The sequence below is a fragment of the Stenotrophomonas sp. 86428_Sma genome, from assembly GCF_056481585.1.
In genome coordinates this window covers 3,038,521-3,093,205 of the sequence record NZ_CM151156.1, presented here as the reverse complement: position 1 = coordinate 3,093,205, position 54,685 = coordinate 3,038,521, and the positions used below count along the sequence as shown (strand labels likewise).

Here is a 54,685-nt window from a genome sequence, read left to right as displayed (position 1 = left end):
CGCTGGTCGAGCGCCGGATGGCTGGCGTGGATGATGCCGCGCTTGCGGCAGGCAATCGCGCGCAACCGCAGCGCAGTGCGCTCGACGAACAGACCCGCCAGGCGCTGCTTGCGAACATGATGCCCAACCAGCAGGGGCAGCAGAAGATCCGCCGTGGGCCGGATGTGGAAGACGTTTCCAGTGCCACCTACATCCAGAGCCCCGATGCGCTGCTGGTGCGCGGCACCTACCTGCGGTGCGTGCTGGAAACCCGCATCATCACCGATCTGGCCGGCTACACGTCGTGCCTGCTGACCGAGCCGGTGTACTCGATCAACGGTCGCAACCTGCTGCTGCCCAAGGGCTCCAAGATCTATGGCGCCTACGGCGGTGGTCCGATCGGCAAGCGCGTGGAAGTGATCTGGGATCGCATCACCACCCCCAATGGCATCGATGTTGCGATGTCCAGCCCGGGCGTGGATCAGCTGGGCGGCGCCGGTCATCCGGGCCAGTACAGCGCGCACTGGGGCAGCCGTATCGCCTCGGCGCTGATGATCAGCCTGATTTCCGATGCCTTCAAGTACGCGGCTGCCGAACACGGTCCGGAGACGACCACCATCGCCAACAACGGCATGACGGTGCAGTCGCCCTATGAGAGTGCTACCGCACGCACGATGGAGCGCCTGGCCAACGAGGCACTCAGCAGCAACCGTCGTCCGCCGACAGTCACCATCAACCAGGGCACGATCGTGAACGTCTACGTCGCCAAGGACGTCGACTTCACCAACGTGCTCCACCCCCGCCGGTAACCCAACGAACGATCATGGACGCCGAAGTGTCACCCCTCGCCCTCGTCTCCAGCGATTTCCTGCGCTATCAGTACGAAGTGCTGGGCATCGCCGAGTACATGACTTCCCCGGAAGTGACGGAAATCTGCATCAACCGTCCCGGTGAGCTGTACCTGGAAACCCGGGCGGGGTGGCAGCGGGTAGACGTGCCGAGCCTGACCTTCGAGCGGGCCCGGCAGTTCTGCACGGCCGTCGTCAATGAGAGCAATACCGGCCAGCGCATCACCGATGCTGATCCGGTCGTCTCGCTGACCTTCCCGACCGGGCAGCGTGCGCAGTTCGTAATTCCGCCTGCCTGCGATGCCGGCAAGGTTTCGATCACTATCCGCCTGCCGTCCAAGCACACCAAGTCGCTCACCCAGTACCACGAGGATGGTTTCTTCAACCAGATTCTGGAACAGGATGGCAGTCTGAGCGAGCAGGATCGCGAGCTGCTGGAGCTGCGCCAGCAGCGCGAGTACGCCGAGTTCTTCCGGCGTGCGGTCATGTACCGCAAGAACATCGTCGTATCCGGTGCGACCGGCAGCGGCAAGACCACCTTCATGAAAGCGCTGGTCAATCATATCCCCGACAACGAACGCCTGGTCACGATCGAGGATGCGCGCGAGCTGTTTCTGACCCAACCCAATGTGGTGCACCTGCTGTACTCCAAGGGGGGGCAGAGCACCAGCAATGTCAGCGCAAAGAGCTGCATGGAAGCCTGTCTGCGCATGAAACCCGAGCGCATCATCCTGGCCGAGCTGCGCGGTGACGAGGCGTTCTACTTCATCCGCAACTGCGCATCGGGCCATCCGGGCTCGATCACCAGTTGCCATGCCGGCAGCCCGGAGCAGACCTGGGATCAGCTGGCGCTGATGGTCAAGGCCTCGACCGAAGGTTCGGGCCTGGAATTCAACGTGATCAAGCGACTGCTGATGATGACCATCGACATCGTCGTGCATATCAAGGCGCACGCAGGCTCGCGCTATATCACCGGTATTGATTTCAATCCTGGGCGTGCCCAGGGGCAGGAGGGCTGACCAATGCTGCCAGGACTGGAAATGATGGCGTGCCCGGAAATGGCCGTCTCGATGGACGTGATGCAGCACGTCATCAACGTGGAATCGTCGCGCAACCCTTACGCCATCGGCGTGGTCGGCGGTGCCTTGGTGCGCCAGCCCAAGGCCCTGGACGAGGCGCTGGCCACCGTTCGCATGCTGGAGGAGAAGGGCTACAACTTCTCCATTGGCCTGGCCCAGGTCAATCGCTACAACCTCGGCAAGTACGGTCTGGATTCCTACGAGAAGGCCTTCCAGCAGTGCCCGAACCTGCAGGCCGGTTCGCGCATCCTCGCCGAGTGCTACAAGCGCTCCGGTGGTGACTGGGGCAAGTCGTTCAGCTGCTACTACTCGGGCAATTTCGAGACCGGCTTCCGTCATGGTTATGTGCAGAAGGTCTATGACTCGATGCGCCGTGGGCAGCAGCTTGCCAGCAATGGTGTTGCACCGATCGACGTGGTGAGTCGCGGCGAACGCCGCAGCGTGAAGGTCGAGCATCACCCGCAGCTCGCTTCGCCGGCGCAGGCGCGCATCGTTGCGCAGGCGAGTGGCCCGGTGTACGTGCCGTCGGAAGATCCGGCACGTGCGTATGTCGTGTATCCGTCCACCGGTGCAATGGCGCGGGGCAGCCTGCTGAACATCGCCGACCAGGCGCTTTCCAAAGTGGTACTGGGCTCGGTGGATCGGATGATGCAGCCGCAGGCGCAGCCCACCCAAGGGGCCGCCTATCCGCAGCAACAGGCCGGTGGCCTGCCTCAGCAGCTGCCTCAGCAGGGTCCGGCGCAGACAATGGCCATGCCGCAGCAGTTGCCGGGCGCTGCCAGCGCCGGCAGCGAGGGGCCCGTGATGCTGCGGCCCTGGAGCGAGCGCAACCAGCCTGTGGCCGGTGGCGAAAATTCATTCAATGCACCGGTGCAGGCTGCGCCGTTGCAGCAGATTCCCGCAGGGGATGCGGCCTTCGTGTTCTGACGAAGTCGTGGTGCGGCCAGTCCCCCGGCTGGTCGATTCAGTTGTGTTAGTCCATCAACAAGGAAATCAATCCATGAAGCGATCCAATCTCGACCTCGTCCAGGCCCAGCGCACGCTGAAGACCCTGCTGATGGCCACGATCTTCGTTGGCGCACTGTTCGCCCCGCAGGTGTTCGCTACCAACACCGACTTCGGCGGCACCGACAAGAAGGTCTGCGGTTTCTTCTCCAACATCAACGGCCTGCTGAACATGGCCTCGATCGCCGTGGTGACCATTGCGGTGATCTTCGCCGGCTACCAGATCGCTTTTGCTCACAAGCGCATCAGCGACGTCGCGCCGATCCTGATCGGTGGCGTGCTGATCGGTGCCGCCGGCCAGATCGCGCGCATGCTGCTGGGTGAAGGCAGCGACGGCAAGTGCGGTGCTGGCACCAGCACGACCTACTACCTGATCAACAACGCGATTCAGTACTACAGTGCATAAGAACGTCCTGTTCCGCGGTTGCACGCGCCCAGCGATGTTCCTGGGCGTGCCTTATCTGCCATTTTTCATGGTGGCAGGCGGGCTGTTGCTGCTCAGTGTGTACACGAACTTCTGGTTCCTGCTCACCATCCCGGTGGCGATCTTCATCATGCGGCACATGGCCAAGCGTGACGAAATGATCTTCCGCCTGCTGGGCCTGCGACTGATGTTCAAGCTGAAGGTGCGCAACGTGCCGGAACACGATGGCATGTGGGTGTTCAACCCCAATCACTACCGCAACAAGCCGGCCCGAATGGATTGAGGTCCGGATCCGGCCTGGCGGGCGTCCGCGCTCGCCAGGTCTCTTGAAACTCCTTGGCAGTACCTCTTTGGAAGCAGTCGTATGTTCAGTCCTGACACCTCCATCAGTGAGTTCATCCCGTTGTCGTCGCATGTCGCCCCGAACGTGGTCAAGACCACGGGCGGCGACTACCTGCTGACCTGGCATCTGGAAGGGCTGCCGTTCGTCGGCCGAGAGGAGTGGGAGCTCGAGCATCGCCACAACACGTTCAACCGCCTGCTGCAGACCCTGCGCGCACCGGACTTTGTCAACGTGGCTTTCTGGGTGCACGACATCCGTCGCCGCCGCACGCTGAAGGGCAAGAGCAGCTACAAGCAGCGCTTCAACCAGGACGTGTCCGACCAGTACATGGGCATGCTGTCCTCGCAGCGCATCATGCAGAACGAGCTGTACCTGACCATGATCTACCGCCCGGTGGTGGCGGGTAAACGCTTCGTCGAAAAGTCGGCGAACGTGGACAAGCTGCGCGCCGAGCAGGAGCAGGCGGTAGAGAAGTTGATGGAACTGGCCGGCAACGTCGAGGCCGTGATCCGCGACTACGCGCCGTATCGACTGGGTATGTACGAAGCCAAGAATGGCGTTGTGTTTTCGGAAACGCTGGAGCTGTTCGGCTACCTGATCAATCGCATCGACGAGCCGGTGCCGGTGCTTTCGGCACCGATCAAGGATTACCTGCCGGTCAGCCGCCATATGTTCTCGGCTAAGACGGGCGATTTCGCGATCAATACCCCGAATGGTGCCAATCACTACGGCGCCATTCTGAACATCAAGGAGTATGCCGAGGGGACCTATCCGGGCATCCTCAACGGTCTGAAATATCTGGACTACGAGTACGTCATCACCCATTCGTTCAGCCCGATGGGGCGTCAGGATGCGCTGAAGGTGCTCGACCGCACCAAGGGCATGATGATCTCCTCCGGCGACAAGGCGGTCAGCCAGATCGTCGAGCTCGACCAGGCCATGGATCAGCTGTCGTCGGGCAACTTCGTGCTGGGTGAATACCACTTCATCATGGCGGTCTACGGCGACACGCAGGCCAAGCTTTCGCAGAACGTCGCCTCGACCCGTGCCGAGCTGTCAAACGCCGGATTCGTGTCGACCAAGGAAGACCTGGCGGTTACCTCGTCCTTCTATTCGCAGCTGCCGGGTAACTGGCGCTACCGCACTCGCCTGGCCAATGTCAGTTCGCTGAACTTCCTGGGCCTGTCGCCGCTGCACAACTTCGCCACCGGCAAGCAGCACAACAATCCGTGGGGCGACTGCGTCACCACGTTGCAGACCACCAACGGCCAGCCGTACTACTTCAATTTCCACGCGACCCATCCGTCGGAAAACTCGCTGGGCGAGAAGGCGATCGCCAACACCATGGTGATCGGCAAGTCCGGTACCGGTAAGACCGCGCTGATCAACTTCCTGCTCAGCCAGGTGCAGAAGTACGAGCCCTCGCCGACCATCTTCTTCTTCGACAAGGACCGCGGTGCTGAGATCTTCGTGCGTGCCTGCGGAGGTAACTATCTGGCCCTGGAGAACGGCGCGCCGACCGGCTTCAACCCGTTCCAGTGCGAGAACAACGAAGCCAACGTGCAGTTCCTGGCCGACCTGATCAAGGTGCTGGCCGGCAAGCGCGAGTACAGCGCCCGCGAGGAAGAAGACATCTACCGCGCCGTGGAAAGCATGCTCGATACGCCGATGCATCTGCGCAGCATGACCAACTTCCAGAAGAGCCTGCCCAACATGGGCGACGATGGCCTCTACGCGCGCATGCGCCGTTGGATATCGGGCAATTCGCTGGGCTGGGTGTTCGACAATCCCGTGGATACCGTTGACCTGAGCAAGGCCAACATCATCGGCTTCGACTACACCGACATCATCGACAACCCTGAAGTGCGCGTGCCGGTCATTAATTACCTGCTGCACCGCCTGGAGTCGCTGATCGACGGCCGTCCGCTGATCTATGTGATGGACGAGTTCTGGAAGATCCTGGATGGCGAGGGTGGCCTGAAGGAGTTCGCGAAGAACAAGCAGAAGACCATCCGTAAGCAGAATGGTCTCGGCATCTTTGCCACACAGAGCCCGGAGGACGCGCTGAAGAGTGATATCTCCGCCGCCCTGATCGAACAGACCGCTACCCTGATCCTGCTGCCGAACCCGAATGCCAGCAAGAGCGACTACATGGATGGCCTGAAGTTGACCGAGGCCGAGTTCAATGTGGTTACCGCCTTGGACGAGCGCTCGCGTTGCTTCCTGGTCAAGCAGGGTCATGCGTCCAGTGTCTGCCAGCTCAACCTGCGCGGCATGGACGACATCCTGTCGGTGATCTCGGCGTCGACCGACAACATCGACATCATGCATCGTGTCCTGCAGACCGCCGCCGTGCGTGCACGTGTGACGGTGGATGAGCTGACGCCGGAACAGTGGCTGGAAGATTTCTACAAGAACCGCAAGGGCTCCGGAAAGCCCGCATCCAACAGTAAGGAGGTTGCAGCATGACTGTCGCAACGGACGTGAACGCAGCAAGCCCCTTGAATTCGATGGAGAAGAACATGGAAACCACTGCCCGTACTGCCAAGACGCCGAGTGCAGTCTCCCGGCTCCGTTCCACCGCCATGGCGATTTCCGTCGCCGCATTGCTCAGCTTCCCCGTGAAGGGATACACCATCCCGGTGGTTGAGGTTGGCTTGAATACCTTCAACAGCACGCTGACTGAGGTCCATACGCTTGCCGCTCAGGGGGAAGCCTTGCTCGAGTACAGTACCCAGGCGCAACGGTTTCTGGAAACAACTCAGAACTGGGCGCAGAAGCTGGCGAAGTTCAATCAGATCATCGCCTCGCCACTGATGCCTCAAGGCGTGAAGCTGGAGCCGGTTCCGCTTGAGTGGAATGTTGCCGAGCGCTGCGGCGCCGGCAATATCATGAGCCTGAGCGGTATCCTCACTGCGTTGGACTTGAGCCCGGGTGGGGACATCATCGCCCAGCAGCGCAACATCTGCGCTGCAATCCAGGTCATGGAGAATCAGAAGTACAACGAGACCGTGGAAGTTGTGCAGAAGACGATGCCCGACATGCGCAAGGTGCTGGACAGGATCAAGGATATCCGCGATCTGTGGAGCGGCGAGGGTGCGATGGCAGAGGCCTCCGCGAATGCAGTCGTTTCTGACGCCTATATGCAGGCGGATTTTGCGACCTGGGAAAAGAAGACTGAAGGGTATGACAAGCAGATTCAGGCGCTGACCAAGATGCAGCAGATTCTTGCGCAGCGCGCATTGAAGGGTACCGGTCAGTCACCTCTCGGTACCGTAGTGAAGGCCGCGGCACTGAAGGCAGCGCTCTCCAACTGATTAGACGCTGCTCCGGTCGAGCTGCAATCACATTCTAGGTGAAGTTATGGATCTTGGGCTGATGGATGGCATGTTGGGGCAAGGCCCCCTGCACATGCTGCAGAATCTGCACGCGTCATCCTCAATTGGTGACTTTGTGTTCTTCCGGCTGATCCTCGATTACCTGCATAAGGAAATCGCGGAGTACGGCGTCAAGCTGCTTGGACGCATGATGGCGTGGGTCGGTGGCATTGCACTGACTCTCATGACGCTCTGGGTGCTGATTCAGGGTTTCCGGATCGCCACCGGTCGCAGCCGCGATTCGATGATGGTGCTCGTGACCAACATGGCCAAGGCTGCGCTGATCGTGTCGGTTGCCACGACCATGGGTATGTTCGGTCGCGAGATGCATGGCTTTCTCATCAATGACGTGAAGAACGAGATTACTTACGTCGTGACCGGGAAGAAGGACTCGCCGGAGGATCTGATCGATGAGAACCTGGGCTACATGCAGCTGGCGCTATCCAGCGTTGACGCGCTGGACGTGATGAGCGACGTGACGCTGGACAACGCCAAGACCCGTGCCATGTGGTTCATTGGCATGGGCACGGGTGGTCCGGCAGTCACGGCTGGCTCAATGCTTTTGCTGTATGAGGTCGCGCTGGCATTGTTCATCGGCCTGGGGCCATTATTCATCCTGTGCTTGCTGTTTGACCAGACCAAGCAGCTGTTCCAGAAGTGGCTGCTCTACGGCATAGGCACGATGTTCTCCATGGCGGTTCTGGCAGCGATGACCGGCATCGCGATGAAGATGGTGTCCAAGGTTGCGTTCGCCTTCTGGGGAAGCACGTTGACGGGCACGCTGATGGGTCAGAATTTCAGTGAAGGTATGTCGAGCATGGCACTGCAGCAAGGCGGCATGGGCCTGATCCTGACCACGCTGATTCTGACTGCGCCCCCAATGGCGGCGATGTTCTTCCAGGGAACATTGGGCAGCTTCATGGCATATTCGCAGATAGGCGGTAGTGCAGTACCGGCATCGCCGGGCCCGAATGGTCAGCCGCCGGGTTCGACGGGAGGCGGACAATACAAGCCGAACGCACCGGCGACTCACGAATCTCAACCGATGGGTGTAGGCTCTGCAGTCACTCCGAGATTGCAGGGTGCCTTTGACTCTCCGCCACCATCGTCTGGGCTTAGAGGAAATGCGAATGGCAGCGTTGCATAGCGAGTTCGATATGCATGATAAAGGTGGAGTTGGCGGGCGATGAAAATTCTTGTATCGCAAGCGATTCTCGCCAGTTCTTTGATCTTGGGCGTGGCATATCAATCCTTTGCCGAAGGTAATTGCCCTCCTGGTTACTACCCGATTGGGGGGCAAGGGGCACGGGGGTGTGCGCCTATACCCGGGGCCGCTAGTGGAGGTGGTACCACAGCGGAGATTCAGCTTGCCAGTCCTACTGGCAAGTGGGTGCGAACCTGGGGGGCGATAGCGTCTTCCAAGAACACTCAAGACGCAGGAGTGTCGACGGGAAAGAGAGCCAAAGAGCTGGCAGAGCAAGAGGCTCTTTCCAAGTGTGCATCGGGAGGAGCGCGTGACTGCAAGGTCGATTTGGCCTACTTTAATCAGTGCGCTTCTTGGGTCGTTCCAAGTGGGCGTTCTGGGGGCGGGCAGTCGGGAGTGGGTGGTGGGCCCACGCCGGAGCGAGCGCTATTTGTGGCCCAGTTAATGTGCAGGAATGATCAGCCAGGAAAATGTGTGGAGTTCTATGCCAACTGCACGAAACCGATTTTTGAGGAGTTCTAGTTCTCTTAAATAGTTAATTGATGGCCTCGGAAATTGCCATGCCAAATAGCCGCTGGTGGGCGCTATTGGCGATTCGCCTTCTACGAGCGATAGGGCGTGAGGGGCGCCACGTGTGGTGCTGTACCGCGTTACGACTCAAGCGGCAGCGCCGTGTGTGTTTCATCGAGCGACTGGAGCTGCCGGCTTCGCGCGGTATGTGCTCTGATGGAGTGCAATGTAAAGCGGCCTGTTCCGCTTGTTCTGAGTCGATCTATGAGACGAAGGAAATGTCAATCGCGGTGCCGTCTAGCTGGTCCAATGAGAAGGGGGTGAGGACAGTTTCATGAATGGAGCAAAGCAATGGGTGATTCTTTTCTTCTTTCTTCTCGTCTCATTGACCGAAGTTGCGTTCGCTGAAGGCAATTGTCCGCCAGGGTATTATCCAATTGGAGGTCAGGGCGCCCGAGGTTGCGCCCCCATTCCAAGTGGCGCACCGAGTAGCACATCGAGTGGCGGGATTTCCGAATTGCCCGCAAACTCTCCTACTGGGCGATGGACCAAGACATGGGGGGCGATTGCTGAATCGAAAACGACTCAGGACGCGGGCACCTCTGTCGGTAAGCGATCCAAGGAGGAGGCTTCTCGTGAGGCAATTTCAAAATGCGGATCAGCTGGTGCCGCTGATTGTTCGGTTAGCTTCACGTATCAAAATCAGTGTGTCTCGTGGGTCATTCCAAGGGGGCGTTCTGGCGCAGGTCGTGCCGGGATTGGATCTGGTCCCACGCCCGAAAGGGCAAAATTCAACGCGCAAGCCATGTGCAAGAATGATCAGCCGGGATATTGCGAAGAGATCTATTCGGACTGCAGTAAACCGATATTTGATGAGTTCTAAGTTGCAGGCTTATGTCGCGCCCTGATATTCCGGTCCATTGATGTGACCGGCATCGCGATGAAGATGGTGTCCAAGGTTGCGTTCGCCTTTTGGGGAAGCACGTTGACGGGTACGCTGATGGGTGAGAATTTCAGCGAAGGTATGTCGAGCATGGCACTGCAGCAAGGCGGCATGGGCCTGATCCTGACCATGCTGATTCTCTGACTGCGCCGCCCGATGGCGGCGATGTTCTTCCAGGGAACATTGGGCAGCTTCATGGCATATTCGCAGATTGGCGGTAGTGCAGTACCGGCATCGCCGGGCCCGAATGGTCAGCCGCCGGGTTCGACGGGCGGGGGGGGCAATACAAGCCGAACGCACCGGCGACTCACGAATCTCAACCGATGGGTGTAGGTTCTGCAGTCACTCCGAGATTGCAGGGTGCCTTGACTCTCCGCCACCATCGTCTGGGGTTAGAGGAAATGCGAATGGCAGCGTTGCATAGCGAGTTCGATATGCACGATAAAGGTGGAGGTGGCGGGCGATGAAAATTCTTGTATCGCAAGCGATTCTCGCCAGTACTTTGATCTTGGGCGTGGCGTATCAATCCTTTGCTGAAGGCAATTGTCCGCCAGGGTACTACCCGATTGGAGGTCAGGGCGCCCGAGGTTGTGCCCTCATTCCAAGTGGCGCACCGAGTAGCACATCGAGTGGCGGGATTTCCGAGTTGCCCGCAAACTCTCCGACTGGGCGGTGGATAAAGACTTGGGGGGCAATCGCCGAGTCCCGGTCTACTCAGGACGCAGGAGCATCGACCGGCCTTCGATCACAGCTAGCGGCAGAGCAAGAGGCGTTGCGGAAGTGCAGTTCAACGGGTGCCGCCGATTGCTCCGTCAGTTTGGCGTATCGAAATCAGTGTGTGGCTTGGGTCATTCCAAGTGGGAAGACGGGTCGTGGAATGTCGGCGCTGGGGCGTGGTGCTACGCCGGAAATGGCGCTGATAATGGCGCACTCCAAGTGCAAGAATGATGTGAGCGGGAAGTGCGCGGTGCTGTATGAAAACTGTACCAAACCTATTTTTGAAGAATTTTGATGTAAATGTGTCGGCGGGCACGCTGGTATAGTCTCGAAGAATGTTGTCGTTGGAGAGCCGCTGCATAAAATGCTGCGCGCCTACTTCCGGCTGAATGTGTCTCATCAGTCTCTTCTACTGCGCTGATGTTCACTGGGACGAAATACGTTAATGCTAGTACGGTAAGCTGGGCAACTTAGACTGCCTTGCGCGACTGCAGAGCTGCGGCGGGAGCACAATGCAGATCCGTCTACGTCGCGTGTGCTATTCCACTTTTCAAGAGATATCAGGCGTACGCGGCCGGACGCTGCCCGAGGCGGAGGAAAAGGCAGTGGGAGAATGTATCGACGCCGATGCGAAAGCCTGTCCTCTGGCATTCAACAACTGCATGTGAAGCTACAGGCGATTTTGGGGTGTTGCGCCGCCTGCGCCCGTCTTGCTTCGTGGATGCGGTCCCCGATTCTGTGACTGGTAGCGCCATTTCAAGCTTTCGCTCTTCGACGCAAGCGACCTCCTCGCGCTAAGCTCTCCTGGCGCCGGAAAAATGGCGCTTCGGCGCTACGATTGCAGGAGCTTTCCCGTCCATGAGGACCCTGTCCCTCCGCTCAACGGGTGACGCATGCCACCGACGCTGCCATGGTGCTCCCGGAGCTATCATCCGCACCTGCAGGGTGACTGGCGCGACTGGGCAACGCCACTATGCCCGCCTACGACGCGAGCATCGGCGGGACGATATTGAAGGAGTGGGAGGGGATGGAAGACAGGGTTGGCGCACACATGGACGATGCCCTGGCATTTGTTCCGTCCGGTGCGAACCTGCTGGAAGCCGTCAGGGGCGAGCTCAACGGCGATGGCATCGAGTATCAGCTGCTGGTCATCGACCAGCCGACGCCGGAAGGGCTGGTGCCCGGCCAACACGGACCGAACCGGGTGCTGCTGTTGCTACGCGGTGACGGGCGCGGGCGCTGGCAGCTGGCCGCGCGCAACGACAAGCTGGTGCCGTGTTCCACCCGAGGTGGCTTGGCCGGCGACCCTTTTGCGTATGCAATGGTCGAGGAGGGCACCTTCAGCGTGATCACCAACGGCGGTAGCCGCGAGCGCTGGAGCAGCACCTACCGGTTCCGCTATGCGCCCGCGGACAAGGCCTGCTGGGTGGACGGGGTGAGACGCAAGGTCGTGGATATCGAGACCGAAGCGACCAACATCCGGGATTACTCGGTGGCGGAGCTGGGCAGGGTGCGGTTCGAGGACTTCGACCCGTCCAGTGTCGCGGAGGTGTCGCTTCCATGAGCCAAGCTCCAACCGGCGGAAGGGAATCCGCGCTGATGAAGATTCAGGAGTTGCACTGTGTCGACCGATAGAGAGTCGCAGCTGTTGCGGCAGGCGACCAAAGCCGGCATCGACTCCCCGCTTGAACTGGCCAATTTCATGGCCCAGGCAGGGCACGAGTCGCGCGGCCTGAGCCGGCTCAATGAAAGTTTCAACTTCACCCGGGGAATCTCGCAGATCCCGGTGGAAGCTGCGTGGCGCAATGGCAACGCTGCGTTGGAGAGCGCCCGCCAGGAAGCGCTGCGTGGCCGCCCGGAAAACCTGGCTGAGCTGATGTACGGCGGACGCATGGGCAATGATGTGCCCGGCGACGCATTGAAGTACCACGGCCGCGGCTATCTGCCGTTGGTCGGCAAGGAGAATTACGAGCGTGCCGGCAAAGCGCTGGATCTGGATCTGGTGAATCAGCCGGAACTGGCCGCGCAGCCCGAGCACGCAGGCCGTATTGCGGTGTGGCAGTGGCAGACGCGAGTACCGGAGGCGGCGCGCGAGGATGTGCGCGAGGCAACGCATGCGCTCAATGGCGCGTTCAATGGCATTGAGGCTCGCCGGCAACGCTTCGAGGTCTGGCAACAGAAGCTGACGCCGGATGTGATGGCGCGGCTGGAGCGGGGTGAGGTCGGTGCGCCGGCGCAGAGTGTTCCCCGAGACATGTCGCAGACCGGTGAGCCCGGCAACGCGTTGTTCGAGGATGCACGCCGACGCCTGCAGCAGATGGGAGCACAGAGTGGACTGCGCAGCGTACAAGAGCTCGACAATACCGCTGGCGCATTGGCGCTGGGGGCGCATAAAGCCGGCCTGTCGCGCATCGATCATCTCCTGGCCGGCAATGACGGTCGCACGCTGTTTGCGGTACAGGGTGGGCTGGGCGATCCGGCCATGCTGCGCGCATCGGTCGATCGCGAACAGGCGGCGCAGCAGCCACTGGCGCAGAGCAGCCAGCAGTTGGCTACCAGCGTCGCCCAGCAGGACCCGGCGGCTGCGCTTGCCCGCGAGCAGGAGCAGCGTTCTCGATCCCTGTAGCACCTGATGCCTGCGGGCAGGGTGCCCGCAGGCGCTTTACGTACGACGCGTGGCGCCCTGTGGCGCCGACATGGAAACCCACTCGTAAGGACACCACATGCGAATCGTTCCCCCGAATGCCCGGCACGCCGCCGCCCACTGCAGTGCATCCGTGCGCCGCCTGCCGCCGCTCTGGCTGCTGTCACTTGGACTCGCCGCAGCGTCGGCACAGGCTCAGGAGGCCGCGTCACCCGTCGTGGAGACGCCCCCCGCTGCCGAGGCGGCCGTTGAAGCGCCTGCAGGGACGGCGCCCGTTGCAGTACCCATGGCGGCCGAAGCTGTTGTCGCGGCACCGGCTCCCGAAGTACGGGTTGCCGCGACTCCCCCTGTGACACCTGTGGTGGACGCGCAGCCGGCGCCGGCTGCGGACCCGACGCCTGTGCCGGTTGCACCCGCAACGGCGGCGCCTGTCGCTGCACCGCCTGCCGTCGTCGAGCCAGCCGTCCCGGTGGTAGCTCCCGCGCCACCCGCCTTGGTCATCATGCCGTTGCCGCCCGAGCAGGCGACCGAGCGTGCGCTTGGTGCCCGCTGCCCGGTGGATCTGGCTGGGCGGCTGGCGGCCCAGGGCGAGCTGCTGATCGGCGCCTGCCAGGGCACGATGCCGGCGCATCTGGCCGCGCTGCTGGTCGCGCTGCCCCAGCAGGACATCCACCTGCCGCGCAGCTGGCGCGAGCGTGAGGTGCAACAGAAGGTTTGGTTCAAGGCGGTGCCGGGCTACGGCCAGCGCCCGGACTTCATCGCGCGGATGGGCGACATCTGGGTGCGCTCGCTGGAAGGACGCGACGCCGACAGCACGTTCTACCTGGTGTCGGCACCGTTCACCTGCAGCGACCGGGTCGCCAACCGTGATGAGTACGGCGCAGAGCCGGTACGTGTGCCAGCGGGTGACTGCCGCGAGGCTTATGTGGGCCAGCGTGTGTACCAGGTTCGCGGGGACGCCGCGCCGAGGGATGTGACCGCGGACGCCATGCCGGCCATGCCCCAGGTGACGGAGGCCGATCGTGCGCGGCAGCTGTCGCGCGACGGCCGGATCAGCTTGGACCACAGCAAGCTGCAGTACGGCCCGGCCATGCGGTGGTTCGTGCAGTACCCGGAGGCAGCGCAGAAGGGCGGTCCGCGTGCCTACAGTGACTGGAACCGCGAGCACCTGGCCTTCGTGGTCTGGACTGGGGATCGCTTCGAGCTGCGCGAAAAGGTCGCGCGGGCGCAGTGGCCCTGTGATCCGGTAGCACCGGGCGATCGCGCCTGTGGTGGCTTCCCGGATTCCGGGCCGGATCTGTTCGTGACCGCCGGTGCGTCCGCGCCGGTCGCGGCCTCCAGCCCCTGAGGCAGAGGGCCGAAGTGACGCGGGAGCCGGATTGACCGGTTCCCGCGCTGTTCATCAGGCCTGCATGCTGCGGGTCTGGTTCTGCTGTTGTTCCAGTTGTTGATCGCGGTCCTGTGCCAGGCGCTGTCCCGCAGCTTGCTGATCAATCCGCTGGCTGCTCTGCTCCAGCGGGGTGTTCATCGCCACGGCCGTGTCCACCGACACGCGCAGATGCGCCGGGTCGCCGCCCTGGCCCTGCACCGCGAAGCTGCGCGAGGCGTCGGCATTCATCACCACCTCGTCGATGCGCTTGCCGCCTGCAGCGTGCATCTCCGCCGCCAGGCTACCGGCCAACTGCGTACTCATCACATCCGGCACGCGGCCGACGCGAACGTCCTGCGCATGCACGCCACGGATCGCGTCGTTGAACAGCGGGTTGCCCAGGTGATTGGCATCGTCCATGCGCAGCATGCTGGTGTGATGGCCGTTCTTCTCTGCTTCGCGGCGTGCTGGTTCACCGGGCTGCAGCGGGCCGCGGATGTGGTCGTACAGATCGATGGCGCCGCCAGGGATGCCGCGTGCCGCGCGGGTGACGCCACGACGCAGTGATTCCACGTCGTCGCGGTACTCCTCGATCATCTTGGCGTTGTCTTTCGCCAGCTTCTGCGTTTCCGGGTGCTTCAGCACCGAGCCTTCGTTGAGGAAGTTGCCCAGTTTGTGCGCGCCGAATGAACTGGTGGCCGCGATGATCGGACGGTCTGGAATCAGATCACGCAGGGCGTGATTGCTGAAGCCGTTCGCTGCCAGCGTCTTGATCTCATCGGGCTTGGCGTAGATGCGGACCTGGCCGAAGTGCGGCGAGGCAGCGCTGACCGGATCGGAGGCCATGACGTGGTTGATCATGGTGTTGCCGCCTTCCGGAATGCGGTAGCTGAGGCTGACCGCGCCGTAGGCGTTGAAGGTCTCGCCCTTGACGTTGAAGTGGTGCGAGGTGATCTGGGCCAGGGCACCGCCGAGGGAGTGGCCGGTGACGGTGACCTGCGGCGCGCGGCCTCCAAATGCAGCTTCCTGCTTCGCGTAGTCCAGCGCGCTTTTGGTCAGGGCGATGGCATCGGGGGCCTGCACATTGGTGCGGGCAACGACCATGCCTCCGTCGGTGAGGATTGCATCACGAGCAATCTGTTCGGTGCCGCGATGAGCGACGACGATCTCGTTGGTGTCGGTGCGTTGGTAGATGGTGCCTTGGTAGCCGTTGAGTCGATTGTCGACATGCTCAAGAACTTTGTACTCGTGTCCGTTGAGCGTGACTTTCTCTTCCTGGCCCGGAGCCCGTCGTCCGACTGCACGATCCTTATAGGCGTCATCGGAAAGTGAGGCGTAGTCCTGAGAGGTGATGGTCATTGGGTGACCTCACTGGCGCTGAGGCTCATGGTGAACAGCTTGCCCTGCAGCTCGGCTACGTAGTCTGCAGGATTGGTCTTGCCCGTGGCCGGATAGTTGGCAGCAAGCGGAGCCCGCGGATAGGCCGCGTCCGGGTAGTAGAGCGTATGCGCGCTACCTTCGGTCAGTGGCTTGGCCTCGACGAAGGTCAGGAAGCGCGTTTCGCCTTCAGCACCCGTTGCCTTCAGCATCGCCCCTGCGCCGCTGAACTCCCACTTGCACACGCCACGGCCGTAGTAGTCCTCGTCCAGCATGCGGTCGATGTATACAGTGCCGCGGTATTCGCCATCAGCGACCTTGCGCAGCTCCACTGGTTCCTGGCTGGTGATGCGTGCAGCCGTGCCTGTGGCCGGCTCGATGTGGCCGCACTGGTCTTCGTTGGTGACGTCGTACTGCGCGACACCTTCGACCACCGCGAAGTCGCCCGGGGCATCCTTCAGGCGCAGCACCAGTTCATAGGCCTTGCGCGGGCTGGGGTTGAGCTTGGCGAGGCCACGCCCACCCTGGGCGACATCGGCTTCAGCAGCGGCACGTTCCTGGTTCATGGCGGTCTCCGGATTGCAGGCGGTCAATAGAAGCAGAGCAAGGCACGGGATCATCTTGTGGCGCAATGTCGGCCTCCTTGGGGGTAGGAATGGTTGAACTGGCAGCTCATGGCGCGAGTTTCTGCACAGTGGTGGTGGTCGAGAACAGCGCGTCGCGCAGATCTTCGCTGTACTCTGATGGATTCTCCTCGCCACTGGCGCCATAGTTGGCGACGGTGGCGGCGAGTGGATAGATCAACTTTGGGTAGTAGAGCGTCAGAGGAGACTCGTTCTCCATGCGCTCCTTGTCGATGAACGTCAGGAATCGCGTATCCGCCTCGCCGGTCGTAGCGCGCAACATCGCACCGACTCCCGTCAGCGCCCAATGGCAGACACCACGCCCGTAGTAATCCTCGTCCTGCATGCGGTCGAGGTAGAACGTACCGCGGTACTCGTTCTCACCGACCTTGCGCAGCGTGACGAGCTCCTGGCTGGTAATACGGCTGGCGGTACCGGTCGCCCTCAGGACCCGGCCGCAGTCCTTGTGGTTGCTGACGTCGTACTGGGCAACGCCCTCGACCACCGCGAAGGGACCGGGGGCATCCTTCAGTGTCAGCACCAGCTCGTAGCCTTGCTGCGGTGATGGGTTGAGTTTGGCCAGGCCGCGCCCACCAGCGGCGACGTCGCGCTCGGCATCAGCATAGGGCGAGCATGCGGCTAGTGGGATAAGGGCGAGCAACGCCAGCAGCGGCTGCCTTTTCCTTTCAGGGAGCGCTACTCCCATGGCCTGATCCTGCATCGTGCGTCCATGTCCATATATCCTTCCTGGGTGACAGGTTTCTCGATTATGGAGCGTGTCAGGAACGCTGCGCCACCGCCGCGACGGCTTTTTGACGCGCCCGATGCGGTGTATTCCGGCGAATCGATTGCAGCACAGGGGATTCGGGCGTCGCGTTGGCCTTGCTGGCAGGGGCTGCTCGCGGTTGAATCTGCGACCTAAATCAATAATTCACGCATTCATCACATTATCAAAGGCGTTCTCTTGAACTGCATGATCCGCACCGAAACCACGGCCGACCACGCCGCCATCCATGCACTCACCGAGGCCGCCTTCCGCGAAGCCCCGCACAGTAGCCACACCGAGCAGTTCATCGTCGACGCCCTGCGCACCCGCGGGGAGTTGAGCATTTCGCTGGTCGCCGAAACTCAGGGCCAGGTGGTCGGTCACATTGCCCTGTCGCCGGTGACGGTCAGCGATGGCAGCACGGGCTGGTTTGGTCTGGGCCCGATCTCGGTAGTGCCCGCGTGGCAGGGGCAGGGCATCGGTGCGGCCCTGATGCGCGCCGCACTTGAAGCACTGCGTCAGCAGGGTGCGCATGGCTGTGTATTGCTGGGCGAGCCGGCCTATTACGGGCGCTTCGGCTTCCGTGCCGAGCCGGGCCTGGTGTTGCCGGGCGTGCCGGCGGAGTACTTCCAGGCGCTTTGCCTGCAGCCTCCGCTGGCTCAGGGCGAGGTGCAGTACTCACCGGCCTTCGAGGCGACAGCCTGAGCCACGGCGGGCGTGCGCCCGCTCAGGGCGCGCGCCAGACGGTCGGTTCGGGTTGCGGTTTCGGAATGCGGTAGCCGCCGATATGCTCGAGAAGTTCATTGGTACGACGCTGCTCGACCAGTACCTCACGCAGCAGGTTGCGCACGGCGAAGATGGCGAACGGCACCAGGATCCAGACCAGGCTGATGCCCAGCGCAAACAGGGTCAACAGGGCTTTTGCACCATCCATGTACGGCATTCCTTGATCGAAAGCAGCCACGCTAACACGCAGCTGCTGCCAACGGATGTCAGGCCTTATGCCGAAGGTGGATCAGCGGATACGGGCGGCCCTGCGAATCCAGCGGCGAACGACCGGTTTCGACAAAGCCCATGCGCAGGTAGAAGCCCACGGCCTGCGCGTTCTGTGCGTTGACGTCGGTGCTCAGCTGCGGGTGCAGGGCCAGTGCGTGCTGCAGCAGCTGCCGACCGATACCGGTGCCGCGCACGTCCGGATCGATGAACAGTGCTTCCATGTGGGTGCCGTCGATCAGCATGAAGCCCAGCGGCCGATCCTGTGCATCGACAGCAACGGTCATCGGCGCCTGCGGCAGGAAACCGGCGACTTCGGCATCGATCGCCAGGCGATCTTCAGTGCTGAGGAAGTCGTGGGTGGCGTCGACGGCGCGGCGCCAGAGATCGACAAGGGCGGCGCCGTCGTCAGCGCGAGAGGGACGGAGGGTGGTCATATGTTCACCAAGGTGCTTGCAGGAATGCGAAGTATGAAGCTTTCCGGCTGTGCCTGCAGGTGCGGGTTCATCCGGCGTTGCGATGGCGGATGAAGGGACTGTACGCAGTCGCTTCCGCGCGCAGCAACACGCCATCCTCGAAGTCCTCACTACTGTTGAAGGGCACGGTCGGCCACTGCCGCCATCGCGACAGTCGCTCGCGGTAGGAAAGGGTGGCTGCAACCAATGCTTCGTCGTGGGCCTGCACGCGTTCCGCTGCAAGCCCTGAGCGCACGCCGTGCACCATATGCGGCTCCATCACCTCGAAGCCGACGTAGCGCAGGCTGTACATCAATGGCCAGAGCAACAGCCGGGTATCGCCTTCGCGGCCGTCAACCGCGCATGCCCGCGCCGAAGAGCCGGTGGTGACGCTCAGCAACGCACGCTTGCCCTGCATCACGCCGCGCTCGTGGCGTTGCCGGCTGTTGTACATCGGCCCGTAGACCAGCACGCGGTCCAGCCAGCCCTTGAGGATGGCCGGCGCCGCAAACCACCACAGTGGGAACTGCAGGATCACCAGGTCCGCGGCCAGCAGCAGCTGCAGGTGATGCCGCACATCGGCGGGCAACTGGTCGTGTTCGGCGCTGTAGCGTTGTTCGCGCTGGGCATCGAAGCGCTCGGGCTGCAGGCGCCGTGGATGGTGCCAGGCCGCTTCCAGCGGATCGAAGCCTTCTGCATACAGGTCGACCATGTCCACCTGCAGATGGTCGTGCCGCAGCTGCTCGGCCGCCTGCATGGCCAGGTGGGCATTGAAGGAACGGGGTTCGGGGTGGGCCAGCAGGATCAGGGCGCGCATGGGGCGAGGTGTTCGTGGAGTGTGCGACCATCCTCGCGATGCCGGCATGCCCCGGCAATTACGCACTTTGAGGTAACCATGGCCTTTCCCGGTGATGTCTATGCCGCCGACTGCTCGGCGCGCGATGCGCTGGCACTGATCTCCGGCAAGTGGGTGATGCTGCTGCTGCCGGCATTGGCCGAGGGCCCGCAACGCAACGGTGCGCTGCTGCGGAAGATCGAAGGCATCTCGCAGAAGGTGCTGACCCAGACCCTGCGACAGCTGGAGCGCAACGGCCTGATCGAGCGCTGCGATCTGGGCGGCAAGCCACTGCACGTGGAGTACCGGTTGACCGAGGTTGCGCGCAGTCTGGTAGACACCCTGACCGCGCTGGACCGTTGGGCCGAGCACAATTTCCCGGCGCTGGACGCTGCCCGCGAGCGCTTCGACGCGCGCTAGCGGCGCCTGCACGGCTGCGGGCGTACAATGCGGCCCCGGCGGCCATCCTGGCCCTGCAGACACGCGAGAACCGCCATGACCGACGCCCTGGGTGTGCCGGTGCACGACACCGACGAACACTGGATGCACCACGCGCTGGCGCTGGCCGAGCGCGCACAACGCGAGTTCGACGAGATCCCGGTGGGTGCAGTGCTGGTCGGTGCCGACGGCCAACTGCTGGGCGAGGGCTGGAACCTCAACATCGCCTCGCATGACCCCAGCGCACACGCCGAGATCGTGGCCATGCGGGCGGGCGGAAAATTGCTGGCGAACCATCGCCTGCTTGGCAGCACGCTGTATGTGACCCTGGAGCCGTGTGCGATGTGCGCAATGGCGATCGTGCACGCGCGCGTTGCACGGTTGGTCTACGGTGCCAGCGACCCCAAGACCGGTGCCTGCGGCAGCGTGTTCGACCTCATTGGCGATGCCCGCCACAACCACCGGGTGGAGATCCACGGTGGGGTACTGGCCAAGGAAGCCAGCATGCGCCTGACCAACTACTTCCGCGCCAAGCGTGGCAAGCCGCCGCTGTTGCTGGAAGACCACGCCGGCGAGGGCTGAGGGGCGAACGGGTATGATGGGCGCCTCTTTCCATCACCGGTAGGCCGCGCGCCTGCCCAGCAACGAGGCGACACATGGCGGACAACGGCGCGGCCAACGAACGACTGATCTGGATCGACCTGGAAATGACCGGGTTGGATACCGACAACGATTCGATCATCGAGATCGCCACCGTAGTCACTGACGCCCAGCTCAACGTGCTGGCCGAAGGTCCGGAATTCGCCATCCACCATCCGCTGGAAGCGCTGGAAGCGATGGACGAGTGGAACCGCAACCAGCACCGCCGTTCGGGCCTGTGGCAGCGTGTGGTGGACAGCACGGTGACCCTTGCCCAAGCTGAAGCGCAGACGGTGAATTTCCTGGCGCAGTGGATCCCGGCCGGCCTCTCGCCGATGTGCGGCAACTCCATCTGCCAGGACCGCCGCTTCCTGCACCGCCAGATGCCGCGCCTGGAGAAGTACTTCCACTACCGCAACCTGGACGTGTCCACGGTGAAGGAACTGGCCAAGCGTTGGGCGCCGACTGTGGCCGCGGGCGTCGGCAAGAACAGCAACCACACCGCGCTGAGCGACGTGCACGATTCGATCGCCGAGCTGCGCCACTATCGCCAGTTCATGGGCGCGCTGTCGGGGCTGCCGGTTGCCTGAACAACGACGCCGGGCATGGCCCGGCGCTACCGGGTGACACGCGAACTGGTAGTGCCGGCCGCTGGCCGGCAATTCAGCGGCCTTCGTGACGTGTATCAGGTTGCCGGCCAGCGGCCGGCACCACCCTCCGTTCAACTCCCTGGCGCTAAGATCAGCGCCATGAACGAGCCCATCCTGCTTCCCCGCGACATTGCCCACGACGCCCGCGACTGGTCTGACCTGCAGCGGGCGGTGGCCCTGCTGGAAGCGCCGACCCTGACCGCGCGCATGGCCAATCTGGTCGGCACGCCGCTGGAGTTCGCGGTGAAGGCGCTGCCCAGCTCGGTCTCCAACCGCATCCACGGCGCGGTGCAGGCGGCGCTGACCAAGTCGGCGCAGGCGGCGCTGTGGAGTATGGACAACACCCCCGGCAAGGGGGCGTCCACCCGCTGGCACAAGCTGGCCGCAGCGACCTCCGGTGCGGTCGGCGGGGCGTTCGGCTTTGCGGCCTTGTTCATCGAACTGCCGGTGTCGACCACCATCATGATGCGCGCGGTGGCCGACGTGGCCCGCAGCGAGGGCTTCGACCTGTCCGAGTTCAGCACCCGCCAGGCCTGCCTGGAGGTGTTCGCGCTGGGTGGCAACTCGCCGCGCGATGACGCCAGCGAAACTGGTTATTACCTGGCCCGGGGCTTCACCACCGATGTGATGCGCCATCTGTCGGCCGAGCTGGCCGGGCGCGTGGTGACCGGCCGTGACCTGACCCTGGGCGTGGCACCGAAGGAAGCCGGCAAGCTGCTGGCGAAGATGGTGGAGAAGGTGGCCGCGCGCTTCGGCGTGGTGGTTACCGAGAAATTCGCCGCACAGGCGGTGCCGATCGTGGGTGCCGCTGCCGGTGCGACGCTCAATACGATGTTCACCGATTACTACCAGGACATGGCGCGCGGCCACTTCATCGTGCGCCGGTTGGAGCGCAAGTACGGCGAAGACGTGGTGCGTACCTGCTATGACCGCGTAGCGCATGGCACGATCAGGATGGAACCCCGCCTGGAGTAGATCCACGCCATGCATGGATGAGCCTTCATGCCAGGCCATCCTTGCCTGCCGGGCACAACTGTTTTGCCACAACACGCCTGTTGCCTTTCGCAGGCGGTCCCCATTCTTGCTGGCACTCCCCCCGCAAGAGATGTCCGCCATGTTGTTCACCTCCCACCGCCTGGGCGCCTTGACCCTGCCCAACCGAATCGTCATGCCGCCGATGACCCGCTCGCGCGCTGCCGACGGCAACGTTGCCACCGCGGAAATGGCCGCCTACTACGCGCAGCGGGCCAGCGCGGGCCTGATCGTCAGCGAAGGTACCCAGATCAGCCCGCAGGGCCAGGGCTATGCCTGGACCCCGGGCATCCACAGTGGCGAGCAGGTGCAGGGCTGGCGCCAGGTGACCGACGCCGTGCACGCTGCTGGTGGCCGCATCTACGCCCAGCTGTGGCACGTGGGTCGGGTCTCGCACGTCGCGCTGCAGCCCGGCGGTGCCGCGCCTGTGTCGTCGTCGGCGCTGCTGGCCGAGGGCGTGAAGGTGTTTGTCGACCCCACCGGCGCCGGCCCGAAAGCGGGCGTGGGCGAGATGATCCAGCACTCGATGCCGCGCGCGCTGGCCGAGGCCGAGATTCCGGGCATCATCGCCGATTACGCGCAGGCCACCCGCAATGCGCTGGCCGCCGGCTTCGATGGTGTCGAGCTTCACGGTGCAAATGGTTATCTGATCAACCAGTTCATCGATTCGCAGGCCAACCAGCGCACCGACGGCTATGGTGGCTCGCTGCAGAACCGGCTGCGTTTCCTGCGCGAGGTCGTGCAGGCGGTGACTGCAGAAGCCGGTGGTGAGCGCGTTGGCGTGCGCCTGGCGCCGCTGACGACGTTGCAGGGCGCGGTGGACGATACGCCGCAGGCCACCTACCTGGCGGCGGCACACCTGCTGGGCGAGCTGGGCGTGGGTTACCTGCACATCGCCGAGGCCGACTGGGATGACGCACCGCTGATGCCAGTGGCGTTCAAGCAGGCGCTGCGCATGGTCTACCCGGGCACCCTGATCTACGCCGGCAAGTACACCGCCGAGCGCGCCGAGCAGGCACTGTCTGAGGGCTGGGCCGACCTGATCGGCTTCGGTCGCCCGTTCATTGCCAATCCCGACCTGCCCGAGCGCCTGCGTCTGGGGGCGGAGCTGAACCCGCCGGATCGCGCAACGTTCTTCGGCGGTGGTGCGGTCGGGTTCACCGATTACGCGACGCTGGAAGAAAGCGTCGCCGCCTGATCCTGGAGGTTGCCGGCCAGCGGCCGGCACTACCGATGTATGGAGATGGGGTGGGTGCCGGCCAGCGGCCGGCACTACCAGGATGTGCGGGGCAGGGTAGTGCCGGCCGCTGGCCGGCATTTCTGTGTCGGATCAGGGCTTGTCGCGCACCAGTGCGTCGGCCTCGACCACGCCGCCATCCTTGCCATGCAGGTACAGGTGCATGTCCTGCTGCGGATACGGGATGTTGATGCCGGCCTTGTCGAAGCCCAGCTTGAGCTGTTCCAGCAGCGTGACCTTGGTGCCGAACCAGTCGGCCGACTTCACGTAGCAGCGGATGCCAAGATTGATCGCGTGCGCGCCCAGTTCGTACACCACTACGTCCGGTGCCGGTGTCTGCAACACGCGCGGGTCGGCCTTCATCAGCGCCAGCGCGGTGTCGCGCGCCAGCTGGATGTTGTCTTCATAGCCGATGCCCACCACCAGTTCGACGCGGCGGGTCGGCTCGGCGGTCAGGTTGATGATCGGCGCAGCGGTGATCAGCGTGTTCGGAATGGTGGTGTGCTGATTGTCGGCACCGGTGATGACGGTCTGGAAGATGCGCACTTCGCGCACCGTGCCGGTCTGTCCGGCCACCGTCACTACATCACCGACGCGGAACGGGCGCAGCGTCACCAGCATCACGCCCGAGGCGATGTTGGACAGCGAATCCTTCAGTGCCAGGCCTACCGCCAGGCCGGCGGTGCCAAGCACGGCCAGCAGCGGGGTGATCTGCACGCCCAGCGTGCCGATTGCCAGCACCACCACGATCACCAGCGACGCGGCGTACACCACGTTGCGCAGGAAATTGCCCAGCATCGGGTCCACGCCCATGCGCGCGGTGGCGCGTGGCATCGCATTGGACAGGCGTCGCGCCACCCACATGCCGACCAGCAGCACCACGATCGCGGCCAGCAATGGCACGCCGTAGGTCTCCAGCAGGCGTTCCCAATCGAGCGAGTGGAACCAGGGTGTTGCGGCGGGGGCGGGTGGGGCAGTGGCGAGCATGCGGGCTCCTTTGCAGCGGGGGAGGTGGCGCGCGCAGACGCCAGAAACAACAAGCCCCGCAGAGGCGGGGCTTGCATGCAGCTGAAGTATGGGCCGGCGCCGATGAAAGCGACGTCAGCCCTCAGCAATCACGGCATCAGCCGTTGGCCTTCAGCTTGGCCAGGCGCAGCCAGGTATCGACCACGGTGTCCGGGTTCAGCGACACCGACTCGATGCCTTCCTGCATCAGCCATTCGGCCAGATCCGGGTGATCGGACGGGCCCTGGCCGCAGATGCCGACGTACTTGCCCTTGGCACGTGCCGACTTGATCGCCATCGACAGCAGCTTCTTCACTGCCGGGTTACGTTCGTCGAACAGGTGCGCGACGATCGACGAATCGCGGTCCAGGCCCAGGCTGAGCTGGGTCAGGTCGTTGGAGCCGATCGAGAAGCCGTCGAAGATCTCCAGGAACTCATCGGCGAGCAGTGCGTTGGACGGCACTTCGCACATCATGATGATCTTCAGGCCGTTCTCGCCCTGCTTCAGGCCGTTCTGTTCCAGCACCTCGATGACCTTGCGGCCTTCTTCCAGGGTGCGCACGAACGGAATCATGACCCACAGGTTGTCCAGGCCCATTTCGTTGCGCACGCGCAGCACGGCCTTGCACTCCAGCGCGAAGGCGGCCGAGAAGCTCGGATCGACGTAACGGCTGGCGCCGCGGAAGCCGATCATCGGGTTCTCTTCGTGCGGCTCGTAGTTGCTGCCGCCGATCAGGTTGGCGTACTCGTTGGACTTGAAGTCCGACAGGCGCACGATCACGGCGTTCGGTGCGACCGAGGCGGTGAGGGTGGCGATGCCTTCGGCCAGGCGGTCCACGTAGAAGCTGACCGGATCACCGTAACCGGCGATCTTCTCGTCGATCTTCTTCTTGGTTGCCGCATCCTGGCGGTCGTATTCCAGCAGCGCGTTCGGGTGGATGCCGATGTGGCTGGCGATGATCATTTCCAGACGGGCCAGGCCGATGCCGGCGTTCGGCAGCTGGCCGAAGTCGAAGGCACGTTCCGGGTTGGCCACGTTCATCATGATCTTCAGCGGTGCCGGCGGCATGTTGCCCAGATCGGTGGTGGTGCGCTCGAAGCCGAGCTTGCCTTCGTAGATGAAGCCGGTATCGCCTTCAGCGCAGCTGACGGTGACCAGCTGGCCATCTTCGATGACCTTGGTGGCGTTGCCCGAACCGACCACGGCCGGCACGCCCAGCTCGCGCGCGATGATCGCGGCGTGGCAGGTGCGGCCACCGCGGTTGGTGACGATGGCCGAAGCGCGCTTCATCACCGGTTCCCAATCGGGATCGGTCATGTCGGCGATCAGCACGTCGCCCGGCTGCACGCGGTTCATGTCGTCCAGCGTCTTCACCACGCGGGCCACGCCCGAACCGATCTTGGCACCGACGGCGCGGCCCTCGGCCAGCACGTTGCCGCCCTTTTCAGTCAGCGCGAAGCGCTCGATCTGGGTGGCATGGCTGCGCGACTTCACCGTTTCCGGGCGCGCCTGCACGATGAACAGCTTGCCGCTGACACCGTCCTTGGCCCACTCGATGTCCATCGGGCGGCCGTAGTGCTTTTCGATGACCAGCGCCTGCTTGGACAGTTCCTGCACGTCCTCGTCGCTGATCGAGAAGGTGTTGCGCAGTTCGACCGGAGTGTCCTCGATCCTGACGCGCTCACCCGGAACATCCGAATACACCATGCGGATGGCCTTGCTGCCGAGCGAGCGGCGCAGGATCGCCGGCTTGCCGGCCTGCAGGGTGGGCTTGTAGACGTAGTACTCGTCCGGGTTGACCGCGCCCTGCACGACCATTTCGCCCAGGCCGAAGGACGAGGTGACGAACACCACATCGCGGAAGCCGGACTCGGTGTCCAGTGTGAACAGCACGCCGGACGAACCGACGCCCGAACGCACCATCAGCTGCACGCCGGCGGACAGGAACACGTCCTCATGCTTGAAACCGTGGTGCACGCGATAGGCGATGGCACGGTCGTTGTACAGCGAGGCGAACACTTCCTTGACCTTGTGCACGACGTCGTCGGCACCGGTGACGTTGAGGAAGGTTTCCTGCTGGCCGGCGAAGGAGGCATCCGGCAGATCCTCGGCGGTGGCCGACGAACGCACGGCCACGGCCACGTCGCCGCCGCCATTGTCGGCGCTCAGCTGGGCGTAGGCAGTGCGGATGTCCTGGTCCAGCTGCGGCTGCAGCGGGGCATCGATCACCCAGGTGCGGATTTCCTTGCCCGCTGCGGTCAGCGCGTTGACGTCCTCGACGTCCAGCGTGGCCAGCTTGTCGAAGATGCGCTTGGACAGATCGTTGTGCGCGATGAAGTCCTTGAAGGCTTCAGCGGTGGTGGCATAACCGCCCGGCACCGAAACGCCCAGACCGGCCAGGTTGCCGATCATCTCGCCCAGCGACGAATTCTTGCCGCCTACGCGGGCCAGGTCGGCCAGACGCAGTTCGTGCAACCACAGGATGTTCTCGTTCAAGCGCGATGCTCCGTTTGGCCATCGCCCGAGGCGGGCTGGAATGGCCGCGTCCGTAGGAAGAAGCCGATATGATGCCGGGCAGAGTACCGTCGGCACAAGCTTGTGCTGGCGGCCTTTTTAGGCTTCGTAGGGGGTAAAAGCGCGCATGTCGACCATCCGTCCGGTGTTCTACGTTTCCGATGGAACCGGTATCACCGCTGAAACCATTGGGCATAGCCTGCTCACCCAGTTCTCCGGGTTCAGCTTCATTACCGATCGCATGTCGTTTGTCGACGACCCCGAAAAAGCGCGTGAAGCCTGCGCCCGGATCCAGGCGGCAGGGGAGCGGTACCAGGTCCGGCCGATCGTGGTGAACTCCTGCGTGGACCAGAGCCTGAGCCTGATCCTGGCCGACAGCGGCGCGCTGATGCTGGATGTGTTCGCGCCGTTCATCGAGCCGCTGGAGCGTGAACTGGCCAGTCCGCGCCTGGCCCGGGTCGGCCAGGCCCACGGCATGGTGGATTTCGACACCTACCACCGCCGCATCAACGCGATGAACTTCGCCCTGACCCATGACGATGGCATCGCGGTGAACTACGACGATGCCGACGTGATCCTGGTGGCGGTGTCGCGCGCCGGCAAGACGCCCACCTGCATCTACCTCGCCCTGCATTACGGGGTGCGCGCGGCCAATTACCCGCTGACCGACGAAGACCTGGAAAGCGACCGCCTGCCGCCGCGCCTGCGCAACTACCGGCGCAAGCTGTTCGGCCTGACCATCGACCCCGACCGGCTGCAGCAGATCCGCCAGGAGCGCCGCCCGAACTCGCGCTACGCCAACCTGGACACCTGCAAGCGCGAGGTGGCTGCGGCCGAGGTGATGTTCCAGATGGAGCGGATTCCGACCCTGAGCACCACCCATACCTCGATCGAGGAGATTTCCAGCAAGGTGCTGGCCACGCTGGGGCTGCAGCGCGAGCTGTATTGATCCTCGTCTGGTAGAGCCGGCCGCTGGCCGGCTGGTGGATGAACCCTCGGCCGCGATGCAGAGCTGCCGGCCAGCGGCCGGCACTACCCAGGGGTTGGCTTGCACGTGCGCGCCCCCACGTTGAAGCACCAACGTGTAGGATCGACCCATGGCCCGAGCCTTGCCCCGCACCGAACGCATTCCCCGCCTGAGCCGGCTGAGCTGGCTCATGGGCCTGTACGCGGAAAACTACCGCCATCTGGTGCGTCTGTTCGAACCGGCCGGACTGGTGGCGGGCAGCTACATTTCCTCGATCGGCGACGGCCTGGATGTCCGCCTGGACGTGATCGAGTGCCACCGCTACACGGTGGAACTGCGCCTGACCTACGACCTGGCCGACCCGGTCACCGGTGAGCCGGATCCGTCGGCCTATGTGCGTCTGTACCGTGACGCGCGCCAGGCCGAGACCACCCATTGCTACGTCGGCCGCCGCTGGCAGGACACGATGGGCCTGTATCCGCCGCCGGCGGAGCTGATCAGCCACCGCATGCGGATGAACACCTTCCTCGGCAAGTGGCTGGAATACCTGGCCGAGCGTGGCCACGGTGTCGCCACCCTGCGCCGCGATCCCGACGGCGCCAGTGCGCCTGCCGAGCGTCGCCTGTCGCTGGTGCGCTGATCGGCCATAATCCACGGCTGACCTGCCGCTGGATGCTGCCCCATGCCGTACACCCCGATCGTCGCCACCCTGGGCTATGTGCTGTCGCCTGATCGTCGCCAGGTGCTGATGATCCACCGCAATACCCGTCCCGGTGACCACCACCTGGGCAAGTACAACGGCCTGGGCGGCAAGATCGAAGCGGACGAGGATGTGGCGGCCAGCATGCGCCGCGAGATCGCCGAGGAAGCCGGCATCGACTGCACCGGCATGCGCCTGCGCGGCACCATCAGCTGGCCGGGCTTCGGCAAGCACGGCGAGGATTGGCTGGGTTTCGTGTTCGTCATCGATGGATTCGAGGGCACCCCGCACGGCGGCAACCACGAAGGCACGCTGGAGTGGGTGGACCTGGACAAGCTGGACACCCTGCCGATGTGGGAGGGCGACCGCAACTTCCTGCCGCTGGTGTTCGACGCCGACCCGCGCCCGTTCCACGGCGTGATGCCGTACAAGGACGGGCGCATGGTGAGCTGGTCCTTCAGCCGCCTGTGAGCCGGGAAATCGGGTAGCTGCCAACCTTTGGTCGGCACGCTCTTCTGGCAAATTAATACCCGGGCAATATTGACGGCGGAGAATTACCCGGGCAATATTCGCGCATCGCCTCTGATGCCGTTGCCATGCCTGCGTCCCGACTTCCTCCCTTCAGTTGTTTCGACGGCCATCGCCTGGTCGCTTCCGGTACGCCGGAAGTGGCCGCGCTGGCGCTGAAGCAGCTGCGTGCCGACAACGCTGCCGGTCCGCTGCTGGTGTTCGACAACGCCACCGGTCGCACCCGTGATTTCGATACGCGTGGCAGCGACGCAGAACTGCTTTCGCGGGTAAACGAAGCGTTTCCCGCCGCCGTGGGGACGGATGCCGACGTCACTGCCGAAGAGGCGCCCGCAACCCCACGTGGCCGTGGCCGCCCCAAGCTGGGTGTGGTCGCCCGAGAAGTGACCTTGCTGCCGCGCCATTGGGCGTGGCTGGCCGAACAGCCGGGTGGGGCCTCGGTGGTGCTGCGCCGGCTGGTGGAAGCGGCCAGCCGTGCCGGTGCTGACAAGGACCGCCAGCGTCGTGACAGCGAGCGTGCCTATCACTTCCTGCAGACCATCGCCGGTGACCTGCCGGGTTTCGAGGAGGCGATCCGTGTCCTGTTCGCGCATGACCGCGCGGGCCTGGAAGCGGCGTTGCGGAGTTGGCCCGCGGATGTGCGCGCCCACGCTCTGCGCCTGGCCTTCGACGATCCTGCGGACCACGCCGACGGCTGAGCCATCGCGCCGTTGCTGAGCGACGGCCCCACCTGACCGCGGGTCCAGGCCCGCTTCCCCTGTGCGTGCTTTGCTTGCGGAAACGCCGGGCAGGGCGGCGCCTTGCCCAGAGAACCCCATGAGCACCCCTGTACATCCGATACCTCCGGCAGCACCCCCGCTGTGGCGCACCTATCTGACCCTGCTGCTGCCGATGCTGCTGACCAATGCGCTGCAGCTGGCCGCAGGCACGCTGGACAACATTTACCTCGGCCATCTGCTCGGCACACAGGCAGTGGCTGCAGCGGCTGCGTTCTTTCCGGTCTTCTTCCTGCTGTTGGCCCTGGTAATGGGCCTGGCGACCGGTGCGATGGTGCTGATCGGCCAGGCCTGGGGCGCGGGCCGCCCGCAGCAGGCACGCGCCGTGGCTGGCAGCGCGGTGGCGCTGATCCTGCTGCTGTCGGTGCTGGTGATGACTGTGGGCGGCGGCTTCGCGCCACAACTGCTGGTGGCGTTGGGCACGCCGGCAGCGGTCCTCAGTGAGTCCATTGTCTACGCACGCGTGCTGTTGCTGGCGGCACCGGCGATCTTCCTGCTGTGGCTGGCCACTGCGGTGAGCCGTGCGGTGGGCGATGCCAAAACGCCGCTGCGTGCGCTGCTGCTGGCAACGGTGGTCGGCCTGCTGTGCACGCCGCTGCTGATCCTCGGCTGGGCCGGCCTGCCGCAGCTGGGTTCGGCCAGTGCGGCAGTCTCGGCGGCGTTTGCCTCGCTGCTGGCCTTGGCCTGGCTTATGTGGCGGTGGCAGAGGATGGAGCACCCGTTGGCGCCGGGACGTGAGCTGCTGCGTGCCATCCGTTTCGATGGCGTGCTCATCCGCGCGATGCTGCGCATCGGCGTACCGTCATCGCTGCAGATGCTCAGCCTGGCCATTGCCGAAATCGTGTTGCTGGGCTGGATCAACCGCTACGGCTACACGGCCACGGCCGCCTACGGTGCGGTCAACCAGTTGATGAGCTGGGTGCAACTGCCTGCGATGTCGCTGGGGATCACCGCCACCATCCTCGCGGCGCATGCGATGGGCGCGGGGCGTACGGCACGGCTGCCCGCCATCGCTCGCACCGGTGTGCTGCTTGGGCTGGCGATGCTGAGCGTGGTGGTGCTGCTGGTGATGGCGCTGGCGCCCTGGCTGACCGGGCTGATTCTGGCGGCCGCAGAGGTGCGCGAATTGGCCGCATCGCAGCTGCGCACGGTGGTATGGGGCGTGCTGGCGATGGGAGGCAGCGCGGTGCTGGTCGGGGTAATGCGCGGCAGCGGCACGGTTTTGCTGCCAGCGTTGCTGGGCATGACAGCGGTACTGCTGCTGGAGCTGCCGTTGGCGATGTGGTTGCAGGCGCGGCATGGGCTGGCCGGCCTGTGGTGGGCGTGGCCGCTGGGGTTGCTGGCGATGCTGGTGATGCAGGTATTCTGCTTCGCGCGTTGGCGGCGCCGGGTGCAGGCTGGGTAGTGCCGGCCGCTGGCCGGCAATCCGGAATGCCGGGGCAGCCGGCCAGCGGCCGGCTCTACCACGCGGTCGGATCACAGTCGTTGCGGCGGCTGCGGTGGGCCGACCACTGGTGATGCAGGTGTTCTGTTTCGCTCGCTGGCGGCGGGTGCGGGCTGGGTAGTGCCGGCCGTTGGCCGGCAACGCGGAACGGCCGCGGCAGCCGGCCAGCGGCCGGCTCTACCACTTCAGCGCCGCTGTGCCAGCAGCAGATGGAAGTGCTTTTCGCGGATCTGGCCGTCATTGCCGGCTGCGGATTCCCGGTGGCTGCGCCAGGCCGAGACGCGGAAGCCCGACACACGCAGCGCCAGCTCCACCGCGTCCAGCTCATGCAGTTGGAAGTCGGCAGCAAATGGCAGGCTGCGCATGAAGCTGGCGTCGCCAAAGGCCAGGCACAGGCGGCCGCCCCGGCGCAGCACCCGCGCCAGCTCGTCCAGCACCGGCGCCAGGTGGGGCCAGAAGTACAGGGTGTTGACCGCCAGCGCGGCATCCATCGCGGCATCGGCGACCGGCAGCGCATGAGCGTCGCCGTGTCGCATCGCGGCACGCTCGGCCAACCCGGCGCTGGCCAGGCGCTGGTTGCCGGCCTCGACCATGGCGGTGGACAGCTCAATACCCAGATAGTGGCTGCCGGTGGCCTGCAGCATCAGCGGCGCGAAGGCCGCATTGCCGGGGCCGATCTCCAGGACCCGTTCGCCAGTACCGACGGCCAGCAGCCCGATCGCGGCCAGGTTGAGTGCGCCGTTGCTGCGGTTCATCGAGTCGGCCACCGCCAGCGCGGCCTCGCCATGGGGCTGCCGCAGCTGTGCGGCCAGAGTGGGAGCATCCAGCATCATCATCGTCCGTTGCAGAGTTTCGGACGTGGCGGCGGCGGGTCCGCCGGTGACCATAGCGCCGACCTTGTGGCTTGGGAAGTAGGGAAACCCCGCTTCGGGGTGATGAGGAAATGTCCAGCGTCGCAGTCGGTGAGATCTGGTTGTCCACAGGGGGTGTGGATTACGCGTGGGCAACTTTGTGGATAAGCCGCGACAGGCGCCACCCCCCTAGGCTGTCAAGATGGGTGGCGAAAAATTCACCGCCGGTGAGGACAGGTGAGGGAGCGGTGAAGGCTGGGGCCTGCCAGCGCTGTCGCCAGTGGCGGCGCTCGCGGTAACCTGTGGGCCTTGATGCTCCGTGAGACCCCATGAAACGTCACTTCTCGATGCTGCGCGAATTCCAGCTGGCCGACTGGTTCACCCTGGCCAATGCTTTCTGCGGCACCGGTGCGGTCTTTGCCGCAATGCGCTTCCTGCAGGACGGCGAGCGCGGCTACCTGCTGTTCGGCATGGCGTTGATCCCGCTGGCTTTCATTTTCGACGCCCTCGACGGGCGCATCGCGCGCTGGCGCAAGTCCAGCTCCACCCTGGGCCGCGAGCTGGACTCGCTGTCCGACGTGATCTCCTTCGGTGTGGCCCCGGCGGCGCTGGCCTACGCCTGCGGCATGCAGGGCGGCTGGGACTGGCTGGTGCTGAGCTATTTCGTCTGCTGCGGCGTCAGCCGCCTGGCGCGCTACAACGTCACCGCAGAGGCGCTGGCCGGCGACGAGGGCAAGGTCGCGTATTTCGAGGGCACCCCGATCCCGACCAGCCTGGTGCTGGTGATCGTGCTGGCGATCGCTGCCGGTACCGATGCCATCGGCCAGAACATCTGGTTCGGCCAGTGGCAGATCGGCCCGTGGCAGCTGCACCCGATGGTGTTGTTGTTCGCCCTGTCCGGGTCGCTGATGATCAGCAAGACCCTGCGCATTCCCAAGCCATGAGCCAGCCCTGCGGAGGCCTGCGATGACCAGCTCGGCCCACGACGCCGGCAGCAGCGATTTCGAGACCCTGGCCCGGCAGTACTTCGGCGCCTGGGGCGATGCCCTGCGCCACGCCAGCACGCCCGGTGCGCCGGCAGGTGACGACCCCGGCAGCTGGCAACGGCTGTTCGACTGGTGGGGCCAGCTGTTGCCTGAGCAGGGGCAGGGCGCGCCGGAAGATGCCGTGCGCCGCTTCCGCGAACAGGCGGGCAGCTGGTACGGCACCATGCAGGAAGTGGCCGCGCGTTTCGCCGGCCGCGACGCCAGCAGTGCCGATGTGGCACAAGCCTGGCGCGAGGCGGTGCAGGGGCAGGGCGACGGCATGCTGCAGTGGATGCTGCAGGGCGCCCGTGGCAGCACCCACGCTGGCGCTGCTGTACCGGAGTTTGCCGCCTGGCTGCAGCAGTTCCAGCTGCAGGCCGGTCCGTGGCTGCAGAGCCCGGCGTTCGGGCCCGGCCGCGAGCACCAGGCGCGCTGGCAGGCGCTGCTGCGGGCGCAGGAGGAATACCAGCAGCATTCACGCGCCTACGTCGATCAGATCAAGCAGGCACTGGACGAGGCCTTCGCGCTGTTCGAGCAGCGCCTGGCCGAGCACGAGCAGCCGGGCAGCCAGCTGACCAGCGCCCGCGCGATGTTCGACCTGTGGATTGAAGTGGCCGAGGAGGCCTACGCCAAGGTCGCCATGTCCGAACCGTTCCAGCAGGTGTATGCCGCGCTGGGCAACGCTCAGATGCGCCTGCGCGCCGGCCTGCAGCGCGAGGTGGAACAGATGAGTGAACGGATCGGCCTGCCGACCCGCAGTGAGATGGACGCCGCGCACCGCCGCATCGCCGAGCTGGAGCGCAGCCTGCGCCGCCTGCAGGCACAGGTGGTGGCCATGGCCGGTGCGGGCGAGGTCGATCCGGTGGCACAGCCGGCGCCGGCGAAGGTGAAGCCGGTCGCGCGCAAGGCCGCGAAGAAGGCCGCGCCGGCAAAGAAGGCGGCTGCGAAAAAGGCGCCTGCGAAAAGGGCTGCACCAAAGGCAGCGCCCCGTACTTCCACACGGACGCGTGACCGATGAAAGGACCGCTGGGCTTCAACGCTGATGACCTGATGCAGGAAACCCTGGCCATGCAGCGCAAGCTGATGGAAGGGCTGAAGCTGCTGCCGCAGGTGGAAGACGTGGACTATGGCGTCACCGCCCGCGAGGAAGTCTGGCGCGACGGCAAGGTGGTGCTGTACCGCTTCGTCGGCGAACAGGCACCGACCCGGCGCACGCCGCTGCTGATCGTCTACGCGCTGGTCAACCGGCCGTACATGGTCGACCTGCAGGCCGATCGCTCACTGGTGCAGAAGCTGCTGGCGCTGGGGCAGGACGTCTACGTGCTGGACTGGGGTTACCCGGATCGCTCGGAGCGCTTCCAGACCCTGGAGGACTATCTGCTGCGCTACATCGATGGCGCGGTCGATGCGCTGCGCGCGCGCAGTGGTGGACCGGTCGACCTGCTCGGCATCTGCCAGGGCGGCGTGTTCGCGCTGTGCTACGCCGCGCTGCGCCGGCAGAAGCTGGGCAAGCTGATCACCATGGTCACCCCGGTCGATTTCCACACCGCCGACAACATGCTCTCGCACTGGGCGCGGCAGGTGGATGTGGACCTGCTGGTCGACACGCTGGGCAACATCCCGGCCGACCTGATGAATGCCAGTTACCTGATGCTCAAGCCGTTCCGCCTGAACGTGCAGAAGTACGTCGGCCTGCTCGACATCCTCGATGACAAGGCGGCGCTGGAGGATTTCCTGCGCATGGAGAAGTGGATCTTCGATTCGCCGGACCTGGCGGGCGAGGCGTTCCGCGACTTCATCAAGCAGTTCTACCAGGGCAACGGGCTGATGAACGGCACGGTGCGGATCGGCGAAGAGGCGGTGGATCTGTCGAAGGTGACCCTGCCGGTACTGAACATCTACGCCGAGCAGGACCATCTGGTGCCGCCGGATGCTTCGCGCGCAATGCGCGGACGTCTGGGCACGGACGACTACACCGAGTCCAGTTTCCGCGGTGGCCATATCGGCATCTACGTGTCCGGCCGCGCGCAGCGCGAAGTGCCGGCCACGATCGATGGCTGGCTGAAGGCGCGCGACCCGTAAGGCCTGCTTCGGTTTTTTTTGTAGCGTCGAGCCATGCTCGACTGCATGGAGAATGATGATGTCGCAAAGGATTTCGCTGCTGCTTGCCACGCTGCTGCTGGCAGCCCCTGTTGCCCAGGCCGCCCCCAGCGCGGATGCGCGAAGAGAAATCGCCCAGCTGATCTCCAGCCTGGACGGCTCCCAATGCCGGTTCCAGCGCAATGGCAGCTGGTACGACGGCAGCGATGCGCGCGCGCATCTGCAGCGCAAGTACGACTACCTGCTGAAGAAGGACATGGTGGACAGCGCCGAGCAGTTCATCGAGCGCGCCGCCAGCCAGAGCAGCATGAGCGGCAAGCCCTATCGCATCCATTGCCCGGGGCAGCCCGAACAGACGGCAGCGGCCTGGTTCGGTGCACGCTTGCAGGCATTGCGCCACCGCACGCCGTAGACACGGCCCGGGTGTAAAGTCGAGCCATGCTCGACTGGTTCTGCCCGTAAGCCGAGGAGACGCCGCCATGAACACCACGCCCAAGACGCTGTCGCGCTCGCTGAACGACCGCATGATTGCCGGCGTGATGGGCGGCATCGCCCATCGCTTCGGCTGGAACCCCACGCTGGTACGGATCGTGTTCGTGCTGGTCTCGATCGGCTCGGCGGCTTTCCCCGGCATCCTGGTCTACCTGATCCTGTGGCTGCTGATGCCGAACGAGGCCGATTGAAGACTGCTCCGGAGCCTTGGCCGATCTGGCTGCGCGCGCTGCAGGTGGTGGGCGCGGCATGGGCGTCCCCCAATTCGCTGCTCGGCCTGATCGGTGGCCTGGCCGGCATGCTCGGCGGCGCGACGCTGCGCTGGAGCGGGCGGGACTGCGCACTGGTGTTCGACCGCTGGCCGTGGGGGCCGGGTGGGGCGATCACGCTGGGCAATGTGATCCTGCACACCGGCCATGACCTGGGCATTTCCTGCCGCACCTATGCGCATCAGGCGGGCTGGGGCGTGGAGCCGCTGATCCGGCTGGACGACCACGAGCGCGCGCACGTATACCAGTACATGGTGCTGGGGCCGCTGTACCTGCCGGTATACCTGCTGTGTGGTGGCGTGAGTGCGCGCAACCCGTTCGAACGCGCGGCCGATCATTTCGCCCGGTTCGGGCATGGCTGGTGGCCGTAGTTTCCAGCCAACGGCGCAGCCCCTCGTGGCTTGGTCGGGGAATACGTTTCATGTGATTGGGCCGGGCGGGGTGGGTTCGCGGGACACGCCGTAAACCCGTCCCTGGGGGCTCGATGGCGCCATCCATGGCGCCAACGGTCCCGCGAATCCACCCCACCCGGCCCCTGACAGTTTCCGTGCGCGTCCATCCACGGAGAAGAAATAGAACAGCAGAAGCGGGTCGCGCGCTGCGCTTGCTCGTGAGCCGAGCATGGCTTGGCTCCACAGGAAGCAACAAAGCAGCCGGCCAGGCTGCTTTTGCTTTTGATCTTTTTTTCTTCTCCGTGGGTGGCAGACGCAGCAGAAATCTGTCAGCGGCCGGGTGGGTGGGGCTGGCGGGGTATCCGCGGCATGGATGCCGCGGCTAAGCCCCCATGGACGGGTTCACGGCGTCCCCGCCATCCCCACCCACCCGGCCAGCCCACAGGAAACCGGCTTTCCGCGATCATCCCAAACCACCCACGAGGGGCTGCGCCGTTGGCTGGAAACCCCCGATTCGTTAGTCGGAAGTTAAAGATCCGTAAGCATTCTGCTGCGATCCCGCAGTCATCTGCATGCAACCGATCGTCATTAGCCTTCGTGACGTTCCAGTCAGGTTCGACGCGGTAAGCTCTCCCTCGATGAGCTCGCAGCATCGCTCATCGAGTGCAGTACGCAGTAGCAATTTGGAGGAATACATCACATGGCAATCGTTCTTTATGTCGGTGGTAGCAAGGATGGCGAGAAGGGCGTGGTGCCCTACGGCTTCAGCAAATCCCGCGCCGACACCGCGCTGGGGCCGGAGTTCTACACGGAGCGGTTCATGGAACTGCAGGGTGTCGGCAAGGTCCGCCTGATGGCCCTGGAAGGCATGCGTGACGAGATCGTCATGCAGCGCGCCGCCCGCCACTACCGCTGACCTCCGCAACACGCGGCAGGGCGCGCCCACCATCGCGCGCCCGCGCCGGCATCCCAGCCCAGGGCCAGTCCGAGCCCTCTTTTCGCCAGGATGCCGGCGTCCACTCCGGCATCGCTGCTGAACCTCGCCCCCTGTCAATGCCTTGTCCGGCTCCGTCGTGGATTGCCAGAATGGGGTCTTCCCGTAACGCGGCACAGACCTGAAGCAATGCACGACGCCAAGAACGCCCAGAGCGCGCTCGCCCAGCAGATCGCCCAGACCATCGCCGACGAGATCGGTGCCCAGTCCGCCCAGGTACGTGCCGCCGTCGGCCTGCTCGACGAGGGCGCCAGCGTTCCGTTCATCGCGCGCTACCGCAAGGAAGTGACCGGGGGCCTGGACGACACCCAGCTGCGCAACCTGGAAGTGCGCCTGACTTACCTGCGCGAACTGGAAGACCGGCGCGCGGCGGTGCTGGCCAGCATCGGCGAGCAGGGCAAGCTCAGCGACGACCTGCGCAACGACATCCTGGCCGCCGACACCAAGAGCCGGCTGGAAGACCTGTACCTGCCGTACAAGCCCAAGCGCCGGACCCGCGCCCAGATCGCCCGCGAGGCCGGCCTGGAGCCGCTGGCCGATGGCCTGCTGGCTGACCCGACGCAGGACCCTCAGGTCTTCGCGGCTTCCTTCGTCGACACCGACAAGGGCGTGGCCGACACCAAGGCTGCGCTGGAAGGTGCACGCGCGATCCTGATGGAGCGCTGGGGCGAAGATGCCGCGCTGGTCGGTGAGCTGCGCACCTGGCTGGGCGAGACCGGCGTGATCCGTGCCCGCGTGGCCGAGGGCAAGGAAACCGAAGGCGCCAAGTACCGTGACTATTTCGAACACGCCGAGGCACTGGCGAAGATTCCCTCGCACCGCTTGCTGGCGCTGTTCCGTGCGCGCCGCGAGGAGATCCTGTTCCTGGAGCTGGACCCGGGCAACGAGGCCGAGGCCGGCCACCAGTACGCCGAAGGACGCGTGGCGCGCAAGGCCGGCATCGCCGATCAGGGCCGCGCCGCCGACCGCTGGCTGCTGGATGCCTGCCGCCTGACCTGGCGTGCCAAGCTGCACACCCATCTGCTGCTGGACCTGTTCAACCAGGCTCGCGAAAAGGCCGAGGCCGAAGCCATCGCAGTGTTCGGCGACAACCTGAAGGACCTGCTGCTGGCCGCGCCGGCGGGCCCGAAGACTGTACTCGGGCTGGACCCGGGCATCCGCACCGGCTGCAAGATTGCCGTGGTCGATGCCACCGGCAAGCTGGTCGCCACCGACACCATCTACCCGCACGAGCCGCGCCGCCAGTGGGAGCAGTCGCTGCAGACGATCAAGCAGCTGTGCGCCAAGCACAACGTGGAACTGATCGCGATCGGCAACGGCACCGCCAGCCGTGAAACCGACAAGCTGGCCGGCGAAGCGATCAAGGCGACCGCCAACCCGAAGCTGCAGAAGGTGGTGGTCAGCGAGGCGGGCGCGTCGGTGTACTCGGCGTCCGAGTTCGCGGCCAAGGAATTCCCGGGGCTGGACGTGTCGCTGCGTGGCGCGGTGTCCATCGCGCGCCGCCTGCAGGATCCGCTGGCCGAACTGGTCAAGATCGAACCCAAGGCGATCGGTGTCGGCCAGTACCAGCACGACGTGGACCAGTACCGCCTGGCGCGGGCACTGGATGCGCGGGTCGAGGACTGCGTGAATGCCGTGGGCGTGTACGTGAACACCGCTTCGGCCGCGCTGCTGTCGCGCGTGTCCGGCCTGTCGTCCACGGTGGCCGAGAACATCGTGCGCCATCGTGACGACAATGGCCCGTTCAAGCGTCGCAAGGACCTGCTGAAGGTCGCGCGCCTGGGCGAGAAGACCTTCGAGCAGTGCGCCGGCTTCCTGCGTATCGCCGATGGTGACCAGCCGCTGGACGCCTCGGCGGTGCACCCCGAAGCCTATCCGGTGGTTGAGCGCATCGTGGCCAGCACCGCGCGCCCGATCAAGGCGCTGATCGGTGACGGCAGCTTCCTGCGTGGCCTGAAGGCCGAGCAGTTCACAGATGCCACCTTCGGCGTGCCGACCGTGCGCGACATCCTGAAGGAACTGGAGAAGCCGGGCCGCGATCCGCGTCCGGAGTTCAAGGCGGCGCGCTTCGCCGAGGGCGTCGAGGACATCAAGGACCTGCGCGAGGGCATGGTGCTGGAAGGCGTGGTCAGCAACGTGGCGGCCTTTGGCGCCTTTGTCGATATCGGCGTGCACCAGGACGGCCTGATCCACATCTCGGCGCTCTCCGATACCTTCGTGAAGGACCCGCGCGACGTGGTCAAGGCCGGCGATATCGTCAAGGTCAAGGTGCTGGAGGTGGACGTGGCGCGCAAGCGCATCGCCCTGACCCGGCGCCTGGACGACACCCCCGGGCAGGCCACCAGCCGCCCGGGCCAGCGTGATGACCGCGGCCAGGGGCAGGGGCCGCGCCGCGACGCAGGCGGCCAGAACCGCGGGCCAACCCGGGGCCAGGGCAATGGCGGCCGTCCCGCTCAGTCCGCGCCCCCGGCCAACAACGCCCTGGCCGAGGCCTTCGCCCGCGCCAAGCGCAGTTGAGGACCGTGTCCCCCGTCACGCTTGATTCGTGGCGGGGGACTTGTCGATTTTCCCCGTGATTGCGCACACTTGCGCCTGAGGGGGGCGTTTGGCCTCCCCGCTGTCGCTGGGGAGGGCCATGACGCCAGCAGGACCCGTTGTCTTCGTTGAGGGCTGCAGCGTTGTGCTGCGGCTGCTGCCCGCCTGTGCGGGCCGGGGACCGGATTGATGGCGGGCCAGGGAAACAACGGCAACGGGCTGCTCGAGCGGCGCCTGCAGGAACTGGCAGAGGAGCGCCGGCGCCTGGCCATGATCATCGACGGCACCGCTGCCGGTACCTGGGAATGGAACGTGCAGACCGGCGAAATGCGGGTCAATGCGCGCTGGGCGGAGATTGTCGGCTATCGCCTGGAAGAGCTGGAGCCGGTGTGCCAGAAGACGTTCCTGAAGCTGGTCCACCCCGACGACATCGTCCTGTCCGACGCGGCACTCGAGGATCACTTCGAAGGCCGCAGCGACAACTATGTCTGCCTGCTGCGCATGCGCCACAAGAATGGCCAGTGGATATGGATCCACGACCGTGGCCGCGTGTTCGAATGGGACGGGCAGGGACGACCGCTGTGGATGGCCGGTGCGCACGCCGACGTGACCGAGCTGCAGCAGGCGCGGCAGGATGCGGCCGAGAGCCGGCAGCGATTGCAGGCCGTGGTCGACGCGTCCGATGAGGTGGCGGTGATCGCGACCGATACCGAAGGCACCATCACCCTGTTCAATACCGGCGCGGAACGCCTGCTGGGTTACAGCGCGGAAGAAGTGGTCGGCCAGCGGCGACTGGGTGATTTCCACGATCCGGACGAGCTGGCGGCCTGGCTGCGTCCGCTGGCGGCTGCGGACGGAAGCCTGCCGGGCGCGTTTGAAGCACTCAGCGCCCGCGCCGATGAGCAGACCTATTCACGGCAGTGGACACTGCGGCGCAAGGATGGCCAGCCACGCCAGGTGCGCTTGTCGATCAGCCGCATGGATGGTGCCGGCGGCGCGCGGATCGGCTATGTCGGCATGTCCATCGACATCACCGAGATCCTGCAGGCGCGCGCCGAAGCACGCCTGTCGGCAGAGAAATTCGCCGGTGCGTTCACGTCGGCGGCGCTGGGCATGGCGCTGGTGTCGCTGGAAGGACGCTGGCTGGACGTCAATGACGCACTGTGCCGGATCCTGGGCTACCCCCGCGAAGAACTGCTGCAGGTTGATTTCCAGCGCCTGACCCACCCCGATGACCTGCAGACCGACCTGGCCCTGGTGCAGGATCTGCTGGCCGGGCGGCGCAGCCACTACCACCTGGAAAAGCGCTATCTCGATCGCGACGGCAAGGTGATCTGGGCGCGGCTGTCGGTGTCGCTGGTGCGCACCGAGCACGGTGAACCGCTGCATTTCGTGTCGCAGATCCAGGACATCAGCGCCCAGCGCAGCAGCGAGCAGCGCCTGTTCGAGAGCGAGCAGCGCAGCCGTATCACGCTTGATGCGGTTGCCGACCTGGTGCTCAGTGTCAGCCTGGATGGCCGTATCGACTACGCCAATGCCGCCGCAGTACGCACCCTGGCGGGTGATGGCGCGCTGTCGCTGGCCGGGCACAAGGTGCAGGACGTGCTGGCACTGACCACCGAATATGCGCCCGGCTCGGTACTGGATGTGTCGGTCCTGCTGGATCCGGAAAGCAATGCGGTGGACCTGCACGCCGATCTTCTGCTGCGCCTGGGCACGGCCACGATCCCGGTCGACCTGACCCGTGCCTGGCTGCGCGATGATGAAGGTCATGTACGCGGTGCAGTGTGGGTACTGCGTGATGACACCCAGCAGCGCGCGCGCCAGCGCGAAGCGCGCCATCTGGCCGAGATCGATCCGCTCACCGAGCTGAGCAACCGTCGCGGTTTCGAGGTGCATCTGCAGCAGGCGATCACCCGCGTCGAGCGAACTGGCCAGGCCGCGTCGTTGATGTACATCGACCTGGACCGCTTCAAGCCGGTCAACGACACCTGGGGCCATCTGGCTGGCGATGCCGTGCTGTGGGCGGTGGCCAGCGTGCTGCGCCACGGTGTGCGCGATTCGGACGTAGTGGCGCGTCTGGGCGGCGACGAATTCGCAGTGATCCTGTCCGGCTGCACGCCGCGTCGTGCCGCGCGCATCGGCGGTGAACTGCTGCACACCCTGGCATCGCTGTCGATTCCGTGGGACCGGGACCGCCTGCATGTGGGTGCCAGCATCGGTATCGCGCCATTGGCGGGTGGGATGAGCGTGGACCAGGCCGTGGCAGCGGCTGATGCCCAGTGTTACCGGGCCAAGGCAATGGGTCGCAACAACGTACAGGTGCAGGGCGAGGCCAGTGAGCTGCCCGGCGATGATTCCGAAGCCGCCGAAGGCTGATCTCAGCCTGTGAGAGGGCGTGCGCGAATACTGCGCGCACATCCACTCATGCAGGTGATCCCATGAAGGTCTGGAACCCGGTTGCGATGCGGGCCTACGCCCCGGCGATGGTTGGCTGGTGCCTCGCGCTGGCCGCCTGCCTGCGTGCGGAACAGCTGCGAGGCGACCTTCACGCACAGGCCCTGCTGCCGGTACTGCAGGGCGGCGCGGTCGCCCTGCTGGTGTTCACGCTGTCCTGTATCGGTGCCGCCAGCATCGTGCTTTGGCGGACGGGCAGGAACGCGGTGGAGTGATGCAGTGGATGGTCACCGCATCCTCCACGTCATGTTGCGTCAGCGCAGTACTTCATCCGAACTGACCAGCTGCACGTCGTGCATCAGGTTGAGGTAAGCCTCGTAGTAGCCCTTGTGCGAGGCACCGACGATGGTCAGCATGCGGGTGCCTGGATGCTGGCCCAGGATGTCGCGCATGTTGGCGACCATGCGCAGGTTGCGGGTTTCCCAGTAGCCCACGTAGTTGCGGCCGAAGCCTTCCGGCGAGGGCTCGACGAGGGTCGCGCCGAAATCGCTGTTGAAGGCCACCATCGCGGCTGCGGGGGCGTTGTAGGCGCGATACATTGCGAGCAATCCATCCGGTTGAGCAAGATTGGCCTCCAGTCGTTCATCGGCCGCCCTGCGCGCTTTGACGAAGGAATTGTCCCAGGCACCGCGTATGGCGGCAGCGTAGGCCTTCTGCTGCGATTCCGGTGTTGGCGAATCTGCAGTGTGGTCGTCGACCGACCACAGGCGCTCCAGCCCCAGGCGTGCCGCAAGTACGCCGGCCACCAGTCCGGCCTCGTTGCGGCGGGCCATGCGCGTGTCGAGGAACTGCACCAGCTCCGGTGTCAGGCTGTCCGAAGCACGTCGCTCTTCCCTGGACAGCCGCAGCCATTGGACGACTGCCGAGCTGCTTTCGCCCGCGGCCAGGAACACGGCGGCCAATCGGCGCCGCTGGGCAGCGGTCGGCGCCTTCGGCCAATCCGCAAGCAGGCGTTCCATCTCCACGTTGGCGCTGGGCGCGTCCAGGCCGGTGGCGGCCTGCGCCGGTGCCGGATCGACGCAGTAGTCCGCTACGCTCTCCGCGTATCGGGCCGGATTGCGGCGCATGAAGTCACACTGCAGGCCGGACAGGTTCTCCACCGCGATCGCGGTGGGCCGCCAGGCTTCCAGGCGCTGCAGCAGAGGTTCCAGCATCGCCGGCGTGAAGGTCTCCGGCAGGCTGGACAGGTGCGGGCTGCCCAGCACCAGCACTTCGTTCGGGCGTCCTGCGGGTGGTCCCTTCAGCTGGTCGGGGTGGAAGGCGGGTCGATAGGCGGCGTCGTTGGCCAGCGCGCTGCTGCTGCACAGGGCCAGGAAGAGAAGGCTGGCAAAGCGAGGGAACATGCGATCTCCATGTCGATAAGCATCCTGCGGGACCTTCATGCTGGTCATTTTCTCCTGCTGGGGAATCCCGCATTGGTCATGTAAACCTTTCTGCCTTGAGCTGCATCCTTCTGCTGAGCGATGCTGCACGCAATGCCCAGGCGATGCAGAAGATGACATTGGACGACTGGACCATCGACAGTCCGCGGCTGCACCTCCGGCCTTTCACGCCCGGTGACGCCGACGAGGCATTTGTGGCAATCACACCCGGGCTGACCCGCTACATGGCGTTTGAGCCGCCACCCTCGAAGGAGGCGTTTGCTGCCGTCTGGCGGACGTGGCTGCTTACCATCGCCGACGGGACCGACATCACGTTGGTGATCCGCAGGCGCGGGGATGGGGTATTCCTTGGCCTGGCAGGCCTGCATCGAGCCCGTGAAGCAGAACCCGAACTGGGCATCTGGATCGCAGAAGTGATGCATGGGCACGGCTATGGCCGCGAGGCAGTGGCGGCGGTGTGGTCGGCGGCCTCCGGGCGCCTGCGCTGTGCTGCGTTCCGCTACCCGGTGGCGGAACGGAACCGGTCCAGCCGTGCACTGGCTGAGTCCCTTGGTGGGCAGGCTGTGGCACGTGAGCGGGGCGTGAAGTACACGGCAATCGTCTACCGCATTCCGGCTGCAATGCACAGAGTTGCGACGGACGTCGCGGAATCCCGCTAAAGCGGCCGACGGCGTCGCCGATACTCCCTCTGGATCCCGCTCCAGTCACCCGCCGCAGGACCCCAGGCTGCCCCCGACGGGCGGTCCGCGCAGTGTGTTCCGCCGCTTCCAGATGCCGATCGCACCCGCAGCAGACGTTCTTGGCAGTCGCTCGAGAGGTGCCCGTTGGCACCTGTAGTCCCTGGCAACTGATGTTGCCGCCGGGCATCCCGCCCGTCGGGTCACAACCGCTTACCGGACACCGAGGATCAGACAATGCTCATTCCAGGCTTCACGGCAGGCGCGCAGGCGCCGGCCGAGCTGCATACCCGTTGGTCGCCGTGGCGTGCGCTGCTTGGCGTGCTGGCGCCGCAGCAACGCACCAGCACAGAGGCGGCGATGACCGACCGCACCGAGCTGGAAGCGCAGGTGGCCGCGCTGCATCGCGTGCAGGCCGTCATCGAGTTCGCGCTCGACGGCACCATCCTGCGGGCCAATGACAATTTCCTGCAGGCGATGGGTTACCGGCTGGAGGAGATCCAGGGCAAGCATCACTCCCTGTTCGTCGACCCCGAGCAGGCGCGCAGCGCGGAATACCGCGACTTCTGGGTACGCCTGGGGCGTGGCGAATATGACGCCGGACAGTACCGCCGCTTCGGCAAAGGTCAGCGCGAGATCTGGATCCAGGCTTCGTACAACCCGGTGCTGGACCGCCAGGGGCGGCCGTACAAGGTGGTCAAGTTCGCGACCGACATCACCGCGCAGAAGCTGCAGGCGGCCGACTCGGCGGGGCAACTGGCCGCGATCGCCAAATCGCAGGCGGTGATCGAGTTCAGCATGGATGGCCGCATCCTGTCGGCCAATGACAATTTCCTGGCCGCTACCGGCTACAGCCTGGACGAAGTGCGCGGGCAGCACCATTCGTTGTTTGTCGAGCCTGAGCATCGCAGCAGCGTCGAGTATCGCCAGTTCTGGGAGAAGCTCGGGCGCGGCGAATATGACGCCGGCCAGTATCGGCGCCTGGGCAAGGGCGGGCGCGAGGTCTGGATCCAGGCATCCTACAACCCGATCCTGGACCTCAATGGCAAGCCGTTCAAGGTCGTCAAGTACGCCACCGACATCACCGCGCAGGTGCACGAGAACCAGGCCATGCAGCGCGCCGTGGCGCAGACCCGCGAGGTGGTGGCTGCCGCCAAGCAGGGCGATCTGACCCAGCGCGTGGCCACCGCCGACAAGAACGGGTCGATCGCCGAACTGTGCGAAGGCGTGAATTCGCTGGTCGAGGCGATGGCCGCGATCATCGGCCAGATCAAGTTCGCCGCGGACACCATCGCAGTCGGCGCGACCGAAATCGCACAGGGCAACAGCGACCTCTCGCAGCGTACCGAGCAGCAGGCGGCCTCGCTGGAGGAAACCGCTGTGTCGATGAAAGGCCTGGCCGAGACCGTGCAGCGCACGGCCACCAACGCGCGCCAGGCCAGCCAGCTGGCCGGTGGAGCGGCCGACGTCGCCGCTCGAGGCGGCACTGTGGTGCATGAAGTGGTCGAGACGATGGCGGTGATCAATGCCTCGTCGCGGCGCATCGTCGACATCATCGGAGTGATCGACGGCATCGCCTTCCAGACCAACATTCTCGCGCTGAACGCAGCGGTGGAGGCTGCGCGTGCCGGTGAACATGGCCGCGGCTTTGCCGTGGTCGCCACTGAGATCCGCGAGCTGTCGCAGCGTTCGGCCAGCGCAGCCAAGGAGATCAAGCACCTGATCGATGAGTCGGTTGCCAATGTGGGCGCCGGCACGGCGCAGGTTGAGAGCGCGGGCCGTACCATGGATGAAATCGTGACCAACGTGCGCCGGGTCAGTGACCTGATGACTGAAATCAGCACGGCCTCGCAGCAGCAGAGCGACGATATCCAGCAGATGAATCATGCGGTCGACCTGATCGATCAGGGCACCCAGCAGAACGCGGCCCTGGTCGAGGAGGCGTCGGCGGCGGCGCGGAGCATGGAAGAGCAGTCGGCGCAGCTGCTGCAGACCGTGGCCAGTTTCCGCGTGCAGGGCGGGGCCGGGCACCGGCACGGAACAGCGGGGCTGCACGCGGTCTAGGCGCGGCGACCGGACGGGTCTTCCTTGCTATCGGTGTCGCCGCGTACGCAGTTGCGACCGGCATGTTTGGCGCGATACAGGGCCTGGTCGGCGCGTTCGACCAGGTCGCGCGGATCGCGGTCTTCGCCGGGTGCCTGCCAGGCCACGCCGATGCTGATGGTAACGGTGGCCTCGGGGGCGGGCAGGGCTGCGGCTTCAACCGAAGCGCGCAGCCGTTCGCCCAGGCCCAGTGCGTGGGCGGCATCGGGCGAGGGTAGGGCGGCGATGAATTCTTCGCCGCCATAGCGCGCCAGCAGATCGTCACCCCGTTGCAGGCAGCCATCAAGAATGGCGGCGACCGACTGCAGGCGACGATCGCCCTCCGGATGGCCATAGGTGTCATTGAGCCGTTTGAAGTGGTCGATGTCGATCATCAGTACCGCCAGCCCGAGTCCCTGGCGGCGTGCGCGGCCACGGGCATTGCCAAGAGATTCGTCGAAGCTGCGGCGGTTGCCCAGCCCAGTCAGCGGATCGCGCCGCGCCAGCGTTTCCAGCTCATCGCGCTGGCGCTGGATCTCCACCTGGCTCAGCACGCTGCGCAGGGCATAACCGAGCATGGCACCAATGAAGCCCACCGTGGCCAGGGTGGGCTGCAGGCGCGCGACCAGCAGCGCCACCATCATCAGCAGCAAGGGCAGCATCAACGGCACGCCGGCGTCGACGATGTGGCGCAGGCTGCGCGATACCTCCACCGCCGGATAGCGGCGCTTGCTGGCGGCCATGACGGCCAGCACCACGAACAGTCCGCTGATCAGCAGGTCCCCCCAGTTGCCGTCAGGCAGCTGCGGCTGGTAGGTGTTGATGTAGAACGCCAGCAGGAAATAGCCCAGCGCGTAGATCGCAAGTGTCCGGAAAAAATCGCGGCGGTCGGGATTGTCCTCGGCCAGGAAGCGGATCAGCGCGAAGCAGAACACCAGGCTGTTCTGTAGGTTGCTCATGGCGTTCAGGCATTGCGTCCACAATGCGGCGTTGAAATGCGCCATCGCCCGCGTGTGCCCGAAGTACAGCAGCCACAGCAGTGCGATGATCAGCAGGTCCACCGCGCGGATGCAGCGGTTGCCGCCGCCCGGGCTGGCGGCCACGTAGGTCAGGGGGATGCGGTAGAACACGTACAGGATCAGCGAAGACACGGTCATCTGCGCAGGATCGAGGCCGGCCACATTGCGGTACAGCAGGGCGAGCAGGGCCAGCGAGAACAGGCCCACGGCAGCGCCCAGCGTCCGCCATTTGCAGGCCGCCTGGCGGCTGTCACGCGCACGCCGCACGCAGGCCAGTGCAGCCAGCAACGGCGCAGTGATCAGCATCAGGTAGGAGCCGACCGGGTCCTGCGGGCCAACAAAGGCAATGACGAGCGCGTGCGTGACCAGAAAAAACAGTGCCGCACGCAACGTCATGCATTCCCCCGCCCCCAGCTCCGGCTGGGATCACGATAGGCAGAAGCACGTGTGGCTTGCAAGAAAAGTGTGCGCTGCGTCTATTCCAAAGCTTGCCGGAAGTCGCAGTTGTGTTTCAGCATGGTGACGCGGAGCCTTCGACGCGGGCGTACATCCAGAAGTCACGGGGCTGTCCTCGAACCCGCCGGTAAGCGCGCAGCAGGCCTTCGCGCTGCATGCCGATGCGTTCCAGCACGGCGATCGAGCGGGCGTTGCTGTCCAGGACAGTCGCCTGGATTCGGACCAGAGCGAGTGCGGCATGGCCCCATTCGAGCACCGCGCGTGCTGCGTGCGTGGCCAGTCCCTGACCCTGCCAGCGCGGATCGAGATCATAGGCAAGTTCGCCGCGGCCATGCGACAGGTCGATTCCGTTCAGGCCAACGGTGCCGATCAGCTGGCTGTCGGCGCCCACCAGCGCCCAGCGCTGGTCCGTTGCCGTGGGCAGGTAACCGGCGATCTGGCAACGCAGTGCCCTTTCGGAAACGTCGCCCCAGCTGGTGTGCTCGGTCACGCCCGGCAGCGAGAGATAACGGGCCCAGGCGGCAGCATCATCCACGTGCAGTGGACGCAGCCGTGCGGGCAGGGTGGCGGGGAGCGTGGGCAGGGCGGGCGTTGGCATCGTCGCCAGTGTTGGCGCTCCGGTCCTGAAAATGCAAAAGGCCAGGTCGGGGACCTGGCCTTTGATGCAGTGGTGCCGGTGAAAGGACTCGAACCTTCATGGGGTCACCCCCGGCTGATTTTGAGTCAGCTGCGTATACCATTCCGCCACACCGGCAGGCAGCGTGCGAGTGTAACCGAGGTCGGCACGGCTTTCATAGTGGGGAGGCCGATCGGGGCGCGTCCTGTCGGCTTCGGCCCTGTCATGGCTATACTGCGTCGGCTTGAATGCCTCCAGGAGCGGTAGCCGATGACAGTGTTGCAGGACCTGAGGGTGCTGGTGGTCGAGAACGACGAGATGAGTGCCGCACTGCTGCAGATGCAGCTGGTGCATGCCGGTGCGACGGTGGTGGGGCTGGCCGCGAGCGTGGCTGAAGCGCTGCGCCTGCTGCAGGCGTCGACCCCGGACGTGGCCCTGCTCGATTACCGCCTGGCCCGCAATGAGACCAGCGAGCCGGTGGCTGCGGCACTGTCGGCGCGCGGAGTGCCGTTCGTGCTGGCCACCGGGATGCAGGCCGAGCAGCTGCCCGAGCCGATGCTGGCCGGCGTGCTGCTGGTCAAGCCCTATCTCTCGGCAGATCTGAGCCAGGCGCTGGTACGCGCAGTGGGCCGCGCCAGCGCCAGCGCCTGATTGGCGCGTGCTGAAGCGGTGGGCGTATCCTGCCCGGGCCTGAATGCTCAGGCCTACAAGGAGAGTGGCATGAAGAAGTGGATCAAGCGCATGGTAGCTGCGGGTGTCCTTTCGATGGCGGTCTTCGGTGGTACGGCCTCTGCTGCGTGGTGTGGCCAGCCCTGTTTCCAGCTCTACAAGAGCTGCATCGCGCGGGGTGGAGAGGTCGAACAATGCCTGCAGGAACAGGCCTTCTGCGAAGAGGCGATGTGCGGCGGCAATCCCTGATCCATGAACCCCGCCCAGGCGGGGTTTTTCATCTGTGCGCGGTGTTCAGCCCGCTTCTTCGTATACGTAGCGGATCTCCTCGCGGTCGTCGAGGATGCGGTACTGCCGCGCCAGGTCATCCGGATCGGGATTGAGCCAGGCATCGAGGTGTTCCTTGCGGATGGGAACGACGCCGCGGTCATGGCCCGCAGCGGCGACGTCGTGCGGAGGCGTGTCGGTGATCGTGGCAAATGACAGGAGGCGACCTTCCGGTCCTTCCCATTCCGCCCACAGGCAGGCCAGCAGCAGGTCGCGCGGGGGATCGGGCCGGAACTCCAGCACCACGTCCTGATCCTTCTCATCGGCACCCAGCGTACGGCAGGCGATGGCGTGGCGTGGCACGTGCTCATAGAACGCCTGCACCACCACCACGCCGTGGCGCAGCCCGAACGCACCGCGCCAATAGCCTTCCAGGCTGTCGCGCCGCGCGTTGTAGGTGCCCGGATATAGCACGTCGTTGCGCGCAGGCTTGTCCGGCAGCCGGCACTGGTAGCGCATCGGCTTGATCACGCGTTTGCCGCTCTCGCTGACCATCACCGGTGCGTAGGTACCGGGGAAAATACGGTTGTCGCGCGGCAGCAGCTGCACCCGGTGCAGATCTTCCAGCCGAGCCTGCGCACGATCGATGCGGTTGCCGGCCACGCGCAGGTCGTTGCGTGCCTTCTGGGTGGGGCGGGTCGCCAGCGTGGCATTGGCAATATCGCGTCGCTCGCGCTGGCGGGCCAGCTCCGCTTCCAGATCCTGGCGTTCCTGCGCATGCCACTGCTGGATTTTCGCGACGATGTCGCGGCCCTGCTCGGTGCGCGCGCCGGCGAAGCCGTCATCCATCGCCTTGGGAGTTCTGGGGCGCTTCTTGCCAGGATCGTGCGCGTACAGCTCCGCGAATTCTTCCAACGACAGGATGGCGCCGAACTCGCGCACCAGCTTGGCGTAGTCGGCGCGGATGAGGGCGGAATAGCACATGGGAACTCTGCGGGCGTGGGTCGCAGCAGCTGCGACATGGATGAGGCAGGATAGCCCGACCTACAGGGAGATAGCGCATGAATGATTCCGTCGCCTGCCAGTTCCGCGACGCCGTGCCCACGGTCGAAGACTATTGCCAGCTGCGTGTGCTGGCGGGCCTCAGTGCCAAGAGCCAGGAGGCGGCGGCACGCGCGCTGCCCAATACCCTGTATGGAGTGTGTGCCTACCAGGGTAACGAGCTGGTGGCGATGGGGCGCATCGTCGGCGATGGGGGCTGCCACCTGCAGGTCTGCGATATCGCTGTGTTGCCGCGCCTGCAGGGTCAGGGCCTGGGCAAGGAAGTGATGCGTCGCCTGGAGGGCTGGATGCAGGCGAACCTGCCGCCGTCGGCATACGTCAGCCTTCTGGCGGATGGTGAAGCGCACCGGTTGTACGCGCAGTTTGGTTTCGCACCCACCGCACCTGCATCGATCGGGATGTATCGCCGGTTCTGAGGTGTGGCCGAGTTGAAGCCATCCACGCATGGCGTGGATCTACTGGGCCAACCGGCCGCCGGATCCATCCCGGCCCTGCAGTAGATCCGCGCCATGCGTGGATAGGGCCTTCCCAGGAATCACAGGCAAAGAAAAACCCCGGCCGAAGCCGGGGTTTTAAAGAATTGGCGTCCCCACGGGGATTCGAACCCCGGTCGCCACCGTGAAAGGGTGATGTCCTAGGCCTCTAGACGATGGGGACGCACGAAAACTTCAAGTTGTAGATCCTTCGACGGCCTAATGTCGAAGTGGTGGAGCCAAGCGGGATCGAACCGCTGACCTCCTGCATGCCATGCAGGCGCTCTCCCAGCTGAGCTATGGCCCCAATGAAACTCCGGATGATCTGCCGGGAGCAGAGTCCGTTTTGAAACTGGCGTCCCCACGGGGATTCGAACCCCGGTCGCCACCGTGAAAGGGTGATGTCCTAGGCCTCTAGACGATGGGGACGCACGAAAAACTTCAAGTTGTAGAACTTTCGACGGCCTAATGTCGAAAGTGGTGGAGCCAAGCGGGATCGAACCGCTGACCTCCTGCATGCCATGCAGGCGCTCTCCCAGCTGAGCTATGGCCCCGTGTTACCGAGCCGCCTATCATACCTGCGTGTTCACGTTTGTGGAAGCTTTTTTTGAGCTTTTTTCGTTCCGGTTCAACCGCGGCCACGAGGGCAGGGGAACCGCAACGCCACAACCTGAATGCCGGTAGGCGGTGAACAAAAAAGACCCGGTTATCGGCCGGGTCCTCGTTGTTCGTGATGAGTGGCGTCCCCACGGGGATTCGAACCCCGGTCGCCACCGTGAAAGGGTGATGTCCTAGGCCTCTAGACGATGGGGACGCAATTCTCATCAATGTTCTTTAGCGACCTTTCGACGGCCTAATGCCGAAAGATTGGTGGAGCCAAGCGGGATCGAACCGCTGACCTCCTGCATGCCATGCAGGCGCTCTCCCAGCTGAGCTATGGCCCCACGTCGCTGAGGAGCGAAATAATAGCCTTGCCCCAGGGGGTTGGCAAGCATTTGTTGCACTTTTCTTCACGTGCGTTGCGAAGCCGATGTCAGTCGCCTTTCGCCTGTGCAGTGTCGTCGGTCAGTGCCGCCAGGATCGGGCACTGGTCCAGCGCGCCGTGACCTGGGCAGGCGTCGACCAGCAGCGAAAGTGCAGTGTGCATGCGTTGCAGCTCCGCCATCCGCTGTGCGATGTCCTGCAGGCGCGCCTGCGCGGTGTCGCGCACGCTGCCCATGTCCTGCGAATGGCGATCGCTCAATGCGAGCAGCTCGCCGATCTCTTCAAGGCTGAAGCCCAGCGCCTTGGCGCGGCGGATGAATCGCAGCCGGCGCAGGTCCTGCTCGCCGAAGATGCGGTAGCCACCCGCCGAGCGGGCCGCGGTCGGCAGCAGCTGCTGTCGTTCGTAGTAGCGCACCGTATCGATCGGTACGCCCGCCTGGCGGGCCAGTTGTCCAATGTTCATGGCGGATTCCTGCAGGGGCTGCCGACCATTGTGAAGCCTGGAGTCTGGTCGAGAGTCAAGGCTTGGCCCGGGTGCGCGCATTCAGCGCACTTTGCAACTTTCTTCATAGCCCCGCCGATGGACCAGTTCCTACCCTTCGCCTGAACCGGCCGTTCGATGGCCTGCAACGAACCGAGGAGGTGGTCTGTGGAAGGATTCAGGAACGAAGGATTCGTCGAGATCGCGGTGGTTGAATACCCGGGAGGTGATCCGTCTGCCGCCTCCGTACTGGCCGAAATGGCGCACGTTGCCAATCGCCTTGCCCAGCAGCAGCGTCGGCCGTTCAAGCGGGTGCTGGTCACCCGCTGGATCGTGCCGGCCAGCCAGACCGGGGTGCATCGTATTGCGGGTGCGGAAATGCTCGATGCGGCCATCCCGGCTGTGATCGCGGTTCCCGGCCAGATCAGTGCCGGCGCGTGCCTGCGCGCGGACGAGGTCCTGCTGGACTGGCTGCGTGCGCACTATGATGGCGGCAGTCTGCTGGCCGCCGCCAGTGATGGCGTCAGCGTGCTGGCACGTGCCGGGTTGCTGGCCGGGCGTACGGTCAGTGGCCCCGATCTCGGGCGCCATCCAGGCCTGCAGGCGCAGGCCGCGAGCTGGGTGCCGAGCGAGCGGGCGCTGGTGGATGACGGTGACCTGCTGACGGTCGGTGGGGCCCAGGCCTGGCGCTTCCTTGGCCTGCGATTGTTGTACCGGCTGCACGGGCAGGGCGTGGCCAGTGCGGTCGCACAGCAACTGGGCATCACCGTGCCCGCCACGATCCAGCAGGACCTGGAGCGCTTCAGCGCCAACTTCGCACATGGCGATCGTGATGTGCTGAAGGCACAGCGCTGGCTGCACACCACGGCGGCACGCGGCGCCACCCTTGCCGCGATCTGCGAGGTCTCCGGGCTGGAGCCGCGCACACTGCAGCGGCGGTTCCTCAAGGCCACCGGCCTGCGGCCGATCGAATACTGCCAACGGCTGCGCATCGCCAAGGCGCAGACCCTGCTGCAGCAGGGGGCGGGTATCGATGAGGTGGCGTGGGGTGTCGGCTACGCTGATCAGAGTGCTTTCCGCCGGCTGTTCCTGCGCATCGTTGGCATGACGCCGGCCAACTATCGGCGTCACGTCAGCAGCAAGCGTCGCGAGCGGCCCTTGATGCCGTCGGTGGCAGGCAGCCTGCGCGGGCTGCAATCGCCGTCGGTGATGCAACTGGGGCGCAGCGCGGCCTGATGTCGGCGGCATCGTCGCGCTTGCAACCGGAGCGCGACACTTCGACCATGCAGTCAGTGGACGATTGAACAGGTGGTCTGATGTCGAGCGTTGGGCCGGTGCCGATGCCGGTGGTGTTGATTCTCGTGTGCGTAGTGATTGCCATGGCCGTGGCACGTCTATGGCCACGCAGGAAGGACGGCGTGCCGCTGCCTTCTGCACCCAGCATGGTTCTGGACATGCTGCTGGTGGGCCTGCTGTGTGGTCGCATCAGCTTCGTGGCCTTGAACTTCGCGCTGTATCGCGAGGCGCCGTGGAGCATTCTGCAGATTGCCGATGGTGGCTACCACCTGGTGGTTGTCCTGGTTGCGGGATCGGCATGGGGGCTGTGGCGGGTGCGCCCATGGCGGGCGTTGCGCGCCCCGGTGCTGGGCGCAGCGTTGGCGGGTGTGCTGCTATGGGCGGGCGGCAGTCAGCTGCTGTCCGCATGGCAGGAGCGGCAGATGCCCTTGCCGGTACTGCAGGTTGCTGATCTGCAGGGGGGCAGGGTTGATCTGCAGCAGTTCCGGGGAAAACCGCTGGTGCTGAATCTCTGGGCGACCTGGTGCGGGCCCTGCCGGCGCGAGATGCCGGTCCTGGCTGCGGCGCAGCAGGCGCATGCGGACGTGCAGTTCGTGTTCCTCAACCAGGGTGAAACCCTTGAGGAGGTCCAGGGTTTCGTTGCGCGCGAACGGCTCCTGCTGGGCAACGTATTGCTGGACGATG

56 protein-coding genes, 7 tRNA genes and 1 pseudogene (2 of these 64 running past the window's edge) are annotated in these 54,685 nt (G+C 64.9%); 43 read left to right on the top strand and 21 right to left on the bottom strand.

The features are described 5' to 3' along the window. The 15 genes and pseudogenes from ACZK3J_RS14225 to ACZK3J_RS14155 form a co-directional block, all read left to right on the top strand. Nucleotides 1–788: the 3' portion of a TrbI/VirB10 family protein gene (locus ACZK3J_RS14225; RefSeq protein WP_049463035.1), read on the top strand. 466 nt of this gene lie to the left of the window's left edge; only the last 788 of its 1,254 coding nucleotides appear in the window; its start codon lies off the left edge, out of view; the stop codon is at nucleotides 786–788. 14 nt (nucleotides 789–802) lie between these two features. Beyond that, entirely contained in the window at nucleotides 803–1,846 is a 1,044-nt protein-coding gene (gene virB11, locus ACZK3J_RS14220) for a P-type DNA transfer ATPase VirB11 (protein ID WP_049463036.1), read from the top strand. A gap of 3 nt (nucleotides 1,847–1,849) precedes the next feature. Continuing rightward, nucleotides 1,850–2,833: a lytic transglycosylase domain-containing protein gene (locus tag ACZK3J_RS14215; RefSeq protein ID WP_049463037.1), complete on the top strand. Its 984-nt coding sequence runs from the start codon at nucleotides 1,850–1,852 to the stop codon at nucleotides 2,831–2,833. A 73-nt stretch (nucleotides 2,834–2,906) separates the two neighbouring features. After that, nucleotides 2,907–3,317 (top strand): TrbC/VirB2 family protein, encoded by a 411-nt coding sequence (locus ACZK3J_RS14210; protein ID WP_010484857.1) that lies wholly within the window; start codon nucleotides 2,907–2,909, stop codon nucleotides 3,315–3,317. After that, nucleotides 3,310–3,618 carry a VirB3 family type IV secretion system protein gene (locus tag ACZK3J_RS14205; protein ID WP_080347493.1) on the top strand — a complete coding sequence of 103 codons (309 nt, stop codon included), beginning with the start codon at nucleotides 3,310–3,312 and terminating at the stop codon, nucleotides 3,616–3,618. The genes ACZK3J_RS14210 and ACZK3J_RS14205 overlap by 8 nt, the downstream gene beginning before the upstream one ends. An 81-nt stretch (nucleotides 3,619–3,699) precedes the next feature. Then, on the top strand, nucleotides 3,700–6,147 hold the full coding sequence (locus tag ACZK3J_RS14200; protein ID WP_049463038.1) for a VirB4 family type IV secretion/conjugal transfer ATPase: 2,448 nt from the start codon (nucleotides 3,700–3,702) through the stop codon (nucleotides 6,145–6,147). Next, a complete protein-coding gene (locus ACZK3J_RS14195) occupies nucleotides 6,144–6,995 on the top strand; it encodes a hypothetical protein (RefSeq protein ID WP_010484866.1) in 852 nt (283 codons plus the stop codon). The genes ACZK3J_RS14200 and ACZK3J_RS14195 overlap by 4 nt, the downstream gene beginning before the upstream one ends. Before the next feature lie 61 nt (nucleotides 6,996–7,056). Beyond that, nucleotides 7,057–8,202, top strand: a complete 1,146-nt coding sequence (locus tag ACZK3J_RS14190; RefSeq protein ID WP_010484868.1) for a TrbL/VirB6 family protein — start codon at nucleotides 7,057–7,059, stop codon at nucleotides 8,200–8,202. A gap of 39 nt (nucleotides 8,203–8,241) precedes the next feature. Beyond that, nucleotides 8,242–8,781, top strand: coding sequence for a DUF4189 domain-containing protein (locus ACZK3J_RS14185; protein ID WP_080356581.1), 540 nt, complete (start codon nucleotides 8,242–8,244; stop codon nucleotides 8,779–8,781). A 322-nt stretch (nucleotides 8,782–9,103) separates the two neighbouring features. Beyond that, nucleotides 9,104–9,652 (top strand): DUF4189 domain-containing protein, encoded by a 549-nt coding sequence (locus tag ACZK3J_RS14180; protein WP_080356582.1) that lies wholly within the window; start codon nucleotides 9,104–9,106, stop codon nucleotides 9,650–9,652. 42 nt (nucleotides 9,653–9,694) lie between these two features. After that, nucleotides 9,695–10,136: pseudogene (locus ACZK3J_RS14175) on the top strand (TrbL/VirB6 family protein); the annotation flags it as partial. 39 nt (nucleotides 10,137–10,175) lie between these two features. After that, on the top strand, nucleotides 10,176–10,724 hold the full coding sequence (locus ACZK3J_RS14170; protein WP_478475986.1) for a DUF4189 domain-containing protein: 549 nt from the start codon (nucleotides 10,176–10,178) through the stop codon (nucleotides 10,722–10,724). 732 nt (nucleotides 10,725–11,456) lie between these two features. Continuing rightward, a complete protein-coding gene (locus tag ACZK3J_RS14165) occupies nucleotides 11,457–11,993 on the top strand; it encodes a hypothetical protein (protein WP_010484878.1) in 537 nt (178 codons plus the stop codon). A gap of 57 nt (nucleotides 11,994–12,050) precedes the next feature. Then, nucleotides 12,051–13,055 (top strand): XVIPCD domain-containing protein, encoded by a 1,005-nt coding sequence (locus tag ACZK3J_RS14160; protein WP_414577171.1) that lies wholly within the window; start codon nucleotides 12,051–12,053, stop codon nucleotides 13,053–13,055. A 97-nt stretch (nucleotides 13,056–13,152) separates the two neighbouring features. Continuing rightward, entirely contained in the window at nucleotides 13,153–14,421 is a 1,269-nt protein-coding gene (locus tag ACZK3J_RS14155) for a hypothetical protein (RefSeq protein ID WP_414577169.1), read from the top strand. Between the two features lie 54 nt (nucleotides 14,422–14,475). On the opposite strand, the gene ACZK3J_RS14150 is transcribed toward ACZK3J_RS14155, so the two are convergent. The 3 genes from ACZK3J_RS14150 to ACZK3J_RS14140 are packed head-to-tail and all read right to left on the bottom strand — an operon-like array spanning nucleotide 14,476 to nucleotide 17,163. Continuing rightward, nucleotides 14,476–15,801: an XVIPCD domain-containing protein gene (locus tag ACZK3J_RS14150; protein WP_277778174.1), complete on the bottom strand. Its 1,326-nt coding sequence runs from the start codon at nucleotides 15,799–15,801 to the stop codon at nucleotides 14,476–14,478. Then, complete coding sequence (locus ACZK3J_RS14145; RefSeq protein ID WP_478475985.1) at nucleotides 15,798–16,451, bottom strand: hypothetical protein; 654 nt, start codon at nucleotides 16,449–16,451, stop codon at nucleotides 15,798–15,800. Before ACZK3J_RS14145 ends, ACZK3J_RS14150 begins: the two co-directional genes overlap by 4 nt. 40 nt (nucleotides 16,452–16,491) lie before the next feature. Beyond that, nucleotides 16,492–17,163, bottom strand: coding sequence for a hypothetical protein (locus ACZK3J_RS14140; protein WP_080291811.1), 672 nt, complete (start codon nucleotides 17,161–17,163; stop codon nucleotides 16,492–16,494). Between the two features lie 243 nt (nucleotides 17,164–17,406). Between ACZK3J_RS14140 and ACZK3J_RS14135 the strand changes: the two genes are divergently transcribed. Continuing rightward, a complete protein-coding gene (locus ACZK3J_RS14135; protein ID WP_428993064.1) occupies nucleotides 17,407–17,913 on the top strand; it encodes a GNAT family N-acetyltransferase in 507 nt (168 codons plus the stop codon). Between the two features lie 22 nt (nucleotides 17,914–17,935). Here the strand turns inward: ACZK3J_RS14135 and ACZK3J_RS14130 are convergent, their stop codons facing one another. The 3 genes from ACZK3J_RS14130 to ACZK3J_RS14120 all read right to left on the bottom strand — a co-directional run bounded on the left by ACZK3J_RS14130 (nucleotide 17,936) and on the right by ACZK3J_RS14120 (nucleotide 19,473). After that, a complete protein-coding gene (locus ACZK3J_RS14130) occupies nucleotides 17,936–18,142 on the bottom strand; it encodes a hypothetical protein (protein ID WP_005410107.1) in 207 nt (68 codons plus the stop codon). A 58-nt stretch (nucleotides 18,143–18,200) separates the two neighbouring features. Further along, nucleotides 18,201–18,638, bottom strand: a complete 438-nt coding sequence (locus ACZK3J_RS14125; RefSeq protein WP_032129515.1) for an acetyltransferase — start codon at nucleotides 18,636–18,638, stop codon at nucleotides 18,201–18,203. Between the two features lie 67 nt (nucleotides 18,639–18,705). After that, a complete protein-coding gene (locus ACZK3J_RS14120) occupies nucleotides 18,706–19,473 on the bottom strand; it encodes an NAD(P)H-dependent oxidoreductase (protein WP_478475984.1) in 768 nt (255 codons plus the stop codon). Nucleotides 19,474–19,551: 78 nt separating this feature from the next. Between ACZK3J_RS14120 and ACZK3J_RS14115 the strand changes: the two genes are divergently transcribed. The 5 genes from ACZK3J_RS14115 to ACZK3J_RS14095 all read left to right on the top strand — a co-directional run bounded on the left by ACZK3J_RS14115 (nucleotide 19,552) and on the right by ACZK3J_RS14095 (nucleotide 23,448). Beyond that, nucleotides 19,552–19,911: a winged helix-turn-helix transcriptional regulator gene (locus ACZK3J_RS14115; protein ID WP_032129513.1), complete on the top strand. Its 360-nt coding sequence runs from the start codon at nucleotides 19,552–19,554 to the stop codon at nucleotides 19,909–19,911. A 75-nt stretch (nucleotides 19,912–19,986) separates the two neighbouring features. Next, the gene (tadA, locus tag ACZK3J_RS14110) at nucleotides 19,987–20,511 is read left to right on the top strand and encodes a tRNA adenosine(34) deaminase TadA (protein ID WP_478475983.1); all 525 of its coding nucleotides are present in this window, start codon (nucleotides 19,987–19,989) and stop codon (nucleotides 20,509–20,511) included. 74 nt (nucleotides 20,512–20,585) lie between these two features. Then, a complete protein-coding gene (gene orn / locus ACZK3J_RS14105) occupies nucleotides 20,586–21,158 on the top strand; it encodes an oligoribonuclease (protein WP_478475982.1) in 573 nt (190 codons plus the stop codon). Nucleotides 21,159–21,317: 159 nt separating this feature from the next. Beyond that, entirely contained in the window at nucleotides 21,318–22,193 is an 876-nt protein-coding gene (locus ACZK3J_RS14100) for an EcsC family protein (RefSeq protein WP_049398216.1), read from the top strand. Between the two features lie 139 nt (nucleotides 22,194–22,332). Next, the gene (locus tag ACZK3J_RS14095) at nucleotides 22,333–23,448 is read left to right on the top strand and encodes an alkene reductase (RefSeq protein WP_478475981.1); all 1,116 of its coding nucleotides are present in this window, start codon (nucleotides 22,333–22,335) and stop codon (nucleotides 23,446–23,448) included. A gap of 132 nt (nucleotides 23,449–23,580) precedes the next feature. Here the strand turns inward: ACZK3J_RS14095 and ACZK3J_RS14090 are convergent, their stop codons facing one another. After that, the gene (locus ACZK3J_RS14090; protein WP_050509854.1) at nucleotides 23,581–24,474 is read right to left on the bottom strand and encodes a mechanosensitive ion channel family protein; all 894 of its coding nucleotides are present in this window, start codon (nucleotides 24,472–24,474) and stop codon (nucleotides 23,581–23,583) included. A 136-nt stretch (nucleotides 24,475–24,610) separates the two neighbouring features. Further along, nucleotides 24,611–26,989 carry a phosphoenolpyruvate synthase gene (gene ppsA / locus ACZK3J_RS14085; RefSeq protein ID WP_014037623.1) on the bottom strand — a complete coding sequence of 793 codons (2,379 nt, stop codon included), beginning with the start codon at nucleotides 26,987–26,989 and terminating at the stop codon, nucleotides 24,611–24,613. 145 nt (nucleotides 26,990–27,134) lie between these two features. On the opposite strand from ppsA, the gene ppsR reads away from it, so the two are divergent. From ppsR to ACZK3J_RS14060, 5 genes are all read left to right on the top strand, one after another. Then, nucleotides 27,135–27,956: a posphoenolpyruvate synthetase regulatory kinase/phosphorylase PpsR gene (gene ppsR / locus ACZK3J_RS14080; protein ID WP_006452040.1), complete on the top strand. Its 822-nt coding sequence runs from the start codon at nucleotides 27,135–27,137 to the stop codon at nucleotides 27,954–27,956. A gap of 148 nt (nucleotides 27,957–28,104) precedes the next feature. Beyond that, entirely contained in the window at nucleotides 28,105–28,614 is a 510-nt protein-coding gene (locus tag ACZK3J_RS14075) for a DUF1249 domain-containing protein (protein WP_032130357.1), read from the top strand. 42 nt (nucleotides 28,615–28,656) lie between these two features. Beyond that, on the top strand, nucleotides 28,657–29,145 hold the full coding sequence (locus ACZK3J_RS14070; RefSeq protein ID WP_049462146.1) for an NUDIX hydrolase: 489 nt from the start codon (nucleotides 28,657–28,659) through the stop codon (nucleotides 29,143–29,145). A gap of 125 nt (nucleotides 29,146–29,270) precedes the next feature. Beyond that, nucleotides 29,271–29,900: a DUF2239 family protein gene (locus tag ACZK3J_RS14065; protein ID WP_478475980.1), complete on the top strand. Its 630-nt coding sequence runs from the start codon at nucleotides 29,271–29,273 to the stop codon at nucleotides 29,898–29,900. Nucleotides 29,901–30,018: 118 nt separating this feature from the next. After that, the gene (locus ACZK3J_RS14060; RefSeq protein ID WP_478475979.1) at nucleotides 30,019–31,383 is read left to right on the top strand and encodes an MATE family efflux transporter; all 1,365 of its coding nucleotides are present in this window, start codon (nucleotides 30,019–30,021) and stop codon (nucleotides 31,381–31,383) included. 224 nt (nucleotides 31,384–31,607) lie between these two features. On the opposite strand, the gene ACZK3J_RS14055 is transcribed toward ACZK3J_RS14060, so the two are convergent. Continuing rightward, nucleotides 31,608–32,258: a class I SAM-dependent methyltransferase gene (locus ACZK3J_RS14055; RefSeq protein ID WP_134952214.1), complete on the bottom strand. Its 651-nt coding sequence runs from the start codon at nucleotides 32,256–32,258 to the stop codon at nucleotides 31,608–31,610. 344 nt (nucleotides 32,259–32,602) lie between these two features. Here ACZK3J_RS14055 and ACZK3J_RS14050 point away from each other — a divergent pair, with 344 nt between their 5' ends. The 10 genes from ACZK3J_RS14050 to ACZK3J_RS14005 all read left to right on the top strand — a co-directional run bounded on the left by ACZK3J_RS14050 (nucleotide 32,603) and on the right by ACZK3J_RS14005 (nucleotide 42,752). Further along, complete coding sequence (locus ACZK3J_RS14050) at nucleotides 32,603–33,217, top strand: CDP-alcohol phosphatidyltransferase family protein (RefSeq protein ID WP_032130352.1); 615 nt, start codon at nucleotides 32,603–32,605, stop codon at nucleotides 33,215–33,217. Between the two features lie 22 nt (nucleotides 33,218–33,239). Then, nucleotides 33,240–34,316, top strand: coding sequence for a class III poly(R)-hydroxyalkanoic acid synthase subunit PhaE (gene phaE, locus ACZK3J_RS14045; protein WP_189721025.1), 1,077 nt, complete (start codon nucleotides 33,240–33,242; stop codon nucleotides 34,314–34,316). Further along, nucleotides 34,313–35,380 carry a class III poly(R)-hydroxyalkanoic acid synthase subunit PhaC gene (gene phaC, locus ACZK3J_RS14040; RefSeq protein WP_478475978.1) on the top strand — a complete coding sequence of 356 codons (1,068 nt, stop codon included), beginning with the start codon at nucleotides 34,313–34,315 and terminating at the stop codon, nucleotides 35,378–35,380. Before phaE ends, phaC begins: the two co-directional genes overlap by 4 nt. 55 nt (nucleotides 35,381–35,435) lie before the next feature. Next, nucleotides 35,436–35,810 carry a YfeK family protein gene (locus ACZK3J_RS14035; protein ID WP_414574497.1) on the top strand — a complete coding sequence of 125 codons (375 nt, stop codon included), beginning with the start codon at nucleotides 35,436–35,438 and terminating at the stop codon, nucleotides 35,808–35,810. A 67-nt stretch (nucleotides 35,811–35,877) separates the two neighbouring features. Further along, nucleotides 35,878–36,081 (top strand): PspC domain-containing protein, encoded by a 204-nt coding sequence (locus ACZK3J_RS14030; protein ID WP_014037612.1) that lies wholly within the window; start codon nucleotides 35,878–35,880, stop codon nucleotides 36,079–36,081. After that, nucleotides 36,078–36,530 (top strand): hypothetical protein, encoded by a 453-nt coding sequence (locus ACZK3J_RS14025; RefSeq protein WP_049462153.1) that lies wholly within the window; start codon nucleotides 36,078–36,080, stop codon nucleotides 36,528–36,530. The genes ACZK3J_RS14030 and ACZK3J_RS14025 overlap by 4 nt, the downstream gene beginning before the upstream one ends. A 721-nt stretch (nucleotides 36,531–37,251) precedes the next feature. After that, nucleotides 37,252–37,467 (top strand): hypothetical protein, encoded by a 216-nt coding sequence (locus tag ACZK3J_RS14020; RefSeq protein WP_005410085.1) that lies wholly within the window; start codon nucleotides 37,252–37,254, stop codon nucleotides 37,465–37,467. A 207-nt stretch (nucleotides 37,468–37,674) separates the two neighbouring features. Further along, complete coding sequence (locus ACZK3J_RS14015; RefSeq protein ID WP_478475977.1) at nucleotides 37,675–40,062, top strand: Tex family protein; 2,388 nt, start codon at nucleotides 37,675–37,677, stop codon at nucleotides 40,060–40,062. 207 nt (nucleotides 40,063–40,269) lie between these two features. Further along, nucleotides 40,270–42,459, top strand: coding sequence for a PAS domain S-box protein (locus ACZK3J_RS14010; protein WP_049461919.1), 2,190 nt, complete (start codon nucleotides 40,270–40,272; stop codon nucleotides 42,457–42,459). A gap of 62 nt (nucleotides 42,460–42,521) precedes the next feature. Further along, on the top strand, nucleotides 42,522–42,752 hold the full coding sequence (locus tag ACZK3J_RS14005) for a hypothetical protein (protein WP_049400551.1): 231 nt from the start codon (nucleotides 42,522–42,524) through the stop codon (nucleotides 42,750–42,752). A gap of 39 nt (nucleotides 42,753–42,791) precedes the next feature. Here ACZK3J_RS14005 and ACZK3J_RS14000 read toward each other — a convergent pair whose 3' ends face one another. Beyond that, nucleotides 42,792–43,880: a DUF5694 domain-containing protein gene (locus tag ACZK3J_RS14000; RefSeq protein ID WP_478475976.1), complete on the bottom strand. Its 1,089-nt coding sequence runs from the start codon at nucleotides 43,878–43,880 to the stop codon at nucleotides 42,792–42,794. A gap of 95 nt (nucleotides 43,881–43,975) precedes the next feature. Here ACZK3J_RS14000 and ACZK3J_RS13995 point away from each other — a divergent pair, with 95 nt between their 5' ends. Next, nucleotides 43,976–44,578, top strand: coding sequence for a GNAT family N-acetyltransferase (locus tag ACZK3J_RS13995; protein WP_239509231.1), 603 nt, complete (start codon nucleotides 43,976–43,978; stop codon nucleotides 44,576–44,578). Between the two features lie 255 nt (nucleotides 44,579–44,833). Then, complete coding sequence (locus ACZK3J_RS13990) at nucleotides 44,834–46,660, top strand: methyl-accepting chemotaxis protein (protein WP_049461921.1); 1,827 nt, start codon at nucleotides 44,834–44,836, stop codon at nucleotides 46,658–46,660. On the opposite strand, the gene ACZK3J_RS13985 is transcribed toward ACZK3J_RS13990, so the two are convergent. The 3 genes from ACZK3J_RS13985 to ACZK3J_RS13975 all read right to left on the bottom strand — a co-directional run bounded on the left by ACZK3J_RS13985 (nucleotide 46,657) and on the right by ACZK3J_RS13975 (nucleotide 48,907). Then, nucleotides 46,657–48,093 (bottom strand): GGDEF domain-containing protein, encoded by a 1,437-nt coding sequence (locus ACZK3J_RS13985; RefSeq protein WP_478475975.1) that lies wholly within the window; start codon nucleotides 48,091–48,093, stop codon nucleotides 46,657–46,659. The two genes, ACZK3J_RS13990 and ACZK3J_RS13985, sit on opposite strands and share 4 nt — an antisense overlap. Nucleotides 48,094–48,208: 115 nt before the next feature. Next, nucleotides 48,209–48,751 carry a GNAT family N-acetyltransferase gene (locus ACZK3J_RS13980; protein WP_049422421.1) on the bottom strand — a complete coding sequence of 181 codons (543 nt, stop codon included), beginning with the start codon at nucleotides 48,749–48,751 and terminating at the stop codon, nucleotides 48,209–48,211. A 70-nt stretch (nucleotides 48,752–48,821) separates the two neighbouring features. Beyond that, a tRNA-Leu gene (locus ACZK3J_RS13975) sits at nucleotides 48,822–48,907 on the bottom strand. A 132-nt stretch (nucleotides 48,908–49,039) separates the two neighbouring features. Here ACZK3J_RS13975 and ACZK3J_RS13970 point away from each other — a divergent pair. Continuing rightward, a complete protein-coding gene (locus ACZK3J_RS13970) occupies nucleotides 49,040–49,420 on the top strand; it encodes a response regulator (RefSeq protein ID WP_032129385.1) in 381 nt (126 codons plus the stop codon). A 69-nt stretch (nucleotides 49,421–49,489) separates the two neighbouring features. Continuing rightward, entirely contained in the window at nucleotides 49,490–49,687 is a 198-nt protein-coding gene (locus tag ACZK3J_RS13965; RefSeq protein WP_010484956.1) for a hypothetical protein, read from the top strand. 45 nt (nucleotides 49,688–49,732) lie between these two features. Here the strand turns inward: ACZK3J_RS13965 and ACZK3J_RS13960 are convergent, their stop codons facing one another. Further along, nucleotides 49,733–50,689 (bottom strand): SOS response-associated peptidase family protein, encoded by a 957-nt coding sequence (locus ACZK3J_RS13960; RefSeq protein ID WP_049461923.1) that lies wholly within the window; start codon nucleotides 50,687–50,689, stop codon nucleotides 49,733–49,735. Nucleotides 50,690–50,766: 77 nt separating this feature from the next. Between ACZK3J_RS13960 and ACZK3J_RS13955 the strand changes: the two genes are divergently transcribed. After that, nucleotides 50,767–51,183: a GNAT family N-acetyltransferase gene (locus ACZK3J_RS13955; RefSeq protein WP_010484960.1), complete on the top strand. Its 417-nt coding sequence runs from the start codon at nucleotides 50,767–50,769 to the stop codon at nucleotides 51,181–51,183. A 165-nt stretch (nucleotides 51,184–51,348) separates the two neighbouring features. Here the strand turns inward: ACZK3J_RS13955 and ACZK3J_RS13950 are convergent. The 7 genes from ACZK3J_RS13950 to ACZK3J_RS13920 form a co-directional block, all read right to left on the bottom strand. Beyond that, nucleotides 51,349–51,424, bottom strand: a tRNA-Glu gene (locus tag ACZK3J_RS13950). 47 nt (nucleotides 51,425–51,471) lie between these two features. Further along, nucleotides 51,472–51,547: transfer RNA gene (locus ACZK3J_RS13945), tRNA-Ala, on the bottom strand. A gap of 46 nt (nucleotides 51,548–51,593) precedes the next feature. Further along, nucleotides 51,594–51,669, bottom strand: a tRNA-Glu gene (locus tag ACZK3J_RS13940). A gap of 49 nt (nucleotides 51,670–51,718) precedes the next feature. After that, nucleotides 51,719–51,794 (bottom strand) — tRNA-Ala (locus ACZK3J_RS13935). Between the two features lie 184 nt (nucleotides 51,795–51,978). Beyond that, nucleotides 51,979–52,054, bottom strand: a tRNA-Glu gene (locus ACZK3J_RS13930). Nucleotides 52,055–52,108: 54 nt separating this feature from the next. After that, nucleotides 52,109–52,184: transfer RNA gene (locus tag ACZK3J_RS13925), tRNA-Ala, on the bottom strand. An 89-nt stretch (nucleotides 52,185–52,273) separates the two neighbouring features. Next, nucleotides 52,274–52,687: a heavy metal-responsive transcriptional regulator gene (locus ACZK3J_RS13920; protein ID WP_049461605.1), complete on the bottom strand. Its 414-nt coding sequence runs from the start codon at nucleotides 52,685–52,687 to the stop codon at nucleotides 52,274–52,276. A gap of 186 nt (nucleotides 52,688–52,873) precedes the next feature. On the opposite strand from ACZK3J_RS13920, the gene ACZK3J_RS13915 reads away from it, so the two are divergent. Continuing rightward, entirely contained in the window at nucleotides 52,874–53,941 is a 1,068-nt protein-coding gene (locus ACZK3J_RS13915; protein ID WP_032129381.1) for a GlxA family transcriptional regulator, read from the top strand. A gap of 80 nt (nucleotides 53,942–54,021) precedes the next feature. Continuing rightward, a protein-coding gene (locus ACZK3J_RS13910; RefSeq protein ID WP_049461604.1) for a TlpA disulfide reductase family protein crosses the window boundary here: on the top strand, nucleotides 54,022–54,685 show its 5' portion. 140 nt of this gene lie beyond the right edge of the window; 664 of the gene's 804 nt are visible here — the first part of the coding sequence; it begins with the start codon at nucleotides 54,022–54,024; its stop codon lies beyond the right edge, outside the window.

Coding starts and splice junctions, on each gene's coding strand:
- virB11 (WP_049463036.1), top strand. CDS start 803: ATGGACGCCGAAGTGTCACCCCTCGCCCTCGTCTCCAGCGATTTCCTG.
- ACZK3J_RS14215 (WP_049463037.1), top strand. CDS start 1,850: ATGCTGCCAGGACTGGAAATGATGGCGTGCCCGGAAATGGCCGTCTCG.
- ACZK3J_RS14210 (WP_010484857.1), top strand. CDS start 2,907: ATGAAGCGATCCAATCTCGACCTCGTCCAGGCCCAGCGCACGCTGAAG.
- ACZK3J_RS14200 (WP_049463038.1), top strand. CDS start 3,700: ATGTTCAGTCCTGACACCTCCATCAGTGAGTTCATCCCGTTGTCGTCG.
- ACZK3J_RS14195 (WP_010484866.1), top strand. CDS start 6,144: ATGACTGTCGCAACGGACGTGAACGCAGCAAGCCCCTTGAATTCGATG.
- ACZK3J_RS14190 (WP_010484868.1), top strand. CDS start 7,057: ATGGATGGCATGTTGGGGCAAGGCCCCCTGCACATGCTGCAGAATCTG.
- ACZK3J_RS14185 (WP_080356581.1), top strand. CDS start 8,242: ATGAAAATTCTTGTATCGCAAGCGATTCTCGCCAGTTCTTTGATCTTG.
- ACZK3J_RS14180 (WP_080356582.1), top strand. CDS start 9,104: ATGAATGGAGCAAAGCAATGGGTGATTCTTTTCTTCTTTCTTCTCGTC.
- ACZK3J_RS14170 (WP_478475986.1), top strand. CDS start 10,176: ATGAAAATTCTTGTATCGCAAGCGATTCTCGCCAGTACTTTGATCTTG.
- ACZK3J_RS14165 (WP_010484878.1), top strand. CDS start 11,457: ATGGAAGACAGGGTTGGCGCACACATGGACGATGCCCTGGCATTTGTT.
- ACZK3J_RS14155 (WP_414577169.1), top strand. CDS start 13,153: ATGCGAATCGTTCCCCCGAATGCCCGGCACGCCGCCGCCCACTGCAGT.
- ACZK3J_RS14150 (WP_277778174.1), bottom strand. CDS start 15,801: ATGACCATCACCTCTCAGGACTACGCCTCACTTTCCGATGACGCCTAT.
- ACZK3J_RS14140 (WP_080291811.1), bottom strand. CDS start 17,163: ATGCAGGATCAGGCCATGGGAGTAGCGCTCCCTGAAAGGAAAAGGCAG.
- ACZK3J_RS14130 (WP_005410107.1), bottom strand. CDS start 18,142: ATGGATGGTGCAAAAGCCCTGTTGACCCTGTTTGCGCTGGGCATCAGC.
- ACZK3J_RS14125 (WP_032129515.1), bottom strand. CDS start 18,638: ATGACCACCCTCCGTCCCTCTCGCGCTGACGACGGCGCCGCCCTTGTC.
- ACZK3J_RS14120 (WP_478475984.1), bottom strand. CDS start 19,473: ATGCGCGCCCTGATCCTGCTGGCCCACCCCGAACCCCGTTCCTTCAAT.
- ACZK3J_RS14115 (WP_032129513.1), top strand. CDS start 19,552: ATGGCCTTTCCCGGTGATGTCTATGCCGCCGACTGCTCGGCGCGCGAT.
- tadA (WP_478475983.1), top strand. CDS start 19,987: ATGACCGACGCCCTGGGTGTGCCGGTGCACGACACCGACGAACACTGG.
- orn (WP_478475982.1), top strand. CDS start 20,586: ATGGCGGACAACGGCGCGGCCAACGAACGACTGATCTGGATCGACCTG.
- ACZK3J_RS14100 (WP_049398216.1), top strand. CDS start 21,318: ATGAACGAGCCCATCCTGCTTCCCCGCGACATTGCCCACGACGCCCGC.
- ACZK3J_RS14095 (WP_478475981.1), top strand. CDS start 22,333: ATGTTGTTCACCTCCCACCGCCTGGGCGCCTTGACCCTGCCCAACCGA.
- ACZK3J_RS14090 (WP_050509854.1), bottom strand. CDS start 24,474: ATGCTCGCCACTGCCCCACCCGCCCCCGCCGCAACACCCTGGTTCCAC.
- ppsR (WP_006452040.1), top strand. CDS start 27,135: ATGTCGACCATCCGTCCGGTGTTCTACGTTTCCGATGGAACCGGTATC.
- ACZK3J_RS14075 (WP_032130357.1), top strand. CDS start 28,105: ATGGCCCGAGCCTTGCCCCGCACCGAACGCATTCCCCGCCTGAGCCGG.
- ACZK3J_RS14070 (WP_049462146.1), top strand. CDS start 28,657: ATGCCGTACACCCCGATCGTCGCCACCCTGGGCTATGTGCTGTCGCCT.
- ACZK3J_RS14065 (WP_478475980.1), top strand. CDS start 29,271: ATGCCTGCGTCCCGACTTCCTCCCTTCAGTTGTTTCGACGGCCATCGC.
- ACZK3J_RS14060 (WP_478475979.1), top strand. CDS start 30,019: ATGAGCACCCCTGTACATCCGATACCTCCGGCAGCACCCCCGCTGTGG.
- ACZK3J_RS14055 (WP_134952214.1), bottom strand. CDS start 32,258: ATGATGATGCTGGATGCTCCCACTCTGGCCGCACAGCTGCGGCAGCCC.
- ACZK3J_RS14050 (WP_032130352.1), top strand. CDS start 32,603: ATGAAACGTCACTTCTCGATGCTGCGCGAATTCCAGCTGGCCGACTGG.
- phaE (WP_189721025.1), top strand. CDS start 33,240: ATGACCAGCTCGGCCCACGACGCCGGCAGCAGCGATTTCGAGACCCTG.
- phaC (WP_478475978.1), top strand. CDS start 34,313: ATGAAAGGACCGCTGGGCTTCAACGCTGATGACCTGATGCAGGAAACC.
- ACZK3J_RS14035 (WP_414574497.1), top strand. CDS start 35,436: ATGATGTCGCAAAGGATTTCGCTGCTGCTTGCCACGCTGCTGCTGGCA.
- ACZK3J_RS14030 (WP_014037612.1), top strand. CDS start 35,878: ATGAACACCACGCCCAAGACGCTGTCGCGCTCGCTGAACGACCGCATG.
- ACZK3J_RS14020 (WP_005410085.1), top strand. CDS start 37,252: ATGGCAATCGTTCTTTATGTCGGTGGTAGCAAGGATGGCGAGAAGGGC.
- ACZK3J_RS14015 (WP_478475977.1), top strand. CDS start 37,675: ATGCACGACGCCAAGAACGCCCAGAGCGCGCTCGCCCAGCAGATCGCC.
- ACZK3J_RS14010 (WP_049461919.1), top strand. CDS start 40,270: ATGGCGGGCCAGGGAAACAACGGCAACGGGCTGCTCGAGCGGCGCCTG.
- ACZK3J_RS14005 (WP_049400551.1), top strand. CDS start 42,522: ATGAAGGTCTGGAACCCGGTTGCGATGCGGGCCTACGCCCCGGCGATG.
- ACZK3J_RS14000 (WP_478475976.1), bottom strand. CDS start 43,880: ATGTTCCCTCGCTTTGCCAGCCTTCTCTTCCTGGCCCTGTGCAGCAGC.
- ACZK3J_RS13990 (WP_049461921.1), top strand. CDS start 44,834: ATGCTCATTCCAGGCTTCACGGCAGGCGCGCAGGCGCCGGCCGAGCTG.
- ACZK3J_RS13985 (WP_478475975.1), bottom strand. CDS start 48,093: ATGACGTTGCGTGCGGCACTGTTTTTTCTGGTCACGCACGCGCTCGTC.
- ACZK3J_RS13980 (WP_049422421.1), bottom strand. CDS start 48,751: ATGCCAACGCCCGCCCTGCCCACGCTCCCCGCCACCCTGCCCGCACGG.
- ACZK3J_RS13970 (WP_032129385.1), top strand. CDS start 49,040: ATGACAGTGTTGCAGGACCTGAGGGTGCTGGTGGTCGAGAACGACGAG.
- ACZK3J_RS13965 (WP_010484956.1), top strand. CDS start 49,490: ATGAAGAAGTGGATCAAGCGCATGGTAGCTGCGGGTGTCCTTTCGATG.
- ACZK3J_RS13960 (WP_049461923.1), bottom strand. CDS start 50,689: ATGTGCTATTCCGCCCTCATCCGCGCCGACTACGCCAAGCTGGTGCGC.
- ACZK3J_RS13955 (WP_010484960.1), top strand. CDS start 50,767: ATGAATGATTCCGTCGCCTGCCAGTTCCGCGACGCCGTGCCCACGGTC.
- ACZK3J_RS13920 (WP_049461605.1), bottom strand. CDS start 52,687: ATGAACATTGGACAACTGGCCCGCCAGGCGGGCGTACCGATCGATACG.